46 protein-coding genes and 1 pseudogene (2 of these 47 cut by a window edge) are annotated in these 57671 nt (G+C 51.4%); 15 read left to right on the top strand and 32 right to left on the bottom strand.

The window, feature by feature from the left end:
• From purM to ppx, 4 genes are all read left to right on the top strand, one after another.
• Positions 1-512: the 3' portion of a phosphoribosylformylglycinamidine cyclo-ligase gene (gene purM, locus OQV04_RS00505; protein WP_001295474.1), read on the top strand. Its footprint begins 526 nt before the window's first position; only the last 512 of its 1038 coding nucleotides appear in the window; its start codon lies off the left edge, out of view; it ends in the stop codon at positions 510-512.
• Positions 512-1150 (top strand): phosphoribosylglycinamide formyltransferase, encoded by a 639-nt coding sequence (purN, locus tag OQV04_RS00500; RefSeq protein WP_001028618.1) that lies wholly within the window; start codon positions 512-514, stop codon positions 1148-1150. Before purM ends, purN begins: the two co-directional genes overlap by 1 nt.
• Before the next feature lie 170 nt (positions 1151-1320).
• Positions 1321-3387, top strand: a complete 2067-nt coding sequence (ppk1, locus tag OQV04_RS00495) for a polyphosphate kinase 1 (protein ID WP_000529576.1) — start codon at positions 1321-1323, stop codon at positions 3385-3387.
• Between the two features lie 4 nt (positions 3388-3391).
• On the top strand, positions 3392-4933 hold the full coding sequence (ppx, locus tag OQV04_RS00490; RefSeq protein WP_001121363.1) for an exopolyphosphatase: 1542 nt from the start codon (positions 3392-3394) through the stop codon (positions 4931-4933).
• A 38-nt stretch (positions 4934-4971) separates the two neighbouring features.
• Here the strand turns inward: ppx and pdeF are convergent, their stop codons facing one another.
• Both pdeF and OQV04_RS00480 read right to left on the bottom strand, forming a co-directional pair.
• Complete coding sequence (pdeF, locus tag OQV04_RS00485) at positions 4972-7215, bottom strand: cyclic-guanylate-specific phosphodiesterase PdeF (protein ID WP_032281423.1); 2244 nt, start codon at positions 7213-7215, stop codon at positions 4972-4974.
• A gap of 181 nt (positions 7216-7396) precedes the next feature.
• Positions 7397-7549, bottom strand: coding sequence for a hypothetical protein (locus tag OQV04_RS00480; RefSeq protein ID WP_000017552.1), 153 nt, complete (start codon positions 7547-7549; stop codon positions 7397-7399).
• A gap of 17 nt (positions 7550-7566) precedes the next feature.
• Here OQV04_RS00480 and OQV04_RS00475 point away from each other — a divergent pair, with 17 nt between their 5' ends.
• The 3 genes from OQV04_RS00475 to OQV04_RS00465 all read left to right on the top strand — a co-directional run bounded on the left by OQV04_RS00475 (position 7567) and on the right by OQV04_RS00465 (position 9142).
• Complete coding sequence (locus OQV04_RS00475; RefSeq protein ID WP_000076001.1) at positions 7567-7758, top strand: YfgG family protein; 192 nt, start codon at positions 7567-7569, stop codon at positions 7756-7758.
• A gap of 310 nt (positions 7759-8068) precedes the next feature.
• Positions 8069-8587 (top strand): glycine zipper 2TM domain-containing protein, encoded by a 519-nt coding sequence (locus OQV04_RS00470; RefSeq protein ID WP_001295476.1) that lies wholly within the window; start codon positions 8069-8071, stop codon positions 8585-8587.
• A 15-nt stretch (positions 8588-8602) separates the two neighbouring features.
• Positions 8603-9142, top strand: coding sequence for a DUF5384 family protein (locus tag OQV04_RS00465; RefSeq protein WP_000755178.1), 540 nt, complete (start codon positions 8603-8605; stop codon positions 9140-9142).
• A gap of 92 nt (positions 9143-9234) precedes the next feature.
• Here the strand turns inward: OQV04_RS00465 and guaA are convergent, their stop codons facing one another.
• Complete coding sequence (gene guaA / locus OQV04_RS00460) at positions 9235-10812, bottom strand: glutamine-hydrolyzing GMP synthase (RefSeq protein ID WP_000138270.1); 1578 nt, start codon at positions 10810-10812, stop codon at positions 9235-9237.
• 68 nt (positions 10813-10880) lie between these two features.
• Positions 10881-12347 carry an IMP dehydrogenase gene (guaB, locus tag OQV04_RS00455; protein WP_001299507.1) on the bottom strand — a complete coding sequence of 489 codons (1467 nt, stop codon included), beginning with the start codon at positions 12345-12347 and terminating at the stop codon, positions 10881-10883.
• A gap of 161 nt (positions 12348-12508) precedes the next feature.
• Between guaB and xseA the strand changes: the two genes are divergently transcribed.
• On the top strand, positions 12509-13885 hold the full coding sequence (gene xseA, locus OQV04_RS00450) for an exodeoxyribonuclease VII large subunit (RefSeq protein WP_032281424.1): 1377 nt from the start codon (positions 12509-12511) through the stop codon (positions 13883-13885).
• Between the two features lie 68 nt (positions 13886-13953).
• Here xseA and OQV04_RS00445 read toward each other — a convergent pair whose 3' ends face one another.
• The 14 genes from OQV04_RS00445 to yfhM form a co-directional block, all read right to left on the bottom strand.
• Positions 13954-20373: an adhesion domain-containing protein gene (locus OQV04_RS00445; protein WP_032288260.1), complete on the bottom strand. Its 6420-nt coding sequence runs from the start codon at positions 20371-20373 to the stop codon at positions 13954-13956.
• A gap of 290 nt (positions 20374-20663) precedes the next feature.
• Positions 20664-21629 (bottom strand): SinI family autotransporter-associated protein, encoded by a 966-nt coding sequence (locus OQV04_RS00440; protein ID WP_274446509.1) that lies wholly within the window; start codon positions 21627-21629, stop codon positions 20664-20666.
• Between the two features lie 55 nt (positions 21630-21684).
• A complete protein-coding gene (sinH, locus tag OQV04_RS00435) occupies positions 21685-23865 on the bottom strand; it encodes an intimin-like inverse autotransporter SinH (protein WP_097713995.1) in 2181 nt (726 codons plus the stop codon).
• 209 nt (positions 23866-24074) lie between these two features.
• A complete protein-coding gene (locus tag OQV04_RS00430) occupies positions 24075-24290 on the bottom strand; it encodes a zinc ribbon domain-containing protein (RefSeq protein WP_032281428.1) in 216 nt (71 codons plus the stop codon).
• Between the two features lie 62 nt (positions 24291-24352).
• Positions 24353-25825, bottom strand: a complete 1473-nt coding sequence (gene der / locus OQV04_RS00425) for a ribosome biogenesis GTPase Der (protein WP_032281443.1) — start codon at positions 25823-25825, stop codon at positions 24353-24355.
• Positions 25826-25942: 117 nt separating this feature from the next.
• Positions 25943-27121, bottom strand: a complete 1179-nt coding sequence (bamB, locus tag OQV04_RS00420) for an outer membrane protein assembly factor BamB (protein WP_021577800.1) — start codon at positions 27119-27121, stop codon at positions 25943-25945.
• 10 nt (positions 27122-27131) lie between these two features.
• The gene (gene yfgM / locus OQV04_RS00415) at positions 27132-27752 is read right to left on the bottom strand and encodes an ancillary SecYEG translocon subunit YfgM (protein WP_000409205.1); all 621 of its coding nucleotides are present in this window, start codon (positions 27750-27752) and stop codon (positions 27132-27134) included.
• A gap of 17 nt (positions 27753-27769) precedes the next feature.
• Positions 27770-29044: a histidine--tRNA ligase gene (hisS, locus tag OQV04_RS00410; RefSeq protein ID WP_001107167.1), complete on the bottom strand. Its 1275-nt coding sequence runs from the start codon at positions 29042-29044 to the stop codon at positions 27770-27772.
• 110 nt (positions 29045-29154) lie between these two features.
• The gene (gene ispG / locus OQV04_RS00405; RefSeq protein ID WP_000551807.1) at positions 29155-30273 is read right to left on the bottom strand and encodes a flavodoxin-dependent (E)-4-hydroxy-3-methylbut-2-enyl-diphosphate synthase; all 1119 of its coding nucleotides are present in this window, start codon (positions 30271-30273) and stop codon (positions 29155-29157) included.
• A 26-nt stretch (positions 30274-30299) separates the two neighbouring features.
• On the bottom strand, positions 30300-31313 hold the full coding sequence (rodZ, locus tag OQV04_RS00400) for a cytoskeleton protein RodZ (RefSeq protein WP_001090844.1): 1014 nt from the start codon (positions 31311-31313) through the stop codon (positions 30300-30302).
• Between the two features lie 284 nt (positions 31314-31597).
• A complete protein-coding gene (locus tag OQV04_RS00395; RefSeq protein ID WP_000003317.1) occupies positions 31598-32752 on the bottom strand; it encodes a bifunctional tRNA (adenosine(37)-C2)-methyltransferase TrmG/ribosomal RNA large subunit methyltransferase RlmN in 1155 nt (384 codons plus the stop codon).
• A gap of 149 nt (positions 32753-32901) precedes the next feature.
• Positions 32902-33333, bottom strand: a complete 432-nt coding sequence (gene ndk, locus OQV04_RS00390; protein WP_097747455.1) for a nucleoside-diphosphate kinase — start codon at positions 33331-33333, stop codon at positions 32902-32904.
• A gap of 147 nt (positions 33334-33480) precedes the next feature.
• Positions 33481-35793 (bottom strand): peptidoglycan glycosyltransferase PbpC, encoded by a 2313-nt coding sequence (gene pbpC / locus OQV04_RS00385; RefSeq protein ID WP_045176201.1) that lies wholly within the window; start codon positions 35791-35793, stop codon positions 33481-33483.
• Entirely contained in the window at positions 35794-40755 is a 4962-nt protein-coding gene (gene yfhM, locus OQV04_RS00380) for an alpha2-macroglobulin (protein ID WP_247806605.1), read from the bottom strand.
• A gap of 206 nt (positions 40756-40961) precedes the next feature.
• Between yfhM and sseA the strand changes: the two genes are divergently transcribed.
• Positions 40962-41807: a 3-mercaptopyruvate sulfurtransferase gene (sseA, locus tag OQV04_RS00375; protein ID WP_032281431.1), complete on the top strand. Its 846-nt coding sequence runs from the start codon at positions 40962-40964 to the stop codon at positions 41805-41807.
• 342 nt (positions 41808-42149) lie between these two features.
• On the top strand, positions 42150-42275 hold the full coding sequence (gene timP, locus OQV04_RS00370) for a small toxic inner membrane protein TimP (protein WP_001491247.1): 126 nt from the start codon (positions 42150-42152) through the stop codon (positions 42273-42275).
• Between the two features lie 30 nt (positions 42276-42305).
• Here the strand turns inward: timP (OQV04_RS00370) and OQV04_RS00365 are convergent.
• Positions 42306-42392: pseudogene (locus OQV04_RS00365) on the bottom strand (enhanced serine sensitivity protein SseB); the annotation flags it as partial.
• Between the two features lie 438 nt (positions 42393-42830).
• On the opposite strand from OQV04_RS00365, the gene timP (OQV04_RS00360) reads away from it, so the two are divergent.
• Complete coding sequence (gene timP, locus OQV04_RS00360) at positions 42831-42956, top strand: small toxic inner membrane protein TimP (RefSeq protein ID WP_001491247.1); 126 nt, start codon at positions 42831-42833, stop codon at positions 42954-42956.
• 31 nt (positions 42957-42987) lie between these two features.
• On the opposite strand, the gene sseB is transcribed toward timP (OQV04_RS00360), so the two are convergent.
• The 11 genes from sseB to trmJ all read right to left on the bottom strand — a co-directional run bounded on the left by sseB (position 42988) and on the right by trmJ (position 51855).
• Complete coding sequence (gene sseB, locus OQV04_RS00355) at positions 42988-43764, bottom strand: enhanced serine sensitivity protein SseB (RefSeq protein ID WP_001354817.1); 777 nt, start codon at positions 43762-43764, stop codon at positions 42988-42990.
• 142 nt (positions 43765-43906) lie between these two features.
• Positions 43907-45190 carry an aminopeptidase PepB gene (pepB, locus tag OQV04_RS00350; RefSeq protein WP_032281432.1) on the bottom strand — a complete coding sequence of 428 codons (1284 nt, stop codon included), beginning with the start codon at positions 45188-45190 and terminating at the stop codon, positions 43907-43909.
• 58 nt (positions 45191-45248) lie between these two features.
• Positions 45249-45449, bottom strand: coding sequence for a Fe-S cluster assembly protein IscX (iscX, locus tag OQV04_RS00345; RefSeq protein ID WP_000523616.1), 201 nt, complete (start codon positions 45447-45449; stop codon positions 45249-45251).
• Between the two features lie 11 nt (positions 45450-45460).
• A complete protein-coding gene (gene fdx / locus OQV04_RS00340) occupies positions 45461-45796 on the bottom strand; it encodes an ISC system 2Fe-2S type ferredoxin (RefSeq protein ID WP_001124469.1) in 336 nt (111 codons plus the stop codon).
• Position 45797: 1 nt separating this feature from the next.
• A complete protein-coding gene (gene hscA, locus OQV04_RS00335; RefSeq protein ID WP_001196613.1) occupies positions 45798-47648 on the bottom strand; it encodes a Fe-S protein assembly chaperone HscA in 1851 nt (616 codons plus the stop codon).
• Between the two features lie 16 nt (positions 47649-47664).
• On the bottom strand, positions 47665-48180 hold the full coding sequence (gene hscB / locus OQV04_RS00330) for a co-chaperone HscB (protein WP_000384413.1): 516 nt from the start codon (positions 48178-48180) through the stop codon (positions 47665-47667).
• 95 nt (positions 48181-48275) lie between these two features.
• A complete protein-coding gene (iscA, locus tag OQV04_RS00325) occupies positions 48276-48599 on the bottom strand; it encodes an iron-sulfur cluster assembly protein IscA (RefSeq protein ID WP_000028953.1) in 324 nt (107 codons plus the stop codon).
• 16 nt (positions 48600-48615) lie between these two features.
• Positions 48616-49002: a Fe-S cluster assembly scaffold IscU gene (gene iscU / locus OQV04_RS00320; RefSeq protein ID WP_032281433.1), complete on the bottom strand. Its 387-nt coding sequence runs from the start codon at positions 49000-49002 to the stop codon at positions 48616-48618.
• Positions 49003-49029: 27 nt separating this feature from the next.
• Positions 49030-50244, bottom strand: a complete 1215-nt coding sequence (gene iscS, locus OQV04_RS00315) for a cysteine desulfurase (RefSeq protein WP_001295373.1) — start codon at positions 50242-50244, stop codon at positions 49030-49032.
• A 111-nt stretch (positions 50245-50355) separates the two neighbouring features.
• Entirely contained in the window at positions 50356-50844 is a 489-nt protein-coding gene (gene iscR / locus OQV04_RS00310; protein WP_001241357.1) for a Fe-S cluster assembly transcriptional regulator IscR, read from the bottom strand.
• Positions 50845-51114: 270 nt separating this feature from the next.
• Positions 51115-51855: a tRNA (cytosine(32)/uridine(32)-2'-O)-methyltransferase TrmJ gene (gene trmJ / locus OQV04_RS00305; RefSeq protein ID WP_000940019.1), complete on the bottom strand. Its 741-nt coding sequence runs from the start codon at positions 51853-51855 to the stop codon at positions 51115-51117.
• Between the two features lie 118 nt (positions 51856-51973).
• On the opposite strand from trmJ, the gene suhB reads away from it, so the two are divergent.
• From suhB to csiE, 3 genes are all read left to right on the top strand, one after another.
• A complete protein-coding gene (suhB, locus tag OQV04_RS00300; RefSeq protein ID WP_000553451.1) occupies positions 51974-52777 on the top strand; it encodes an inositol-1-monophosphatase in 804 nt (267 codons plus the stop codon).
• 144 nt (positions 52778-52921) lie between these two features.
• Positions 52922-53776, top strand: a complete 855-nt coding sequence (locus tag OQV04_RS00295; protein ID WP_001299515.1) for an alpha/beta hydrolase — start codon at positions 52922-52924, stop codon at positions 53774-53776.
• Positions 53777-53966: 190 nt separating this feature from the next.
• Positions 53967-55247 carry a stationary phase inducible protein CsiE gene (gene csiE / locus OQV04_RS00290; protein WP_274446508.1) on the top strand — a complete coding sequence of 427 codons (1281 nt, stop codon included), beginning with the start codon at positions 53967-53969 and terminating at the stop codon, positions 55245-55247.
• Here csiE and OQV04_RS00285 read toward each other — a convergent pair.
• Both OQV04_RS00285 and hcaR read right to left on the bottom strand, forming a co-directional pair.
• Entirely contained in the window at positions 55239-56378 is a 1140-nt protein-coding gene (locus tag OQV04_RS00285; protein ID WP_032281434.1) for a 3-phenylpropionate MFS transporter, read from the bottom strand. The two genes, csiE and OQV04_RS00285, sit on opposite strands and share 9 nt — an antisense overlap.
• Positions 56379-56537: 159 nt before the next feature.
• Positions 56538-57428: a DNA-binding transcriptional regulator HcaR gene (hcaR, locus tag OQV04_RS00280; RefSeq protein WP_000423257.1), complete on the bottom strand. Its 891-nt coding sequence runs from the start codon at positions 57426-57428 to the stop codon at positions 56538-56540.
• Positions 57429-57563: 135 nt separating this feature from the next.
• Here hcaR and hcaE point away from each other — a divergent pair, with 135 nt between their 5' ends.
• Positions 57564-57671, top strand: the start of a protein-coding gene (gene hcaE, locus OQV04_RS00275; protein ID WP_000211172.1) for a 3-phenylpropionate/cinnamic acid dioxygenase subunit alpha. The gene runs 1254 nt beyond the window's last position; the window shows 108 of its 1362 coding nt (coding positions 1-108); the start codon lies at positions 57564-57566; the stop codon falls past the right edge of the window.

Here is a 57671-nt window from a genome sequence, read left to right as displayed (position 1 = left end):
GCGACGGCGATGTGCTGATTGCACTCGGTTCCAGCGGTCCGCACTCGAACGGTTATTCGCTGGTGCGCAAAATTCTTGAAGTCAGCGGTTGTGATCCGCAAACCACCGAACTTGATGGTAAGCCATTAGCCGATCATCTGCTGGCACCGACCCGCATTTACGTGAAGTCAGTGCTGGAGTTGATTGAAAAGGTCGATGTGCATGCCATTGCGCACCTGACCGGCGGCGGCTTCTGGGAAAACATTCCGCGCGTATTGCCAGATAATACCCAGGCAGTGATTGATGAATCTTCCTGGCAGTGGCCGGAAGTGTTCAACTGGCTGCAAACGGCAGGTAACGTTGAGCGCCATGAAATGTATCGCACCTTCAACTGCGGCGTCGGGATGATTATCGCCCTGCCTGCTCCGGAAGTGGACAAAGCCCTCGCCCTGCTCAATGCCAACGGTGAAAACGCGTGGAAAATCGGTATCATCAAAGCCTCTGATTCCGAACAACGCGTGGTTATCGAATAATGAATATTGTGGTGCTTATTTCCGGCAACGGAAGTAATTTACAGGCAATTATTGACGCCTGTAAAACCAACAAAATTAAAGGCACCGTACGGGCAGTTTTCAGCAATAAGGCCGACGCGTTCGGCCTTGAACGCGCCCGCCAGGCGGGTATTGCAACGCATACGCTCATCGCCAGCGCGTTTGACAGTCGTGAAGCCTATGACCGGGAGTTGATTCATGAAATCGACATGTACGCACCCGATGTGGTCGTGCTGGCTGGTTTTATGCGCATTCTCAGCCCGGCGTTTGTCTCCCACTATGCCGGGCGTTTGCTGAACATTCACCCTTCTCTGCTGCCGAAATATCCCGGATTACACACCCATCGTCAGGCGCTGGAAAATGGCGATGAAGAGCACGGTACATCGGTGCATTTCGTCACCGATGAACTGGACGGTGGCCCGGTTATTTTACAGGCGAAAGTCCCGGTATTTGCTGGTGATACGGAAGATGACGTCACCGCCCGCGTGCAAACCCAGGAACACGCCATTTATCCACTGGTGATTAGCTGGTTTGCCGATGGTCGTCTGAAAATGCACGAAAACGCCGCGTGGCTGGATGGTCAACGTCTGCCGCCGCAGGGCTACGCTGCCGACGAGTAATGCCCCGTAGTTAAAGCGCCAGCTCTGCCGCTGGCGTTTTTCAATTCACCTGTAAATCGCAAGCTCCAGCAGTTTTTTTCCCCCTTTTCTGGCATAGTTGGACATCTGCCAATATTGCTCGCCATAATATCCAGGCAGTGTCCCGTGAATAAAACGGAGTAAAAGTGGTAATGGGTCAGGAAAAGCTATACATCGAAAAAGAGCTCAGTTGGTTATCGTTCAATGAACGCGTGCTTCAGGAAGCGGCGGACAAATCTAACCCGCTGATTGAAAGGATGCGTTTCCTGGGGATCTATTCCAATAACCTTGATGAGTTCTATAAAGTCCGCTTCGCTGAACTGAAGCGACGCATCATTATTAGCGAAGAACAAGGCTCCAACTCTCATTCCCGCCATTTACTGGGCAAAATTCAGTCCCGGGTGCTGAAAGCCGATCAGGAATTCGACGGCCTCTACAACGAGCTATTGCTGGAGATGGCGCGCAACCAGATCTTCCTGATTAATGAACGCCAGCTCTCCGTCAATCAACAAAACTGGCTGCGTCATTATTTTAAGCAGTATCTGCGTCAGCACATTACGCCGATTTTAATCAATCCTGACACTGACTTAGTGCAGTTCCTGAAAGATGATTACACCTATCTGGCGGTGGAAATTATCCGTGGCGATACCATACGTTACGCGCTGCTGGAGATCCCATCAGATAAAGTGCCACGCTTTGTGAATTTACCGCCAGAAGCGCCGCGTCGACGCAAACCGATGATTCTTCTGGATAACATTCTGCGTTACTGCCTCGATGATATTTTCAAAGGCTTCTTTGATTATGACGCGCTGAATGCCTATTCAATGAAGATGACCCGCGATGCCGAATACGATTTAGTGCATGAGATGGAAGCCAGCCTGATGGAGTTGATGTCTTCCAGTCTCAAGCAGCGTTTAACTGCTGAGCCGGTGCGTTTTGTTTATCAGCGCGATATGCCCAATGCGCTGGTTGAAGTTTTACGCGAAAAACTGACTATTTCCCGCTACGACTCCATCGTCCCCGGCGGTCGTTATCATAATTTTAAAGACTTTATTAATTTCCCCAATGTCGGCAAAGCCAATCTGGTGAACAAACCACTGCCGCGTTTACGCCATATTTGGTTTGATAAAGCCCAGTTCCGCAATGGTTTTGATGCCATTCGCGAACGCGATGTGTTGCTCTATTATCCTTATCACACCTTTGAGCATGTGCTGGAACTGCTGCGTCAGGCTTCGTTCGACCCGAGCGTACTGGCGATTAAAATTAACATTTACCGCGTGGCGAAAGATTCACGCATCATCGACTCGATGATCCACGCCGCACACAACGGTAAGAAAGTCACCGTGGTGGTTGAGTTACAGGCGCGTTTCGACGAAGAAGCAAACATTCACTGGGCGAAGCGCCTAACCGAAGCAGGCGTGCACGTTATCTTCTCTGCGCCGGGTCTGAAAATTCACGCCAAACTGTTCCTGATTTCACGTAAAGAAAACGGTGAAGTGGTGCGTTACGCACACATCGGGACCGGGAACTTTAACGAAAAAACCGCGCGTCTTTATACTGACTATTCGTTGCTGACCGCCGATGCGCGCATCACTAACGAAGTACGGCGGGTGTTCAACTTTATTGAAAACCCATACCGTCCGGTGACATTTGATTATTTAATGGTGTCACCGCAAAACTCTCGCCGTCTGTTATATGAAATGGTGGACCGCGAGATCGCCAACGCGCAGCAAGGGTTGCCCAGTGGTATCACCCTGAAGCTAAATAACCTTGTCGATAAAGGCCTGGTTGATCGTCTGTATGCGGCCTCCAGCTCCGGCGTACCGGTTAATCTGCTGGTTCGCGGAATGTGTTCGCTGATCCCCAATCTGGAAGGCATTAGCGACAACATTCGTGCCATCAGTATTGTTGACCGTTACCTTGAACATGACCGGGTTTATATTTTTGAAAATGGCGGCGATAAAAAGGTCTACCTTTCTTCCGCCGACTGGATGACGCGCAATATTGATTATCGTATTGAAGTGGCGACACCGCTGCTCGATCCGCGCCTGAAGCAGCGGGTGCTGGACATCATCGATATATTGTTCAGCGATACGGTCAAAGCACGTTATATCGATAAAGAACTCAGTAATCGCTACGTTCCCCGCGGCAATCGCCGCAAAGTACGGGCGCAGTTGGCGATTTACGACTACATCAAATCACTCGAACAACCTGAATAACCCTATGCCAATACACGATAAATCCCCTCGTCCGCAGGAGTTTGCTGCGGTCGATCTTGGTTCAAACAGTTTTCACATGGTCATAGCCCGTGTGGTAGATGGTGCCATGCAGATTATTGGCCGCCTGAAACAGCGGGTGCATCTGGCGGACGGCCTGGGGCCAGATAATATGTTGAGTGAAGAGGCAATGACGCGCGGTTTAAACTGTCTGTCGCTGTTTGCCGAACGACTACAAGGGTTTTCTCCTGCCAGCGTCTGTATAGTTGGTACCCATACGCTGCGTCAGGCGCTGAACGCCACTGACTTTCTGAAACGTGCGGAAAAGGTCATTCCCTACCCGATTGAAATTATTTCCGGTAATGAAGAAGCCCGTCTGATTTTTATGGGCGTGGAACATACCCAACCGGAAAAAGGTCGCAAACTGGTTATTGATATTGGCGGCGGTTCTACAGAACTGGTGATTGGTGAAAATTTCGAACCGATTCTCGTTGAAAGCCGCCGGATGGGGTGTGTCAGCTTTGCCCAGCTTTATTTCCCTGGCGGAGTCATCAATAAAGAGAATTTTCAGCGTGCTCGCATGGCGGCAGCACAAAAACTGGAAACTTTAACCTGGCAATTTCGAATTCAAGGCTGGAACGTGGCAATGGGCGCTTCCGGTACCATAAAAGCCGCCCATGAAGTGTTAATGGAAATGGGTGAGAAAGACGGGATAATTACCCCGGAACGTCTGGAAAAACTGGTAAAAGAAGTTTTACGGCACCGTAATTTCGCATCGCTGAGTTTACCAGGTCTTTCCGAAGAGCGGAAAACAGTCTTCGTTCCGGGACTGGCGATTTTATGCGGTGTGTTTGATGCTTTAGCCATCCGTGAACTGCGCCTTTCTGACGGGGCGTTACGCGAAGGCGTACTGTATGAAATGGAAGGACGTTTCCGTCATCAGGATGTGCGTAGTCGCACCGCCAGCAGCCTCGCCAACCAGTATCACATCGACAGCGAACAGGCCCGACGGGTGCTGGATACCACTATGCAAATGTACGAACAGTGGCGGGAACAGCAACCGAAGCTGGCGCATCCGCAACTGGAGGCGCTACTGCGATGGGCCGCCATGCTGCATGAAGTCGGGTTGAATATCAACCACAGCGGTTTGCATCGCCACTCCGCTTATATTCTGCAAAACAGTGACTTGCCGGGTTTTAATCAGGAACAGCAGCTGATGATGGCGACACTGGTGCGCTATCACCGTAAAGCGATTAAACTCGACGATCTGCCGCGCTTTACCTTGTTTAAGAAGAAACAGTTCCTGCCACTGATTCAGCTATTGCGCCTTGGCGTATTACTCAACAATCAACGTCAGGCAACCACCACACCGCCAACATTGACACTGATTACTGATGACAGTCACTGGACACTGCGTTTCCCGCATGACTGGTTTAGTCAGAATGCGTTGGTACTGCTTGATCTGGAAAAGGAGCAAGAATACTGGGAAGGCGTGGCTGGCTGGCGGTTGAAAATTGAAGAAGAAAGTACACCTGAAATCGCCGCTTAATGCTTTGCGGGCCGACGAGAAATGTCGGCCCGCATTATTCAGGCACTTTCGCGAATGGGTTCGATTTCATTCAGCGTATCAATTAACGGTTGCGGCTTACCAATAAGATAACCCTGCATATAATCGATCCCCAAAGAGAGCACTGCCTCGCGGATCTCTTCGTTTTCAACGTACTCTGCCACTACCAGCATTTTCTTCATTCGCGCCAGGTGGCAAATCGATGCCACTATCTGATAATCCAGACTATTTGACACAATATTGCGGATAAAACTGCCGTCAATTTTAAGCAGATCGGCATTCACATTTTTAAGCCGCGCATAGCTGGCGTAGCCGGTGCCGAAATCATCAATCGCAATCTGGCAGCCTAATTCCTGAAGATGCTGCAAGGTGATTTGCGCCTGCTTAACATTGGTCAGAGCATTACTTTCGGTGACTTCAAAAATAAGTTGCCACGCTTCAATCTGATATTTAGCCAGCAACTGACTGACTTCAACAGGAAAACGAGCCTGACATACCGAGGTTGGAGACAGATTAATAGCAAAACGGTGAGCGGGCATCTTCGCTCTGTTTTCAGCCATAAATTGCAGCGTATGCTCAATGACCCACATGTCGATACTCGACGATAAACCAAATTCGTGCGCGACCGGCAAGAAGCTATCGGGGCTGATCAGTTCATCATTCTCACCTTTCATGCGCAGAAGAATTTCATGGTAAACATCACCACGCATACCTGTAATCGGCTGGGCCATCAGGAAAAAATGGTTGTGTTCCAGCGCCTGCTGTAGTCGATTCATCATCGCGACTTTATCTTTCAATTCGCGTTGCAAATACATTGCCCCGCGACGCTGCATATTTTCCGGGGCGTTGGTCACGATGGAAAGTTCGGCGACCGTATTTAGCTCTCCCAGCAGCAGGTAGATATGATTCACTGGCGAGCGCACATAGCAGTAACTGACGCCAATCTGCGGTTGCATCGGCATGCCATCCCAAAAGAAACGAAATTGCTTGAGATGGCTATCCAGTGCGGTAATGCGCTCCTGGTGCGATTCTGTATTCAGTCGCAGCGCGAGATCGTTACCCGAAAGCTGATAAACATCTTCACCCGGTTCCAGCAATGGTGACAGCCAGTGAGAAAGTTTTTGCTTGTATTGAATCCGCAGCATGATGCCATAGTTTTTAACCAGCATTTCCATGCCAGGGATGCGTAAATAACAAAGCGCAGACCAGGGGGCATCACGCAACGCACGATTCAGGGCGCGAACATTTGGCAGATGAACCACCGGGTCCACATACGCAAGCCGTTGAATGCGTCTGACTACCGCTCTCTGACGGGTTGCCAGTACAGCCATATAATTGACAATAAAAGAGAATACCAGATAACTTGAGGAGGTTATGGTCAGCTGCGTGGTATAGCCAGGATAAATGGGAATGTAATTTTGATAGCTGTGGATGCTGATCATCAACACGACCGCCCAGAGCAGTGAAATCAGCTTATAACCATAGCGCATCGCTCCCCACATCATCAGGGGCAGCAATAATGACAAGGTATAATTGGTGCTAAAAATTGTGCTTTTTTCATTTAACGGCATGCATAACAGCAACAGTAAAGCACCTAATGCCAGTAGCCAGAGTGCGAACTCTTTTTTGGTGACTTTGACATCAACCTGCTGTTTTAATTGCGAATAATAACTACGTAAATAAAACGGATTTCGAACTACCCGAATGATGAAGTAGCACAGCGGGACACCAATCAGATTGCCCACCAGTAAGGCCTGATAATTGATTAAGGTCCCGAGGTTAAAAGGCATGACGCCGACCAGATTTTCTCTGCTCGCCAGTAATCCTACAAACGCAGCAAACTGGAAAAGTATCAGAAACAGCGTTGCAGGAAACACAATCTGCCAGAATATACGCTGGGAAATTAAACGGGTATCACCATGTGAAACGTTGTTACGCCGGGGAGTAAAGACCCTGTAACCGCCCCAACAGAGAATGATAATGATAATAAAATTAGCCGTTAATGAGAGCGTTTCGTAAAAACCCAGCTCTGCATATTTGCGGACAAAAATCCCTAAGGCGATCCCTGGCAATGCCGCCCAGCTGAAAAACATCATCATGCTGATCATCAGTGCCAAAGGCAGATAAAAGAGAAAAACCTCACCGGAAGAAATATGCGCGAAAGTATTAATGTGGGCGAAAATGGGCAAGATTAAAGAAGGCAGGAACAGCGGAAGCCCCCACCATTTATCACGTATTTTTATATAAGTTGCATTCAGTTTCATAGATGCTCAGCAGAATCCCCCACATCCTGAAGGAGGTGTATTCAGACAGGCATCCCACCTGACTTCGAATGATGATTATTCATCACTATAGAGAGCATTGATTCTAAGTGTCATATGAAAGTTCCAATTGATATATATCAAACAAAATAACCCTGATTAATGAATTATTACGTTTATCATGTTAATTCATCATTATTACATCATCATTGTAAATAATTAAATTAACTTCCATAACATTAAAATATGTATCCACTGACGCTTTTTTACATAACGAAGAATTGACCATTTTGTCCTGTTGTGCCTTAATGTAAGTACCGTCCACAGCGTGGGACATACTTCAAGGAACCTTTTGTGAGTCAGGCAACCAGTATGCGAAAACGACACCGATTTAACAGTCGCATGACCCGTATCGTACTGCTCATCAGCTTTATCTTCTTCTTTGGCCGTTTTATCTACTCGTCCGTCGGTGCCTGGCAGCACCATCAGAGCAAAAAAGAAGCTCAGCAATCCACACTCTCCGTCGAATCACCGGTACAACGTTAGCGGTTACCTTCTCCACTTTCACAGAACATAACGGCACTTCGCTGTCGGATGCTTTTGCTCTTTGGGATTATCAAAGCGGCAGATATTCTTTCATCTTAAATTTTACGTCTTTGTCCTGACTGATGTTTATCCTGTTTGGCTGCGAAATAAATATAAAATTAATATATATGTTGTAATGATATATTTTTATAAATTATTCCCTGCGTGAATTTTAATAAATTTAATCTATCCCTTTATACGCAATACATTTACTTTCCTCTTTTGATGATCTTAAATGTCTTATTTTTCGTAATGTGTATAACAAGGAATAGTGATGAAATTTAAAAAATGTCTTCTGCCTGTGGCAATGTTAGCGTCATTCACTCTTGCAGGATGCCAGTCAAATGCTGACGATCATGCCGCCGATGTTTATCAAACCGATCAACTGAATACCAAACAAGAAACTAAAACCGTTAATATTATTTCCATTCTTCCCGCAAAAGTTGCCGTAGACAACTCCCAAAATAAACGGAACGCACAAGCCTTCGGCGCGCTTATTGGCGCAGTCGCTGGCGGTGTTATCGGCCACAACGTCGGGTCTGGCAGCAATTCCGGAACGACGGCAGGTGCAGTTGGCGGCGGAGCTGTAGGCGCGGCAGCGGGTTCTATGGTGAATGATAAAACCTTAGTGGAAGGTGTTTCTTTAACGTATAAGGAAGGCACCAAAGTGTATACCTCTACTCAGGTGGGTAAAGAGTGCCAGTTTACGACAGGTTTAGCCGTTGTTATTACCACGACGTATAACGAAACGCGTATTCAGCCAAATACCAAATGTCCTGAAAAGAGCTAATAATCAGGAGGAGTCATGAAGAAAGTTTTTCTTTGCGCCATCTTAGCCTCCTTAAGCTATCCGGCTATCGCCTCATCATTGCAGGATCAACTCTCTGCTGTCGCAGAAGCGGAACAGCAAGGTAAAAATGAAGAGCAAAGGCAGCATGACGAATGGGTCGCGGAGCGCAACAGGGAAATCCAGCAAGAGAAGCAACGTCGCGCAAATGCCCAGGCCGCCGCTAACAAAAGAGCGGCAACGGCAGCGGCAAATAAGAAAGCTCGTCAGGATAAACTGGACGCCGAAGCCACTGCGGACAAAAAACGCGATCAAAGTTATGAAGATGAGCTACGCAGCTTAGAGATTCAGAAACAAAAACTGGCGCTGGCAAAAGAAGAAGCCCGCGTTAAGCGAGAAAACGAATTTATCGATCAGGAACTGAAGCACAAAGCTGCGCAAACCGATGTGGTGCAATCTGAAGCTGACGCCAACAGAAATATGACTGAAGGCGGTCGCGATCTGATGAAAAGCGTGGGCAAAGCAGAAGAGAACAAATCGGACAGCTGGTTTAATTAATCGATGTTACTAACTTCAATCCTATGATTCGTGAGTATAAAAAACCCTCTGTAGTAACAGAGGGTTTTGTTCATTCATAGTGCAGGGTCAAATCATTCCCACTCAATGGTAGCTGGCGGCTTGCCGCTGATGTCATACACCACGCGGGAAATACCGTTCACTTCATTGATAATGCGGTTGGAAACGCGACCGAGGAAATCGTACGGCAGGTGCGCCCAGTGTGCGGTCATGAAGTCGATGGTTTCGACAGCACGCAGAGAGACAACCCAGTCGTATTTACGACCATCGCCCATTACGCCAACAGAACGTACCGGCAGGAAGACAGTGAACGCCTGGCTGACTTTGTCGTACAGATCCGCTTTACGCAGCTCTTCAATGAAGATGGCATCAGCACGGCGCAGCAGGTCACAGTACTCTTTCTTCACTTCGCCCAGTACACGAACGCCGAGGCCCGGTCCCGGGAACGGGTGACGGTAGAGCATGTCGTACGGCAGGCCCAGCTCCAGACCAATCTTACGCACTTCGTCTTTGAACAGCTCTTTCAGCGGTTCAACCAGGCCCATCTTCATCTCTTTCGGCAGGCCGCCCACGTTGTGGTGAGATTTGATGACGTGTGCTTTACCGGTTGCAGACGCCGCAGATTCGATAACGTCAGGGTAGATGGTGCCCTGTGCCAGCCACTTCACGTCTTCCAGTTTCAGCGCTTCTTCATCGAATACTTCAACGAAAACGCGACCGATGATTTTACGTTTTGCTTCCGGATCGTTTTCGCCAGCCAGCGCTGACAGGAAGCGATCTTCTGCCGGAACGTGAACAATGTTCAGACCAAAGTGATCGCCAAACATATCCAGAACCTGCTCTGCTTCGTTGAGACGCAGCAGGCCGTTGTCGACGAATACGCAAGTCAGGTTTTTACCGATAGCGCGGTGCAGCAGCATTGCGGTTACGGAGGAATCCACACCACCAGAGAGGCCGAGGATAACTTTATCGTCGCCTACCTGCTCGCGGATGCGAGCTACAGCATCGTCGATAATTTTCGCTGGCGTCCACAGGGCTTCACACTGGCAGATATCACGCACAAAACGCTCCAGCATGCGCATACCCTGGCGGGTGTGAGTCACTTCCGGGTGGAACTGTACGCCATAGAAGCGTTTTTCTTCGTTAGCCATAATGGCAAACGGGCAGCTTTCGGTGCTGGCTACGGTGATGAAGTCGGACGGGATAGCGGTAACTTTATCGCCGTGGCTCATCCAGACATCGAGCAGCGGTTTACCGTCTGCGGTCAGCGCATCTTCGATACCGCGAACCAGTGCGCTGTCGTTTACGACTTCAACCTGCGCGTAGCCAAATTCACGTTCGTTAGAGGCTTCAACGTGACCGCCCAACTGCATTGCCATGGTCTGCATGCCATAGCAAACGCCGAATACCGGTACGCCTGCTTCAAAGACATACTGCGGCGCACGCGGGCTGTTTTCTTCAGTAGTACTTTCCGGGCCGCCGGAAAGAATAATGCCGCTTGGATTGAAGTCACGAATTTGTGCTTCTGTCACATCCCACGCCCACAGTTCGCAGTAAACACCCAGCTCACGCACGCGGCGCGCAACCAGTTGAGTGTACTGAGAACCGAAGTCCAGAATGAGGATGCGATGCTTATGAATGTTTTCCGTCATTGACGCTTATTCCGAGGCAAGTGAAACAGATAATATAAATCGCCCGACATGAAGTCGGGCGAAGAGAATCAGGAGCCCAGACGGTAGTTCGGGGACTCTTTAGTAATGGTCACGTCGTGAACGTGGCTTTCCTGAATGCCCGCACCGCTGATACGTACAAACTCCGCTTTAGTACGCAGTTCGTCGATAGTACCACAGCCGGTCAAACCCATACAGGAGCGCAGGCCGCCCATCTGCTGGTGAATGATCTCTTTCAGGCGACCTTTATAAGCTACGCGACCTTCGATACCTTCCGGCACCAGTTTGTCGGCAGCGTTATCGCTCTGGAAATAACGGTCAGAGGAACCTTTGGACATCGCGCCCAGAGAGCCCATCCCACGGTAAGATTTGTAAGAACGGCCCTGGTAGAGTTCAATTTCACCCGGAGATTCTTCAGTACCTGCCAGCATGGAACCCACCATTACCGCGCTTGCGCCAGCGGCGATAGCTTTGGCGATGTCGCCAGAGAAACGGATACCGCCGTCAGCGATAACCGGAATGCCGGTGCCTTCCAGCGCTTCAACTGCGTCAGCAACGGCAGTGATCTGCGGAACACCTACGCCAGTCACGATACGAGTCGTACAGATAGAGCCAGGGCCGATACCGACTTTAACCGCGCTGCAACCAGCTTCTGCCAGAGCGCGTGCACCTGCAGCTGTTGCCACGTTGCCGCCGATGATTTGCAGATCCGGATATTTAGCACGGGTTTCACGGATACGCTGCAAAACGCCTTCTGAGTGACCGTGGGAGGAGTCGATCAGCAGAACGTCAACGCCAGCGGCAACCAGCGCGTCAACACGCTCTTCGTTACCCGCACCTGCGCCAACTGCAGCACCAACACGCAGACGGCCTTGCTCGTCTTTACAGGCGTTCGGTTTACGTTCCGCTTTCTGGAAATCTTTCACGGTGATCATGCCGATCAGGTGGAATTCGTCATCAACCACCAGCGCTTTTTCAACGCGTTTTTCGTGCATTTTTGCCAGCACCACTTCACGGGCTTCACCTTCACGCACGGTGACCAGACGCTCTTTCGGCGTCATGTAAACGCTAACCGGCTGGTTCAGGTCGGTAACAAAACGCACGTCACGACCGGTGATAATACCCACCAGTTCGTTTTCTTCGGTAACGACCGGATAGCCCGCAAAACCGTTACGCTCGGTCAGTTCTTTCACTTCGCGCAGCGTCGTGGTTGGCAGAACAGTCTGCGGATCAGTCACCACACCAGATTCGTGTTTTTTCACACGGCGAACTTCTTCTGCCTGGCGTTCAATGGACATGTTTTTGTGGATAAAGCCGATACCGCCTTCCTGAGCCAGAGCAATAGCCAGGCGCGCTTCCGTTACGGTATCCATTGCTGCGGAAAGCATAGGGATATTCAGACGAATAGTTTTCGTCAGCTGGGTGCTGAGGTCAGCAGTATTCGGCAGAACGGTAGAATGAGCAGGAACGAGGAGAACGTCGTCAAACGTCAGAGCTTCTTTAGCGATACGTAGCATGGGCAATATCTCGACCAGAGTGGTTAATAAATATTGCCGCGGCATTATACAGAGCGTAACCGATTGCATCTACCCCTTTTTGCAAAAAATGCTTGCTATCCCCGAAGGGCGGGTTACTATCGACTGAATAACCTGCTGATTTAGAATTTGATCTCGCTCACATGTTACCTTCTCAATCCCCTGCAATTTTTACCGTTAGTCGCCTGAATCAAACGGTTCGTCTGCTGCTTGAGCATGAGATGGGACAGGTTTGGATCAGCGGCGAAATCTCTAATTTCACACAACCGGCTTCCGGTCACTGGTACTTTACACTCAAAGACGACACCGCCCAGGTACGCTGCGCGATGTTCCGCAACAGCAACCGCCGGGTGACCTTCCGCCCACAGCATGGGCAACAAGTTTTAGTTCGCGCCAATATTACGCTCTACGAGCCGCGCGGCGACTACCAGATAATCGTTGAGAGTATGCAGCCGGCCGGTGAAGGGCTGCTGCAACAGAAGTACGAACAGCTCAAAGCGAAGTTGCAGGCTGAAGGATTGTTCGATCTGCAATACAAAAAACCACTTCCCTCCCCTGCGCATTGCGTTGGTGTGATCACCTCAAAAACCGGTGCTGCGCTACATGATATTTTGCATGTGTTAAAACGTCGCGATCCTTCTCTGCCGGTGATCATCTACCCCACCGCCGTTCAGGGCGATGACGCGCCAGGGCAAATTGTTCGCGCTATTGAACTGGCGAATCAGCGCAATGAGTGCGACGTGTTGATCGTTGGGCGCGGCGGCGGTTCGCTGGAAGATTTATGGAGTTTTAACGACGAACGCGTAGCGCGGGCGATTTTTGCCAGCCGCATTCCGGTCGTCAGCGCCGTCGGGCATGAGACGGATGTGACGATTGCCGATTTTGTTGCCGATCTGCGTGCGCCAACGCCGTCTGCCGCCGCTGAAGTAGTGAGCCGTAATCAGCAAGAGTTACTGCGCCAGGTGCAATCGGCCCGTCAACGGCTGGAGATGGCGATGGATTATTATCTCGCCAACCGTACGCGTCGCTTTACGCAGATTCATCATCGCTTGCAGCAACAGCATCCGCAGCTCCGGCTGGCACGCCAGCAAACCATGCTTGAACGCCTGCAAAAACGGATGAGCTTTGCGCTGGAAAATCAGCTTAAGCGTGCCGGGCAACAGCAGCAGCGATTAACACAGCGGCTGAATCAGCAAAATCCACAGCCGAAGATTCATCGCGCGCAAACGCGCATTCAGCAACTGGAATATCGTTTAGCAGAAACCCTGCGCGCACAGCTTAGCGCCACGCGTGAACGTTTCGGTAATGCAGTAACGCACCTCGAAGCAGTTAGCCCTCTTTCGACGCTGGCGCGTGGTTATAGTGTCACCAGTACAACCGATGGCACAGTGTTGAAGCAGGTTAAGCAGGTGAAAGTGGGCGATTCGCTGACCACGCGGTTAGGTGATGGCGTGGTGATTAGTGAAGTCAGCGCCGTAACAAAAAACCGCAAACCGCGCAAAAAAGCCGCTAACACGTAGGCCGGAAAAGAGGCGCCAGCATCGCATTAGGCAATAGCGCCCAGGCTACGCCAAATGCGCTCCCCTCGTCACTGGAAACAAGTAACCAGACCAGGTTTATTGGCTAACGTGATACTACAATCCTCTGTGCCAGTGCTCTCGTCCATCCCACACCGTTGAGAGGACAAGTAAGGGAAACTTGGCGAAGCTGGCCATCCCAGCGAATTAAACACAGCATACAATGTCTCTAACTCATTGTATGTCGGTGCATTTTCTATATTTCCACACTGCTTCGAGATATCCCATTTGCTGGCATCAGTAATATGCGCAGAAGCCCAGTTTTCGTAGTTAATAATCGGTGAGGATACGGGATTGGCCCCGGACGGTAATTCAGTTGTCAGTATCGGTCGATGTAATGTTTTTCCATTCACCACTGCCGTGTCTGCCATATGCCCCCAGAAGTGAGCAGAAGATACATTTGGGCTGGTCAATACGGTGAAAATAGTGTCCATCATTGCAGTCACTGTTGGGTATTTATCCAGCGTTACCGTCAGCGGCGTTTTATAACCCGGCGTATTGTCCTGACGAACAGTAAAGTTTGCCGTGCCGTCTGCCCCCGTCACGCCACTGATCTCGTTCCCACTAACCGCTAATAGGGTAGCCGCCCCCGATGATGGCTGGATGGTAATATCATCCATAGCCGCCACATCGCCATATAGCGTCGCCCCACTATTACGCGGAGAGGCATCACCACGTCGCAGAGTAAACGCCACATTTGGCACAGGTTTCCCGGCGCTGTCTTTCACCGTCACGGTGACTGGCATTGCCTCGCCCTTCTTCACTTTCGCCGCCTGAGTGGTGGAGTCAAATGCCGTTGACGTCAGGGTGACGGTAGAAACCGTTGAGTGAGGGTGCACCAGGCACGCCTGGAAGGCGCGGCTTTTAGATACAGTAACAATTTGACCTGTATTGAAGTCAAATGATTCACAAGAATTCGCGCCCGCAGGACAATCTGCATTTGTCCACCACACATAGCTATTCTGTTTCACCGGCCAGCCAATCTCATTGACGATAGAGCCATTCGGATAGCGGTTGTATAAAGATTGAAGCTCATCCAACGATGGATATCGTGCGCTTTCACAAGGGGTAAGCTCCGGCAAATATCGCTGGGTAATATATGGCGCAGGCCAGCTTTCATTATTTATATTCACTTTAGTGAGCGAATAACCGCCACCGCTGGTTGCCCCCATTTCGGTCCACAGTTTCATCCGCTCAAACTGCGTTCCGTCTGCTGAGCTTACCGTTTCTGGCATATGTCCCCAGAAATTGGCTTTGGGCGTATCCGGGCTTGTTACTACGGTATACATCAGGTCGAGATCTGACTTTACCCCTGTGTCACGTGCAAGCGTCGCCGTAAACGGTGTTACCAGTCCCCAGGTATTATCCTGCGTAGCGGTTAACGTGATGATGCCATTACCGTCCGTAACCCCGTTCCAACTGGCGTTATCATCTGCAAATTTGTAATTGGCTTGCGCAACCGGCGTCAGGAACTGTAGCAGTAGATCATCTGCTGTCGAGCTTTTGAAATCACTCGTAGTGCGCACTTGTGCTGTCGCACGCGACAACGTGACGCTTTCATAGGCGGCAGGTCTGCCCGCATCATCCGTGACCTTGATGGTTAACGGTATTGATTCGCCCTTCTTCGCCCATGCGGTCGGACGGTTGTCGTTGATGCCTGTTTTGTCCGCATTCAGCAACGTAGAGGTCAACTCAATCTTCGTTGCCTCAGTGTGCGGGTCAACCAGGCAGAGCATTAAATTGCCCGCCGTCGATGTTGTGCTTTCGTTGCGGATAGCACCGTCCATCAGATTAAGCACCTGGTTATACCATGTTGAACTTGAAACAGTTTGATCGTACGCCCACCAGTAATTACCTGCGTTAAGAGGCAGCCCCAAATCAGTTTCCAGCGCACCATTTGGATGGTCGTTGTAAAGCCCCATTAGCTCGCTACTGAAGGGTTGATAAGGCGAAGTGCAGCCTGAGATCGAACTGTTCGCTTTGTTCGTTGCATCTGGTCGCGCCCAGTCTTCATTGTTGATGTTAAAGGACGCGGTCCCGGACAACTCGGCCTTCAACTGTGGTCGCCTGAACTTGACGCCCGCGCTACTGGTAAAGGTTTCCGGCATATGGCCCCAGAAATTAGCTAACGGCGTATCCGGGCTGGTAATGGTGGTAAAAATCGCACTCAACTCAGTTGATGTTCTTCCACTACCGTCATCAATGGTCGCCGTTAGTGGAATACGTCCACCTATCCCCTGATAATTTTGATAAATGGTAAACGTTAACGTGCCGTCAGGCCCGGTCATGCTGTAGAACTTCTGACCATCATTAAAATAACCGTTGGAGTTATTGTAGCTATCCCGAACATAAATGAGTTTTGTCTGATTGGTGATCTTCTGTGTATTAGCCGTACTCTTCGTACGCGGTACCGTGGTGCCGTGGTTTAACGTAAACGGCACATACCCCATCGGATTGCCCGCAGCATCTTTCGTGGTCACCTTCAGGGTGATAGTGTCTCCGGTATCGCTGTAATCGGTTCGCACTTTCACCGCATCAACATTGTCATATTTCGCGGTTTGCATTGATGTCAACTCAATCGAGTTCACCGGAGGATTCGCGGTAGTCTGGCAGGTTAAATACCCCATTTCGGTTGACGCCAGGCCTTTGCTGCTGCCGTTACTGATATCTACAAACAGATATTTACGATCGCCGATACTGTTTTTATCCGGGGTGCTGGAGTCGTATGTTTTTTGCACTGGCCAGCCGTCAATGGCATGGCCCTGCCAACTGCTGGAAAGGGTGACCAGCGCATCCTGAGTAGGGATGTATTCCGCACCACAGCCATTATTACTGGCATCTGCAGCCTGCGCCACGGTAAACAGCGCCCAGGTTTCGTTCTCTTCGTCCTGGGATTTACGCTTTTTAGTCACCGCCAGCTCGGCAAACAGTAACGGACGTTTAAAGGTCAGCCCGCCCGCCGTCAGCGTTTCCGGCATGTGTCCCCACATTTTCGCCTTGTCTGTATCCGGGCTGGTGGGTACGGTGAAAATGGTATCTATCGATGCATTTATCGTTGGATCAGAATAGAGCGCTGCAGTGATCGCTGTTTTGGTGCCATGGGTCTCCGGGCGAGTGATGGTCAGAATTTTGCTGCCGTCAGCGTCGGTTAACGCGGCGTATGCGGTGGCAGAGTCATTCAATGACGCTTCATCGGACATTCCTGCATCAACCACTACTGGCGAGACAATATTGTCACTACCTGCGACATGTCTTTCATTATTTCGGGTATAGCCATCGCCACGTTTCAGGGTAAACGGCATTCCCGGCATAGGGTTGCCCGCTGTATCTTTCACCGTGACTTTCACTTGTAACGTTTCGCCTTTTTTCAGTTTTGCCGCATTAAGCGTGCTATTCCACTGTGCCTGATCCACGACTTCCAGCGTAATGGTGCTGGCAGGTGGGTTGGCGTCCTTCAGGCAACTCATATATACCCGATCATTGCCCGTATTCTGAACATTGCCATTATTCAGCCAGACTGAGGCAAGGTGCGGGACTTTATCAATCGGCGTGCTGCTCCAGTACTCTTTAAATACCGTAGGCCAGCCGTGATTGGTTAGGATCCTGTTATTACTGTTCGCATTGTACAACGCAGTCAGTTGTGTTTGACGCGGTACTTTCCGGGTTTCACACCCGCCCGCCGACGTGTTTTCGATATCGGCCTGTGCGACGATCACCCATTTTTCGTTATTTTCCTCACGCGAGTCTTTGCCATTACTCACTTCCAACAATAATTTCGGGCGATTAAAGGTCGTGGAGTCAACGGTTATCGTGTCGTCCATGTGCCCCCACATTCTCGCTCCCATCACATCCGGGCTGGTGGGAACGGTAAAGATCACATAATAGTTAATAGTGTTCGGCAAAACTGAATTAGGAGGCGTGACAACAAGTCGCGTTCTTAAGCCAACGCCTTGTGGCTGCTCAACAACAACGGTTGCCTGCCCCTGTGCGTCTGTAATACCGGAGTAAACCATTGAGAATTGTGAGGTACCGTACTGCGTCCCATTCAGGGTTATTGCGCCGTTACTGGGATCGGTAAACCCGGTTGCGCTTTCTTCACGGTCAAGACTGATATCTTTGGTAATAGTAAAAGCCGTGAACGGCACCCGCTCGCCATTCAGAGCATTAACTGTGCGCACCGTCATGGTGATTTGTTCACCGACTTTCGCCCGTGCCAGGCTGCCCGAGGTAGTATCACGATCGGTTGTCACTTCAACCTTCGCCACCATCTCATTACCAGAGCACGAGAGATAGTTTTGTTTAAAACCGCTATAACTGTCGACGTTCCCTGTTCCGAGGTTTACCGATGAATGCGTTGTCTGCTCCGCGGCAGTTAAATAGTCCTTTACTGCGGTTGGCCAGCCATACTCAGTCCCGATGATATTGCCAGGGTAAGCCGAATACAGACTTTCCAGTGAGATCTCACGCGGTATATGCCCCGTGCCGCATTCTGCCTGCATACTGGTATTTTGATCGAATAACGCCCAGTCTTCGTTATTTTCCCGTACTGTGCCTATTTCATGCGTGGTTTCAGCCGCCAGCAGCGGTCGTTTATATAAACTGCCAGCATCAATGATGCCGTGCATGTGGCCCCACATCCGCGCATATTCGCTGTCCGGACTGGTCACCACCGTAAAGACCACATCTTTGGCATCTTCAGCAGTGAAATTACTGCGCATTTTCGCCGTAATATGCGTTTTAACGCCTGCGCCGTCAGGCTGCGTCAGCAGCAGAGTTGCCTGACCATTGACGTCGGTCATTCCCTCATAATTATGATCATCTACCTTTTGCAGGTTGGTGCCGCCGGAAATTTGTACCGGATGCGCTTCCCACGCCGGGTCGGTTTGATTTTTGCGGTTAACGCCGTCATCGAGATGCAGCGAGAAGTAGTAATAAGCCAGCGGCTGATTGTTATTTTTTTTATCGGTAATGGTCAGGCGTATCGTAGTGCTGTCACCGACCTCTGCCTTCGCGGCATTTATACTTTCATCAAAGTTACTGGGCGTGAGCACCAACTCTGGCTCAACATCGGGTTCTGCTTTATCCACACAGCTCACGATATACTTTGTACTGTCTGGTTTTTGCGCTTCGCTGCGGTTAGACACATCAGCCGCGTGGTGCTGCCCGGTACTTCCTGCCAGAGATGACCAGTAATAATCACCCTGCATCGGCCAACCGGCGGTCTCCTGAATAGAGTTAGGGATCACCGTAGCCAGCGCGCCAAACTGGCGCATGCCAGGCAAAATATCGCAGTGGTTATCTGCGCCACTCCAGGTGAAGGTCGACCAGGTTTCACCGTGATCATTCACGCTGCCATCTTCGTTATCAACTTCCGCCGCCAATTTCGGACGACTAAAGGTGTAATTCATGGCCGTCAGGGTTTCCGCCATATGGCCCCACATATTGGCCTGCGGGGCATCCGGGCTGGTGAGTACAGTAAATATCACCGCCGTTTCACTGGTTTGCGAGATGCCAGAAAGGCTGACCACCAGCGGCGTTTTGACACCTGGACCATTGGGCTGCGTCACCGTGACGGTAGCTGCGCCATCAGCATTAGTCGTGCCCCGATACTCCGTTGCTGTGGTGGTGAGTTCAGTGGTATCAAGATTGACAGGTGAGGTGTTATTCACCACTCCCTGGCGGTTTTCAGCATCTTTTCGTTTGATAACAAAAGGGATATTGCCCGCAATATTACCTTCACAATCTTGGGTGGTTACGGTTAAGGTGATTGAACCATCGACAGTAGTCTTTGCCGCTTGTAACGTATCGTCATAGCCACTGGCGCTAATTGTCACCAGGTCGCCCTGGGCGGGAGCAATATTCAGCGTCACTTTATGTTCAGCCAACGGCACTGTCCCCTGATTAGGCACACCAGTTAACGTGTAGAGGTAGAGTAAAGGTAGCGCTTCCTGCTCATTGATTCGCGGCCACGCCACCAAAGAACGCCCTGCCAGATTCTGCGCGCAGAAAGAGCGGTCCGGGCGCGGTTGTGGGCTGAGCGGCGTATCTGGCGTCGCGGCATCCGCCCACACAAGAGATACAGCAGGAGGCGTCTGGTTTTGCCAGCCTAGCACGGGGGGATTAGAAAAAAGATCGCCTTCAGGATCGTGAGGGTTAACCAGAATCATTCTCGCCGCTGTGTCATCAACACTGAATGCGCTGGGTTTTACAGATGCCTGAATGTCGTAGGTTTTGCTCGGATCAAGCTGAACGCTTCCCTGATAAACGGGTACGCTGGCGCTCTCTGCCCCGGGCACTGTGCCATTGATTGCGTCGGTCGAGATGCCAGTTTGTTGCCACTGGCCACCTTTTAATACTGCCCCAACCTGAAAAGAGAGGAAGAGCAGAAAAACCGCCGTTATCGCTTTTATCAGTTTCAAAGTCCCGTCCATGATTGAAACCTGCCCGTTTAAAGTTATTTTTTCACTTCAACCCACTTTGCTTAACGCTGGCTAAGCAAAGTGTGCGGAGAAGCACCATTCCCTTGCTGAAATGACCAGATTGTTGACAAAGTGCGCGTTATTCATGCCGGATGCGGCGTTAACGCCTTGTCCGACCTACAAAATCGTGCAAATTCAATACATTGTAGGAACCATGTAGGCCTGATAAGCGAAGCACATCAGGCAGTTTTGCCTTTGTCATCAATCTGACCATTCCCTTGCGGGAATGGTGCTGGTAAAGATTATTTTCTCTGGTAATCGATGGACAAACCGTAGCCCTGAACACCATCCGCGCCAAGGGTGAGGCCATCTTCGCTGTAGTCGAACGCAGTTTTCGCTTCGGCGTTGGTAACCGGGATAACCAGGTCGCTGTTGTTATGGCTCGGGTTGACAAGCCCGCCGTTGGTATGCAGTTGCAGGCTGGTACCGGTAAAGCGCCAGCGGTAGTTGTAATCGTTGGTAACTTCTTCACCCGTATCGTAGGAGCCGTTGTTGTTTTTATCTTTCCACAGCATGACCTGATAGGTGGTATTGGTTTTGAGTTTGGTTTCTTTGCCCAGCAGGTTTGTGTTAACACCCTGCTCGTGAATGACAACTTTAACCGCATCGTCAAATACCGGACCTTCCGGAATATCATCGCTGTCAGAACCACCGCCCGCGTTGGTGGAGAGGTCTAACAGGATCAGTTGTTCTGCAACGTTAGGATCACCGGTCGTGGTGGTCGGGATAATTTTCAAACCGATGTAGCGATCGGCATCCGCTGCGGCAATGGTATAGGTGTCACTGCCCGTTGTACCGATCTCTTTCGGATCACCCCCCGCCTGGTCGCTATAGCTCATCCATTGCAGCGTCGCTTTGGTTGCAGTGTTGTTGTCGTCAAGATCGCCTTGGGTATCGCCAATGGCCCAGTTTGCAGTTAACTTGTCACCAATATGAAATTGCTTCTCGCCATCGGTTGAAGCAGAACGTCCGCCACGATCAACGGTAATGGACACATGAGATTTATCAGCATCGGTGATTTCCGTCGCGCTACGAGTGATCCACGGCACTGTACCCTGAATCGTTCCGGTAGTTTCTGTCTCTGATTGCCACTGACCCGCCCTAAGGTTGCCCTGCCCTTCTGCCATAGCAGCAGGCACTGCACAGTATCCCGCTAAAGCCAGCGCCAGCGCGACTTTAGTCATCGGTCGCTTTAAATAGTGTTTCATTCAACTCTCTCCTTGATTAATTTCCAGCGGCTGGCCGATCGGCCATTACGCCGATCTAGTGCTTGCTGTAAACCACACGTAATCCATACCCCTGCACGCCATCCTCTTTTTGGGCACCAAATTTCTGTACCGCTTCCTCGTTAGTGGCAGGGATGACAATATCTTCATTACTGGTATTCGATTGCGCACCGGTGTAGCCATTGACGCTGTGCCCGGTAAATTCCCACTGATAGCCGTATTGCGCCATTTCTTCTTCCGTCAGTTTTTCCGACTGCTGGAAAACGCCATCTTTGTTGGCATCACGCCATAAGACAAAACGGTAGGCGTTATCCACCGGCAAATGTTCTTTGTCGTTATCAATAAGGTTGACAGGTTTAGTCGCAGATACACGGTAGATAAAGGCATTAACGTCATTGCCCCCCGCCCCGAGGAAAGTCACATCGACATAGTTACTATCGTCATACGGCGCGGCCTTTGCTTTCCAGCGGAAGGTGCCGGGCAAAGTACTGGAGAGGGTGACGGTTCCTTTCTCTTTATCTTGCTTCGCGATAAAGACGCACGGGTTATCGGTCGAGCAGGCTTTATTGGTGAGGGTGACTTTTTTATCCTGAGCATCGTAAAGCTGCGGACTCAGGCCATTTTCTGGCAGCGCATTACCGTTACGGTCGGTGTCATCACCAAAGCTATCGGTAACATCGAGATCCATCACCACGCCATCGACGCCATCCGCCTGAGCGCTGGCTTCATGACTGTGATTGTTTTCATCCGGCACATCCGCAATGTTGTTGACGATCAGTTCAATTTTGCGATCCTGCTGAACGGTGATTTCCACCACGCCGGAGTTTTGCCGGTTGCCTTTTTCATCTTCCAGCGCCAGACGCACGCGCCAGGTATTGAGTTTTTCCTGTTCGGCGGGATCAGAGCTGTACTGCCAGGCTGGCAGCACCAGATTCCAGTGGTTGTTGTTCCCTTCCGTGATGGTATTTTCTTTGATAACCGGCATCACCAGCGTACGCGCAGCGTTGTTTTTCGCCTGCCACGAGGCGACGACAATCTTATAGTGATGGTTGATTAGCGCATTGATTGTCCACTTACATTTTTCCAGCCCTACCGCAGCTTCGGGGGTGTCCTTGATGACACAATCCGGGTGTTCATTGGTGGCGTCAGCCTTAAGCCACAACGTAACGTCGAGAGGATCTTTTTCTTTATATTCCAGAACAATAAAATTATTGCGCTCAACAAAGTCATGGCGGCTGCCCATCAGCGAGTGAGCTGCTTTGACGTTATCGCTATTCAGTTGATCTTTTAGCGGAACACCGAACTGATAGTTAATCGTGGCGTTAACGCTAAGATCACTGTTATCTCCGGTACCTGCTTTATAATCCGTCCCGACAGTCAGTAACGGAACGGGTTGATAGTTCACGCCAAGCGTCACTGCATAGGGATCTTTTTCTAAATTATCGGTGCCGAAGAGCGCCACTTCGTCACCATAATATTGCTCGAAAACAATTTTGCTCCCCAACTGAGGATAAGAAGGAAGCCAGGCTTCCGCCCGGACATCCCAGCCACGTGCGGGGCGTTCTAAATAGAAATCAAAATCTTTTGAATCTTTCCACTCTGAAAGCGGATGATAATAGTTACCAGAAAATTTTAAATAATCCGTCCAGGCTTCTGTTCCCAAACCTAAACGGCGATGTCCGCGGGTGAAATCATAATCATAAAATATATTCCCCCCCAGAAGCCATTTATCAAAATTATGTCTTACACCTAAACCTATATTACCTATCGTGCGTTCTTCTTTTCGTTGCGCAGAAAACTGACTGAAATAGACTGTGCTCTGATTGTCATACCAGGGGACAAAATAGTCGATTGAACTGCCGTCCAGATCGCCACCCTGACCGATGGAAAGGTTAGAGCGAACTTTACCATAAGGAGAAAGCGCACCTTCGATATAAGACTGTGCAGATGATGTGATTTGCCCTTGCAGATAGCTTCTCGCCTGGGATTCAAGAGCTTCTGGAGTCAGGTTCTCGAAGCCCTGCTGGGCGGACTCGGTAACGTAATTGGCACCACGTTCCTTGAAAGATTTGCCTTTGTTACTTTGTTCCTCTTGTTGAGCCGTTTCGCTTGCCAGATCAGGTAATGAAGATTCGCTTTGCTTAATATTTATCTCCGGTGCCGCATAAGCAGCACCAGAAATAACGATTAGCGTTATATAGCGAATCCATCGCAGCATGTTTTTTCCTGTGAAAATTTAATTCTGAAATAATGTCTAATATTGTATTCCAGATAGCACAGGAACTGCACGTCATAAGTGCTAAATATAGTCTTAAAATTATAAGAATGTGACTTTACACATTTTTAATTAGTCGTTAATCTAATAGGAAAGAGATTATAATATTTATATTAGGAATATATAATATGAAATCATATATTCCAGTGATATTAAACAATGACAAATTCAATACGGGTTTTAGAAATTAAACCGTGACCATGCAGGCAGAAATAATCCACCGCACCACACGCTTTTAATACCTGCAACGGTTGGTGGCAGTCAGGACAAAGAGCCTGGACTATGAAATCTTTGTTACACGTTGCGCAGTGAGTAGCCTCGCCATTACGTTCGAGAGGGTTTTGGCAGATTGGGCAGCTGAGTTCCATAAATGATCCTCACATTTTTATGGGTTTCCCTCTCCATATGGAAAGGGAAACCAGATAAGTAATTACTTACTTTTCTTGATATGCTTCATCAGGCGCTTACGCTTGCGCATCTGGGTCGGCGTCAGGGTGTTACGCTTATTCGCATACGGGTTTTCCCCTTCTTTGAACTGAATACGAATCGGCGTCCCCATCACATCCAGAGACTTGCGGAAATAGTTCATCAGATAACGCTTGTAGGAATCCGGCAGGTCTTTTACCTGGTTACCGTGAATCACCACAATCGGCGGGTTATAGCCACCTGCGTGAGCATACTTCAGCTTCACACGACGACCACGTACCAGCGGCGGCTGGTGATCTTCAACTGCCATGGTCATAATACGTGTCAGCATAGACGTTCCCACACGACGGGTGGAACTGTCATAAGCTTCACGCACAGATTCAAACAGGTTACCAACACCGCTACCGTGCAATGCAGAGATAAAATGTACGCGAGCGAAGTCGATAAAGCCCAGACGGAAGTCCAGCGTCTCTTTTACCTGCTCTTTCACTTCCTGGCTCAGGCCATCCCACTTGTTCACAACAATGACAAGTGAGCGCCCACTATTGAGAATAAAGCCCAGCAGGGAGAGATCCTGATCGGAAATACCTTCGCGCGCATCAATCACCAGCATCACCACGTTGGCATCTTCAATCGCCTGCAACGTTTTGATTACGGAGAATTTTTCTACTGCATCGGTGATTTTTCCGCGTTTACGTACGCCAGCGGTGTCAATGAGCACATACTCACGTCCGTCACGTTCCATTGGAATGTAGATGCTGTCACGCGTCGTGCCTGGCATGTCGTAAACCACAACGCGTTCTTCACCGAGAATACGGTTAGTGAGCGTAGACTTACCAACGTTCGGACGACCAACAATCGCCAGTTTGATCGGCAGGCTTTGCGGGTCGAAGTCGTCTTCCTCTTCTTCTTCGCCGTTCTCTTGCGCTTCAAATTGCGCCCAGTATTCTGCGTCTTCGTCCACTTCTTCTTGCGGCGCGAGATCTTCCATCCACGGCAGCAGCACGTGCTCCAGCAGACTTAATACGCCACGCCCATGAGAAGCGGCAATTGGGTAGATTTCGCCTAAACCGAGCGAATAGAAATCAACGACTGCCTGGTCTGGATCTAAACCATCAGTTTTGTTTGCCACCAGGAAGGTAGGTTTTTCTCGGGAGCGCAGGTGCTTGGCAATAGCTTCATCTGCCGGCATCAGGCCCGCGCGCGCATCGACCATAAACAGTACGACGTCCGCTTCTTCAATCGCCAGCAGCGACTGTTCCGCCATGCGGGTTTCTACACCGTCTTCTGTGCCATCAATCCCGCCGGTATCAATACAGATAAACTCACGGCCTTCAATTTCCGCACGACCGTACTTACGGTCACGAGTCAGACCCGGGAAATCCGCAACCAGCGCATCTCGGGTGCGAGTTAGACGGTTAAATAACGTGGATTTTCCTACGTTAGGGCGCCCGACAAGCGCGACCACAGGTACCATGTTTAAAGCCTCATTTTTATAAATCATCAGACAACGCACGCTATATTCGCGTCGTTGTTAAAAACAGGAAAACGGCCCCTGTCCAGGAGCCGTTTTCAAAGTGAACGACAGAGACGATTAACGTGTAATAGAGTACACGGTTCCGTCTTTTGCCTGGATCAGCAGTTTGCCGTCAGCGGCAACCGGTTCAGTCTGGAAACCGGAACTATCAACTTTTTGCTGGGCAACGAAACGACCATCTTCGACGTTAATCCAGTGCAAATAACCTTCACTGTCACCGACCACCAGGTTGCCATTATACAGCACCGGAGAAGTCAGCAGGCGATGCAGCAGATCGCTTTGTGTCCACAGCGTAACGCCGCCATCAATGGTCAACGCCATCACCCGGTCATTTTGATCGACCAGATAGATGCGATTGCCGTCGACGATGAAATCATTCACCGAACCCAGTTCGCGTTTCCACATAATCTGACCACTGCGCAGATCAAGCGCCGTCAGGTTACCATTATAGGCCAGCGCGAAAACAACGCCGTTAACAACGACGGGAGTCGTGTCAACATCGCTCAGACGGTCAATTTCGGTAGAACCGGTCGCCTGGGAAATACGCTGCTGCCAAATCATCTGGCCCTGTTCCATCAGCACTGCGCTGACGCGACCATTATCGCCCCCCACGACGGCCGCACCAAAAGCCGTTGCCGGCGCAGACTCGCCACGCAAAGAGAGCGAAGGCATATCGAGGTTAACTGTCCATTTGACAGCGCCGTCAGCTTCGTTCAGCGCTTGTAACTGACCGTTACTGGTGTGGATTAACACCAGACCGTCGCTGACCACCGGGCGCGAAAGTGCTTCACCCGCGACTTTAGTTTGCCATGCCACAGTACCATCGCTGGTATTCAGCGCGTAAACCTGCGCCTTTTCGCTGCCAATGTAGACATGTCCACCAGACACGGTCACACCGCCAGAAAGTAATGCAGGCTCTTTAGAGAACCAGCCATCTTTCTCGGCCAGGCTGACAGACCAGATTTCTTTGCCATCATCCGCATTCAGCGCTTTTACTAAACCAGCGCGGTCCGCTGCATAGACAACGTTGTCCGCCAGTGCCGGATGAAGATTAGAATAGAAGTTGCCAATGCCGCTACCAACAGAGGTGCTCCATACCGTGGTCGGCGTAAACTGGTTTTCAACGGTCGGCAATGGGGACATCTTTACCACATCTTCTTCGCTGTTAAACAGCGAACAGCCGCTTAAAAGAGTAACGGAAAGCAGTCCTGGCAGCAGTAATTTACGCAATTGCATCGGGTCCCTCTCAGATGGACAAATTATTAATTTTCATCTGCATCATTTCGCTCAGTGCAGGGGTAACATCGCTTTTAACGCCTGCCTCCCATGCACTACGCGCACCTTGCTTATCACCTTTGCTCAGCAATGCTTCACCACGCAGGTCGGCAACAATGGCAGCCCACCCTTCACCTTTGATGGTATCAAGGGTTTTCAGCGCGGCATCAGCCTGCTTGAGCTGTACCTGAACGCGAGCAAGACGCAGATTTATCACGGCTTTGAGATTTTCATCGCTCGTATCTGCCAGCCCCTGTTGTAACTGGGCGGCAGCTTTCTCTAGTTCATTTTTGTCAACAAATTGCTGCGCAAGTTCCAAAGAAGCCAGCGCACCATAAGTATTTTTATTTTCAGCAGCAAATTTTTCCGCCGCCGGGATGCTATCCGGTTTGCCTTCGCTCACTGCGGTAACCGCATTTTGATAGGCAAGAGAAGCGGAGCGTGCAGAATCAACCTGATGGCTGTTCCAGTAGCGCCAGCCAATCAGTGCGCCAACGCCCAAAATCACCCCAACAGCCAGTGCTTTGCCATTTTCAGCAAAAAAGCGTTTAACCGCTTCTACCTGGTCGTTTTCGTTCTCGTAAATTTCCACGCTGTCCTTCTCCTTCCTTAACCCAGTAACGTGCGCAAATGCGCGGCTACGCTATCCTGCGCAACTGCCGTTTGCTCACCAGAGCGCAAATCCTTCACTACTGCTGTGCCGTTAGCCACTTCAGACTCACCCAGCACCACAGCAACGCGGGCACCCCATTTATCAGCACGGGCAAACTGTTTCTTAAAGTTGCCGCCGCCGTGGTTGGTCATCAATTTCACGCCCGGTAATTCATCACGCAGACGCTCAGCTAATGCCATAGCCGCAGATTGTGTATCAGCACCTGAAGCCACCAAGTATATATCGACAACAGGATCGGCTTTAAATTCCGGATTAACGGCCTGTACTAACAATACAAGACGTTCGAGGCCCATCGCAAAACCGACAGCCGGTGTTGCACGACCGCCCAGTTGTTCCACAAGACCGTCATAACGACCGCCTGCACACACGGTGCCCTGGGAGCCGAGACTGTTAGTCACCCACTCGAAAACGGTACGGTTGTAGTAATCCAGACCACGCACCAGACGCTGGTTTACGGTGTAAGCGATCCCCGCGCTCTCAAGCAGTTTGCACAGACCAGCAAAGTGCTCACGAGATTCCTCGTCCAGATAATCACCTAATGCCGGAGCGTCGTTGAGAAGCGCCTGCACTTCCGGATTTTTTGAATCCAGCACGCGCAGCGGGTTAGTGTACATGCGGCGTTTGCAGTCTTCGTCCAGCTTTTCTTTATGCTGCTCAAGGAATGCCACCAGCGCATCGCGGTAATTGGCGCGTGCTTCCAGCGAACCGATAGAATTCAGCTCAAGAGTTACGTGCTCGGAAATACCCAGCGCGCGCCACCAGCGGGCGGTGAGCATAATCAGTTCAGCGTCGATATCCGGACCTTGCAGACCGAAAACTTCGCAGCCCAACTGATGGAACTGACGATAACGCCCTTTCTGCGGACGCTCGTGACGGAACATCGGCCCGATATACCACAGACGCTGTTCCTGATTGTACAGAAGACCATGCTCGATGCCGGCGCGTACACAGCCCGCCGTCCCTTCAGGGCGCAGAGTCAGGCTGTCGCCATTGCGATCCTCAAAGGTGTACATCTCTTTTTCAACCACGTCGGTGACTTCACCAATCGCACGTTTGAATAGCGGGGTCTGCTCTACAATCGGCAAGCGGATTTCACTGTAACCGTAGCTGCCGAGCACGTTTTTCAGTGTGCCTTCAATGCGCTGCCAGATGGCCGTTTCGCCAGGCAGGTAATCGTTCATGCCGCGAATGGCTTGAATGTTTTTTGCCACGTTTATTCTCTTTCTGAATATAAAAATGAACCCTCAACGCTTCCCTCAATGTTTGGGGAGCCATGCGGGTTCAATCATACACGGGAAGCGAGGCGCTTCCCATCACGTTATTATTTTTCGACCTGCTGAACGTCAATTCGACGCGCTTCGTCCAGCTGACTGGCTTTCGCACGAATGCGTGCTTCCAGCTGGTCGATCATATCGTTGTTGTCCAGACGGTCTTTGCGCACGCCATCTTCATAGAGGCCGCTTTTCTTGTTGCCGCCGGTGACGCCGAGTGTAGAAACCAGCGCCTCACCCGGGCCATTCACCACGCAGCCGATAATCGAAACGTCCATCGGAGTGATGATATCTTCCAGGCGTTGCTCCAGCGCGTTAACCGTACCGATAACATCAAACTCCTGACGCGAACAGGTCGGACAGGCGATGAAGTTGATACCTCGCGAACGGATACGAAGCGATTTCAAAATATCGAAACCGACTTTGATCTCTTCGACCGGATCGGCCGCCAGTGATACGCGCAGCGTGTCGCCGATGCCTTCAGACAGCAGCAAACCTAAACCAATGGCGGATTTTACTGCCCCGCTGCGCGCGCCACCCGCTTCGGTGATCCCCAGATGCAGCGGCTGATCGATTTGTTTTGCCAGCAAACGATAAGACTCAACAGCGAGGAAGACGTCAGACGCTTTCACGCTGACTTTGAACTGATCGAAGTTCAGGCGATCGAGATGATCAACATGACGCATGGCGGATTCCAGCAACGCCTGCGGCGTCGGTTCGCCATACTTTTCTTGCAGATCTTTTTCCAGCGATCCGGCGTTAACGCCAATACGGATCGGAATGTTTTTATCGCGCGCACAGTCAACCACCATGCGAATACGCTCTTCATTACCGATATTGCCAGGATTAATACGCAGACAATCGACGCCGTATTCCGCTACTTTCAGCGCAATGCGATAGTCGAAGTGGATGTCAGCCACCAGCGGCACGTTAACCTGCTGTTTGATGAGTTTGAACGCTTCTGCCGCGTCCATCGTCGGTACAGATACACGGACGATATCAGCGCCAACGCGTTCCAGCGCCTTGATTTGATTGACCGTTGCTTCGACGTCTGTCGTACGCGTATTGGTCATGGACTGTACGGCGATGGGAGCACCATCGCCAATCGGCACATTCCCAACGTAAATACGTGTTGATTTTCTACGTTGAATTGGAGCCTGGTTATGCATGAAAAATCTCCCGCGTTACCCGTCTGTTACTGCGCCGGTGATTGTTCGGCATTGAGGGTCAGACGCGCAACCTGGTTAGTTCTGATAAAACGACTCAGATCGACAGGTTTCCCTTGATACTGGATCTGTACTGCGGCTGGCGCACCAATTTTCAGTTTGTACGGTGCCTGGCCGGTTAAGTTCAAATTACCGTCTTTACGCTGCATACCGCTAAACAATTTTTTACCGGTAGCATCAGTGACCTCCAGCCAGCAATCGGCAGTAAAGTTCATCACCAGCGCATTCGGATCAGCCACCGGCGTGGTCACGCCAGCCTGATCGGTTGGCAACGGCGCAGCACCATCTGGCGTTGTTGCTGCCGTTGGTGCCGGGGTCGCGGCGGTATCAACATTTGCCTGCGAAGGCGAAACAACCGCATTCTGTTGCGGATCAACAGCTGGTGCTGGCGCAGTTACGGCAGGTGTTTGCGTGTTGGTTGCGGTAGTATCCACAGACGCTGGCGGCGTGGACGTTGTAGCCGGGTCTGTAGTTGTCGACGTATTTAACGGAACACTCTGCCCCTGCTCGCTATTACTGCTCAGTTCCGCCGAAGATTGATCGGCCATAGTGGTGATCTCTTCCTGCTGAGCTTTGTGGTCTTGCCACCACCAGGCACCGCTCAGGCCGATAACCACAAACAACACCAGCCAGGTGAAGGTCATCAGCCAGCCGTCGCGTTTTTTGCGGCGTTTACCGAGGGAAAAACTCTGCATCGGCGCAACTTTTGCAGCCCGTAGTGGAGCCTGCTTTTCCAGCCCTGGCAGCAGTTCTTCTTCTGGAATATGTACCAGACGCGCATAAGAGCGGATATATCCGCGCAGGAATGTTGAAGCAAGATCGGCGGGTGCCTTATCTTCTTCAATGTCGCGTACCGTGGAAACCTTCAGGCAAAGTCGCTCGGCAACGGCCTGCTGACTAAGTCCTAGTTGTTCGCGAGCATTACGCAGGCGAGCGCCGGTAGTAAGTGCTTCATTTTGGTCGTGCGTGGCTTCAGTATTCATTCGCTGCAGGTACGTTTAAATGAGAATTGAGATGCCGGTGAACCATCATGCTCACCCACACCGCGAAACATCCGTTAAGTTAACCGTTATCATACAGTATAAGACCGTCTGTGTGCTCGTGACAAAGCCCACATTCACTAAGGCTAACTTACTGTTGCATCGTTACATACTGCCTTAAAGTCAGCAAAAACGCACCGTTAATATTGACCAGACAATTGCAACTTAATACTTCATTCATAAAACATTACGCCACGGTACATAAAGTAACCGTGGCGTAATGGCTATCAGACCGCTTTAATGTCGATGGCTTCACCCTGCATCCGTTTACGCAGGGTACGTTTCGTACGGTCGATAACATCGCCCGCCAACTGACCACAGGCAGCATCGATATCATCACCACGCGTTTTACGCACAATAGTGGTGAAACCGTAGCTCATCAGCACTTTTGAGAAACGGTCGATACGGCTGTTCGAACTGCGTCCATACGGTGCGCCCGGGAACGGGTTCCACGGGATCAGGTTGATCTTACACGGCGTATCTTTCAGCAGTTCCGCCAGTTGGTGCGCGTGTTCAGTGCCGTCGTTAACGTGGTCAAGCATCACGTATTCAATAGTGACTCGGCCCTGATTGGCGTTGGATTTCTCCAGATAACGGCGCACCGCAGCAAGGAACGTTTCGATATTGTACTTTTTGTTGATCGGCACAATTTCGTCACGAATTTCGTCGTTCGGCGCGTGCAGGGAAATTGCCAGCGCAACATCGATCATATCGCCCAGTTTATCCAGCGCCGGAACTACACCGGAAGTGGAAAGCGTCACGCGACGTTTAGACAGACCAAAACCGAAATCATCAAGCATGATTTCCATCGCCGGAACGACGTTGTTCAGGTTGAGCAGCGGCTCGCCCATGCCCATCATCACTACGTTAGTGATCGGACGCTGACCGGTGACTTTTGCTGCGCCGACGATTTTCGCCGCACGCCACACCTGGCCAATAATTTCCGATACCCGCAGGTTGCGGTTAAAGCCCTGCTGGGCGGTGGAACAGAATTTACACTCCAGCGCACACCCCACCTGCGAAGAGACGCAGAGCGTAGCGCGGTCGTCTTCCGGGATGTACACCGTTTCGACACGCTGGTCACCCACGGCAATCGCCCATTTAATGGTGCCGTCAGATGAACGCTGTTCTTCAACCACTTCCGGTGCGCGGATCTCCGCCACCTCTTTCAGTTTGCCGCGCAACACTTTGTTGATGTCAGTCATCTCATCAAAGTTGTCGCAGCAATAGTGATACATCCACTTCATCACCTGATCGGCGCGGAAGGGTTTTTCACCTAAATCTTTAAAAAACTCCCGCATCTGCTGACGATTGAGATCCAGCAGGTTGATTTTTCCATCTTTGGTGGTGACGTTTTCAGGTGTGACTAATTGTTCAGACATATGCTATTCCGGCCTCGTTATTACACGTTATGGCCCCTGGAGGGTTGAAAAAAGAAACGCCCCGGTGAGCGGCTGCTCGTCCGGGGGCGCTGCATTGTACAAATTCTGGCGCACGGATGCCACGTTTGCACGCGGCATTTACGAAATTATTAACGGGTGCGCGGGCACACTTCGCCTTCGCCGAAGAAATAAGCGATTTCGCGAGCGGCAGATTCGACGGAATCAGAACCGTGGGTACCATTTTCGGTCAGGCTGTCAGCGTAATCAGCGCGCAGAGTACCGGCCAGTGCGTTTGCCGGATTGGTCGCGCCCAGCAGATCGCGGTGACGCTGAACGGCGTTTTCACCTTCCAGCACGGAAACCACGATCGGGCCAGAGGTCATGAATTCAACCAGACCATCAAAGAACGGTTTTCCATCGTGTTCAGCATAAAAGCCACGAGCCTGTTCAACGGTCAGGTGCAGCATTTTGGTGCCGACAATTTTGAACCCTGCAGCTTCAAAGCGCGCAAAGATATTACCAATGACGTTTTTTGCTACCACGTTCGGTTTGATAATGGAAAAAGTACGTTCAATAGCCATTTTTACCTCTGTAAAGTATTCGTTGTTGTCTGTACCTGCGTACGAGATGGCGCGGATTATAAAGAGCAACAGGGCCGTTGACTATTGATGAAGGTAACATTTTTTTAAAATAAACCTAGTTTAAGCAACAATCAGGGACAAAACAGACTATTGCATGACAAATTTCACTGTCGCGATTTGCCCTACGTCATCCATCACCAGCAATTGATAATCACCTTTATCCGTCAAATGCAGGGTCACGTTGCGCCCGCGTTCAGTTAACGGTTCGCCGTTCAGAAACCACCAGCGTTCACCTGCCCCTCCACTTGATTGCAACGGCAAAGTCGCTTCCGCTGCGCCCGGTAAACGTTTAATAATCTCGCCATCGCGAACGCCTGTCAGCTGCAGCGGGAGCTGGGCATCGTGACCGTATGGCGGGCAAATTGTCGAGGCCGGTGGTAAGCGCACAGCGCGACGTTCTGATGCGGGCAACCAGGGTTCCAGCGGTAGCGGCCAGACATTTATCATTTCTTGTCGCGCTTGCGGGCAATCAGCGGCAACACGTTTGCCATTTTCATCCAGCCAGATGGGGAAACGAATGCCATTAATGCCTTCCTGCTCCGGCAGTAATAGAGTTGGCGGCTGACTCCCGTCCAGCAGCCAGGTTGCCAGGCGGCGGCGACAGTTACCGTCACCTTCCGGCAAAGACTGTCCGCCCGGCCAGCAAATAACGCCACGAGTGACTGAGTTCGGGCGCGGGTCTTCCGGCAGATTCGCACTGCGCGACAGTAAAATATTATTAACCTGATTCAACAGCGGTACAGCACTGGCAAAGCCAAACTGACCAACAACCGGCGTGCCATCCGGTCTGCCAGTCCAGATCCCAATGACATAGCGAGCATTAACCCCAATCGCCCAGGCGTCACGATAGCCATAGCTGGTGCCCGTTTTCCATGCCAGTGGAGCGACGCGCGGCAAGGCACCATCCGGCAAGGGTTGCGCTTCATCAGCCATAATCCGGCGAATGATCCACGCAGCCCCCGACGACATTAAAGGCCGTTCAAGCAGCGGATCGTCAGGCTGTAAGCGCAATTTGCCTGCCTTGCCGTGGCGAGCAAACGCGGTATACGCTGCCGCCATATCTTCCAGTTTTGCACCAGCACCGCCGAGAATGAGCGAAAGATTGGGCGCAGCGCCGTTGGGCAGATACAACGGCAATCCAACATTGCGTAATTTTGCCGCAAACCGTTTCGGTCCATAGGCTTCCAGCACCTGCACAGCAGGTAAATTCAGCGAGCGCACCAGCGCCTCGCTCATGCTGATCGGGCCATGAAAACCGCTATCAAAGTTACCTGGTCGATAATCACCGGTGCGCCGGGGGACGTCTTGCAGCAGTGATGCCGGGTGGATCAAGCCTTCATCCAGCGCCAGACCATAAACAAACGGTTTGAGCACCGATCCTGGCGATCGGATCGCATTGACCATATCAACATGACCAAAGCGTGAATCATCGTTGAGATCTACCGATCCCACCCAGCCGCGAACACGCATATCGGTATGATCAACCACGATCATCGCCAGTGAGCTGCGCGGTGGTAAACGTCCTTTCCAGTTTTGCGCCAGTTCTTCCAGACGTCGTTGAAGACCGGCATCCAGCGTAGTAACGATTTTGTCGCTTTTGCTTTTACCGAGCATCATGCGCGAAAACAGCGGTGCAAGTTGCGGCATTTGTCGGGGTGCCAGCCAGATGGGTTCTTCCCTTGACTCTTTTACCTGCTCACGGGACCACACACCTTGCACGGCCATCCGTTCGAGCACTTTATTACGCGCGGCTTCGGCACGCTCCGGCCAACGATCCGGGCGCAGTCGGCTGGGCGCTTGCGGTAACACCGCCAGCATTGCCGCCTCGGAATAGCTTAAATTCGCAGGCGACTTTCCGAGATAAGCCCAACTTGCCGCACCGATCCCCTGCAACGTACCGCCAAACGGAGCGCGGTTAAGATACAAGGTCAGAATTTCACGCTTAGACAGATGCCATTCCAGTTGCAACGCGCGCCAGAGCTGGCGAATTTTGCCGCCAAATGTTTTGGGGTGAGGATCAAGCAGACGAGCAACCTGCATAGTGAGCGTGCTGCCACCGGAAATAACCCGTCCCGAAGTGAGATCTTGCCATGCTGCGCGCGCCACCGAGAATGGATTCACCCCCGGATGCTTCCAGAACCAGCGATCTTCATAATTGATCAGCGCTTCAAGGTAACGTGGAGAAACATCTTCGATTGTTACCGGATAACGCCAGATGCCGTCAGCATCGGCGAAGCGCCAGAGCGGCGTACCATCCTGCGCCACGACCACTCGTGCGGGATTGACTTCATGCAGCGGTAGAGGCCAGAGTTTATCTGCTCCCCACGCTGCAAGAAAAAGGAGAAATGGCGCAGCTGCCAGCGTTATCCAGCAGCCGCGTTTGGTTAACAAGCGAGGCATTTACGGTCTGACAATCAGCAAATCTTCAGCCGCGCCGGTCGCCCGCCATTGGGGAACATACATTGATTCCACCATCGGTTGCGGTACCTGATACGTTCCCGGCGTCACCGCCCGCGCCAGATACACCAGCGTTACCGGTTGGTATTCATCAACGGCAACCGCCGCCACAAAGCGATCGTCACGGAACTCAATGTGCTTAGTACTCGCCTGCTGCATCTGGTTCAGTAAGTTCTGCACTTCGCCACCACTTTGCTCCAGGCTGGCGCTACCGTTCGCCAGATTCTGGTTTTCCAGTTCCAGACCCGCAGGCAGCAGATCCACGACTAACGCATCCGGCACGCTGTTACTGGCTTTTACCTGCAACCAGACCAGCACCAGATCGCCGCTACGTAACGAGTCCAGCGATTTGCTCTTACCATCAGTACCAAGAATATGACGCTCGATTTGCAGCACATTGTTCGCCGGTAAAGGTGCGGATTGCGGATAACCGCTGGCATCCACACGCAGCCATAACGGCTGATCGCCACTGTTGGTCACCTGCAAGGTAGCAAGTTGATCGCTATTCAGATTGCTGTTTTGCGCTTTCTCGCCTGTCAGCGGCTCAGCTGAGAAAGAGGTTTGCGCCTGCCATTTACCCGGTAAATCCTGAATCGTACGGGCAGCCAGGAACAACGCGTTACTTTCCTGCGTCGATAGCCAGCGTTCACCAAACGCCTGCTGCGAAAGTGTGTTCAGCAAAGTGTACTGCTCATCGGGTAGCAGTTTATTTTCTTCCAGCAAGGAGAGCATCAACGCGTTGTCGCGCAGTGGACTACCGTAATCACCCAGCCATATCCGCTCATCACTATTTCTCGGCGTTTTCAGCGCCAGCGCAATCGCTTCTTCACCACGCGTCGCATCACCCATGGTTTTCAGCGCAACGCCAAGTTGCAGCAGCGGTAATCCAGACGCAGCATCTGCACGATGCTCCCAGATTTCACGCAGCGCACCCAGTGGTGCTTTTTGCTGACGGGCCAGCACCAGCGCAGCGTAAGACTGTACGGCGAATTTACTGGCTTTGAGATTATCCGCGTACGGGATCGACATCATGCCTGGATCTTGTAAATAGCGCAGCAGACGCTCATTACCCCGGTTAATGACGTCTGTCGGCACGCTGTAACCCTGTTCGCCTGCGCGGACCAGGAAATCCATCACGTAAGCCGTCAGCCAGTACTCTTCGTCACCGTTTTTATCCCACAGCGCAAAGCCGCCGTTATCACGTTGCATTTGCAGCAAACGGGAAATGCCGATATCGACCGATGCACGGCGTTTCTCATCACTGTCGCCTTTGATGCCCAACGCCTGCAGTTGGGCTGCGTTGGTATAAAGTGACGGGAACAGGCCGCTGGCGGTTTGCTCAAGACAGCCGTACGGATACGCTTTTAACTCTTTGATATAACGTGCGATGTTCAGCGGTGGTTTGCCGCTCAACAACAATTGCCCTTCCAGCGTAACAGGCGAGAAGTTTTGCAATCCATCCGCCGGAATCGCCCATGTCTCACCAGGCTGCAACGCCGTACCGTAATTAACCGTTTGTGCCGGGAACGCTGGACGGACGCCGATTTTCCACTGCTTATGCTGATCGGCAACGGTTTCACCCGGTAACGCTAACCCGCTAATGGTGGCCTGAATTTCTCCATCGCCATAACCCGGCAATGCTCGCACCGGGATAAACAGCGTAGTACGCACACCTGGCGCTAATTCAACGGCTGCGGGTGAATCGCTGACCAGTTCAAGCAAACCACTGGCGGTCAGGGCAACGTTCAGTTTTTGCGGTTTATCGGTAAGATTAGTGATATCCAGCGTCAGACGCGAGGTATCGCCACTCGCCATAAAGCGCGGCATGTTCAGTTCAGCAATCACCGGTGCGGCAACTATCACTTTGCTTTCGTTGCTACCGAAGTCATCTGCCGTCCAGGCTTGCGCCATGACGCGCAATTCACCGTTAAAATCGCCAATCGGCAGTGTAACCGAGCCTTCGCCCTGTTCGTTGAGCGTTACCGGCAGCGCCTGCTGCGCGACAATATTGACGTGATTGACCGGCGGTTTACCACCACGTTTCAGCTCATCACCATCGCCACCGAAACGCAGAGCTGCCAGACGCCCCTGACCTTCAATAACCTGACCGTAAATATCGTAAATGTCTGCGCCATAGCGTTTCTGACCAAAGAACGCCTGCCACGGATCTGGCGTGACGTAGTCAGTAATATTCAGCACACCACTATCAACGGCAGACACCAGCACATTCACCTGTTTAGGCTTCTCGCCATTTTTAGTGCTGGCTTTAATTTTCACGGTTAATGGTTGATTGGGACGCATTTTTGCTGGTGTTTCCAGCGCCAGATCGAGGCGACGGTTTTCATCACCAAGCGGCAGATGCAACACACCAACCGCGCGTTTTGGCGTCGCGGAGCGAGATTTATCGCCAGGACGCACCACCAGCGTACTCAAATAAAGATCATGACGATTCCAGGTTTTATCGACCGGAATCGTCAGATCCAGCCCTTGAGCCGGAACATGAATCTCTTGCCACCACAGCGGCCCTTCACTGGACTCGACCATCGCATAACCTTTACCCGCCGTTGGCGCGGCAATATGCAACTTAATGGTATCGCCAGGGCGATAACTGGCTTTATCCAGTTTCAGCGTGACACGGTCGGGTCGCACGGCACCGCTTCCGTCGCTGTTGTCCTGCCAGCTATAGCCAGCCCAGAAACGCACACTACTGACCGCTTCATTCGGCGCTTTGACTTCCAGACGATAAGCGCCCCACTCTACCGGAAAACTGACCTTGCCGGTTTCGTCCGCTTTCAGATCCAGAGTTTGTTCATTTTCGATCAGATCTTTTTGATCAAACTGTGACTGCCAGCCTTCATCTTCTGACCAGTTCCAGTAGTAATCGCGGCGTTCGCGAATCAGGCGCACCTGCAAGCCCGACACGGCTTTTTTCACGCCTTGCGCATCGCTATAAACGATGTCAAAAGCGGCGTTACTGCCCTCATCAACAATGGGCTGTTTCACCGTGCTGTCAGTGCGATAATCGTAAACCGATTTCGAGGCGAACTGCGGACGGAGCCCCGGCAATGCATCGGCAGGCCAGATAGCCTGCTCAGCGCGGCGCGTCACCGGGCGACCGCCCGATTCCAGCAAACTGCCCTGGAAAATAACCTGCAATGGGGAATGCGTTTCCTTCCACTGGCTTTCTGTAGAAACTTCGCCGCGCCCTTTATCGTCCAGCGTCAACTGAACTTCATCCAGCGTGCGGGAAAGGTTTTCGGCAGCTATATCGCCGAATTCAAAACCAGGTAAGGCTGACACAGCCTCACGCAGTGGGCGCAGGAAAAGTTGCCCTTGCAAAGTATTACCATTAGCAGGCGCACCGTACAGGTAGTATCCCACCACGGAGAATTTCACTTCATCATTCGGCGTAAGCGGGGTTTTCTCACCGGTCAGATTCAGCGCCATACGCTCTGGCATAAAATCTTCGACGTGGAAATCCCACATCCGATACTGGTTATCGCCCGTGTTAGCGCGAATATGCCACATACCGGTTGCCGCATTGCTATCGAGTGGCCAGGTAAAGTGGTAGAGGCCATTTTCCGGCTGACTAACGACGCTCCTGAGTACCTGCCCATCGGGTTTAATCACGTCTAACTTGATGGGTTGATTGGGCAACGCTTTACCGTCTGCATCACGCAGCAAACCATTGAGGATTACCGTTTCACCCGGGCGATAAAGATCGCGCGGGCCAAACATGAAAAACTGTTTGCTATAGCCTGGCGCACCTGCAATGTTAAATTCTGCTAAGTCCAGCGCCGGAAGTTTTAAATCGAGTAGCGTTGTCTGACCGTCTTTACGTGCCAGCAGTAATGCCGCATTTTTATCATTTTCCAGCTGCACATGCCCCTGAGCGTCACTGGTTGCCTGAGTCAGAGTCTGCCCTTTCTCATTTAATAAAGAGACTTCAATTCCTTGCTGGGCCGCGCCGTTTTCCAGACTTTGGGTAAAGATATCCAGACGATTGTGATAACGGTGAGCTGAAACGCCGATATCACTTAACGTAAACAGCGTCGCGGGATTACTGTAATCGTAACGTCCAGCCTGATTCATCACAGCCAGATACACGCCCGCCTGCTGAAGCGGTTTGATATCGCCCAGCGGCAGCAATAATTTTTCACGGGTGTTACGCGCAGGATTGAGATCAAACCGTCCGGTGTAGACCAGATCCGCCATCTGCAGCAGTTTGTCTGACTGCCAGTTCGCCAGCGAATTGCGGTATTCCCATTGGCTAATGAATGCTGGCAGAGATTCTGGCTTAACGCGGAAGAAGTTAACATCGACATTATTAACGTTGAGCGCCATTACCGGCAGCCCTTCAACGACTTTACCAGGCAGCAGCGAACCACGGCTGGAAAAACCGACACTGGGTTGGATGTCGCGGGTAGTTATAGTTTTTTCGTAATCTTTACTGAAGGTTGCGTTGTTGAGTGCTTTGACCTCCTTGCCAATTGTAACGATCAAATCACGTTTCGGTTCGAGGTGGCGTAAACGCAGCTCTTTAAGATTATCTGACAGCTCCCAGGCACCATCCACTTTGCCGCTTTTTTTATCGACGACATGAATAACGCGTGAGAAATCCTGATCCGGGTCGAGAGGGATGGAGAACGTCAGCACCAGCGTGGCTGCACCATCAAGTTGGACTTCAGAGAGATCCAGCAATGTCAGCGCCTTACCGGCACTCTGTTGTGCCAGTTTTTGTCGCTCTGGCGCGGAGAGTTTTGCTGAACTCGCGTTTTCTGAAGAGGCCGCTTTAGTAACTTCAGAAGGCGCATCTTTTTTCACCGCTGTTGGCGCGTTATCGTTGTTGTCGCACCCTGCCAGCGCCAGCATTAGCATGCAGGCGGCTACGCGTAACTTTTTCATTTTTCATCCCTGCCACAATGGCCCGTTAGCAACGTCGAATAATTATTATGCGTGAGAATTTACGTTATGTAATTCAGTATCACGCCCATACAATCCGAATTTTAGTGAGAATTGTGGCTCAGACAGCCAAATCAGCCTCTTTTGCTTGTCGCTTTTCACTAAACATCCGACAATTTAGCCTAACCCCGGCAAAAATGGAGATGCCTATGTCCACGACATGGTTTGTAGGAGCCGACTGGCTCGCCGAACATATTGATGACCCGGAAATTCAGATTATCGATGCCCGCATGGCGTCGCCTGGACAGGAAGATCGTAACGTTGCTCAGGAGTATCTGAATGGACATATTCCCGGCGCAGTGTTTTTTGATATCGAAGCGCTTTCTGATCACACTTCCCTGCTTCCGCACATGCTGCCGCGCCCGGAAACGTTCGCCGTGGCGATGCGTGAATTAGGCGTTAACCAGGATAAGCACCTGATTGTCTATGACGAAGGTAATCTTTTCTCAGCCCCACGAGCATGGTGGATGCTGCGCACCTTTGGTGTAGAGAAAGTGTCGATTCTGGGGGGTGGACTTGCAGGCTGGCAGCGCGATGATCTGTTGTTAGAAGAAGGTGCAGTAGAGCTGCCGGAAGGAGAGTTTAACGCCGCGTTTAATCCTGAAGCAGTGGTGAAAGTAACCGATGTGTTATTGGCAAGCCATGAAAATACGGCGCAAATTATTGATGCCCGCCCGGCTGCACGTTTTAACGCAGAAGTTGATGAACCTCGCCCAGGTTTACGTCGCGGACATATTCCCGGTGCATTGAACGTTCCGTGGACGGAACTGGTGCGCGAAGGCGAACTAAAAACGACCGATGAACTGGATGCGATATTTTTTGGTCGCGGCGTCAGCTATGACAAACCGATTATCGTCAGCTGCGGCTCTGGTGTAACAGCAGCCGTGGTTTTGTTGGCACTCGCGACGCTGGATGTGCCAAACGTGAAACTGTACGACGGCGCATGGAGTGAATGGGGCGCGCGGGCAGATTTACCGGTTGAGCCATTGAAATAAGCTTTTTACAGGCAATAAAAAACCGCCGAATTTGGCGGTTTTTTATTGCTGGTCTGGTTCGCGGCCTTTCCAGCAGGTTGACTTGTGTTGCCGGAGCAACGCAGGCACCCCACAGTGTTGAAATACTCTCTTTTATGCCTGGCTGTGTCAAGATAATAAACAGAGTAATTATTCAAACATGAGAGTATTATTCTTAATGGCCCTTTTCGCCGTCTCGCAAACGGGCGCTGGCTTTAGGAAAGGATGTTCCATGACCGTAAATACAGGCACCCCACAGTGCTTGCTATCGCGGCAATATCGCCAGTGGTGCTGTCGTGATGCGGTCTTCGCATGGACCGCACAATGAAGATACGGTGCTTTTGTATCGTACTTATTGTTTCTGGTGCGCTGTTAACCGAGGTAAATAATAACCTGAGTCTCTCCGGCAACAATTTACTGGTGGTTAACAACCTTCAGAACAGCAGGTAAGCCCGAATGCCGCCCTTTGGGGCGGCATATTTAGATTATCCGATTCTGTTTAAAGTCACGCAAAAAACCACCCCAGCGACGTTCATAGAATGGCGCAATATGTTCGATATTAAAATGACCTGGCTTATTAGTCCGAATTCAGACAAATATAAACAAATCCCGCTCAATATTAAAAATACTAACCGGTAAAAGATATTACTTAAACATGTAAATTCACTTTCTTTAAGCAACAAAAAACCGCCAAAATCAGGCGGTTATTTGTTGCCGGTTTGGTTCGCGGCCTCTCCAGCAGATTGACTTGTGTTGCATGAGCAACGCAGGTGCTTCACAGCAGAGCAATATTCGCCAGCAACTCTCTTTTTGTCAAGCAAAAGAGAGTAATTATTGTTTATTTAGCGTATTATCGACACCGGCCCTTTCCGCCGTCTCGCAAACGGGCGCTGGCTTTAGGAAAGGATGTTCCGTGGCCGTAAATGCAGGTGTTTCACAGCGCTTGCTATCGCGGCAATATCGCCAGTGGTGCTGTCGTGATGCGGTCTTCGCATGGACCGCACAATGAAGATACGGTGCTTTTGTATCGTACTTATTGTTTCTGGTGCGCTGTTAACCGAGGTAAATAATAACCTGAGTCTCTCCGGCAACAATTTACTGGTGGTTAACAACCTTCAGAACAGCAGGTAAGCCCGAATGCCGCCCTTTGGGGCGGCATATTTTAGATTATCCGGTTCTGTTTAAAGTCACGCAAAAAACCACCCCAACGACGTTCATAGAATGGCGCAATATGTTCGGTAATAAAGTGGCTAATTCCTTTTTCCCCTTTTTTCACCTGACAAATATCGATTGGTTCATCGCCAGGTAATGTATCGGTCGCTACACTTCCCGCCGCCTGAATAATTTCTTCGATATCACCATCGGCTTCAATGCCAATAAGTAAATTAGGCTGTGCCTCTTCGTTCTCTTTAATTGAACATATAAAAGCACGCTTCACCGGCTTAATAGTTTTAAATAAGGTGGTGAGTGAATCAATCATTTGTGCTGGCGGCTCTGCGACTTCCGATAATATTAGCGATTCACCGCCTTCCAGTACTTCCTGGCTACTCAGCGGATTCCCTTCTTCACCAATCAACAAACTGATTTCACGCGGCATAAATTCTTTACCGGTTGGCAGTTTGGCATTAAGGAAGAGCGTTTCGCCAAGGGTCATCTCAAACAATGTGCGAACGGGCATTACTACAAATGCCTGTTCGTCTTCAACCGCCTGTTGAAGTGCTTCTAACGAGGTAAAAAAAGGAATGACGCTGGTGCCGTCTTCTTTTTCCCAATGCTGTAAATCAAGCGCACTATCTTCAACCACAGCCTCGCCCTGCGCCGCCGTACCAGGCACCCAGACGGTGGATCCCAGTAGAGTACGGAAAAAGGCCGGGCGGTGCGCCGGTTCGGTTGCTGCTTTTTCCAGCAGGTCTTCAAGTTCGTTTTTTGTTTCGGACATAAGAACCACAATTCATTCAACGTTCGGGGCACAAGTGCCTGATGCGCCATACTTATCAGGCCTACAAGGGATTCACAATTTGTTGAATTTGCAATACTTTGTAGGCCGGATAAGGCGTTTACGCCGCATCCGGCATATTAGTTTACGCCGTTAACAGATTAGCAATCGTGCGCACACCAAGTCCCGTAGCACCCGCAGACCACTGTTCAACCGGCGCTTTACGGTAAGTCGCCGAGCAGTCGATATGCAGCCAGCCTTGCTGATAGTTCTCAACAAAGTGCGACAGGAAGCCCGCTGCCGTGCTCGCGCCTGCCGGATACGCCGCGCTTCCGGTATTGTTCAGTTCGGCAAAGTTAGACGGCAGCTGGCTGCGGTGGAATTCCGCCAGCGGCAGACGCCAGAATGGTTCGTTCTCTTGTGAGGCACTCGCCAGCAAACGACCGGCAAGCGCATCGTCAAAACTGAACAGCGCGTGATAATCATTACCCAGCGCAGTTTTCGCCGCCCCGGTGAGGGTCGCCGCATCAATGATCATTTCCGGTTTCTGCGCACTGGCATCAATCAGACCATCGGCAAGCACCAGGCGCCCTTCGGCATCAGTGTTCATCACTTCAACTTTTTTACCGTTGCGATAGGTGATGATATCGCCCAGCTTAAACGCATTGCCGCTGATCAGGTTATCCGCACAGCAGAGGAACAGCTTCACGCGCTTGTTCAGTCCGCGCGTAATGGCAAATGCCAGCGCCCCGGTAACCGTTGCCGCGCCGCCCATGTCCGACTTCATCGAGTCCATAAACGCAGTCTGTTTGATGCTGTAGCCGCCGGAGTCAAAAGTGATACCTTTACCTACCAGGCACGCGTACACTGGCGCTTCTTTATCGCCAGTTGGGTTGTAATCCAGCGCCAGCAATACCGGAGAACGTTCTGAACCGCGTCCGACGGTGTGCAGCCCCATATAACCTTGCTCACGCAGATCCTCACCTTTGGTGATCCGATAAGTCACACGATCGCCTGCGACGTTGTTGATCAGATCAACAGCACGCTGTGCCAGTTGCGATGGCCCCAGCTCTTCCGCCGGTGCGTTGATGGTGTCACGCACCCAGTCGATGATCATCAGGCGGTTATCCAGTTCCTGGCGCTGGGCATCGTCCAGATCCGGCCACTCCACTTTACGCGTGCCTTTCGGGGCTTTGTAACCTTGCCAGAATGCCCAGCAGCGATCCACATCCCAGCCTTCACCGCTTAGCTGAACATGCTTGATGCCCAGACCGTCAATCTTGCGCGCCGCACGCTGGATCAGCCCCAGATCGTCTGCCCCGTTCAAATGCAGAGTAATGCCATCATTATTAATGCTGTAAGTTGCTTTTTCTCCCCAGCGCGCGTCGGCAGGTTGGGTAGAGAGGGTAATTTTCATCGCTTCTGTCATTTTAGTTATCCTTATTCGTTTAACAGCAAAACGGGCTACCCCCAGGCAGCCCGTTCATTCACTCGGCTTCGTCCAGCCAGACTAACAAAATCGCTTCGAGGATTTTCTCGTTGGATGCCTGCGGGTCGTCGTCGAAATCTTCCAGATCGCAAATCCACTGATGCATATCGGTGAATCGAACCGTTTTCGGATCAAGATCGGGATACGCATCGTACAGTGCTTCGCCAATTTCGCGGCTATCGGTCCACTTAAGTCCCATACTAACCTCTGTTAATGCTCACGCGCATGGTTGATCGTGTAACGCGGGATTTCGACCACTAAATCTTCGTCGGTGACGCGCGCCTGGCAGCTTAAACGGCTTTCCGGCTCCAGTCCCCAGGCTTTGTCCAGCATGTCGTCTTCCTGCTCTGAGCTTTCTGGAAGCGAGTCAAAACCTTCACGAACGATGCAGTGGCAGGTGGTGCAAGCACAGGATTTTTCACAGGCGTGTTCAATCTCGATACCGTTACGCAGAGCTGCGTCGAGAATGGTTTCACCGCTATTAGCTTCCAGAACAGCGCCATCAGGGCAGAGATCCTGATGAGGCAAAATAACAATCTTTGGCATATTAAACCTCGTCCACGGAATGGCCTTTCAGCGCACGACGAACCGACTGGTCCATGCGGCGAGCGGCGAAATCCTGGGTTTGTTTGTCTACGTTTTTAATCGCTTGTTCGATGGCGTCAACGTCATCGCCCTGCGCCACTTCACTCAGGTGAGCGGCAGCATCGTCAATGACCTGACGTTCTGCGGCGCTTAACAGCGCGGCATCAGCAGCCAGCGCGCCGTGCAGACTTTCCAGCACACGCGCCGCTTCTACTTTTTGTTCTGCCAGCATTCGGGCTTTTACGTCCTGCTCGGCATAGCTCATTGAGTCTTTGATCATCGAAGCGATTTCGCTATCGGTCAGACCGTAAGACGGTTTGACCTGAATAGACGCCTCAACGCCGGTGGATTTCTCCATCGCCGTCACGCTCAAAAGACCGTCGGCATCGACCTGGAACGTCACGCGAATATGCGCACCGCCAGCCGGTAGCGCCGGAATACCACGCAGCGCAAAACGCGCCAGTGAGCGGCAGTCCTGCACCAGTTCGCGCTCACCCTGCATTACATGGATAGACATCGCCGTCTGACCATCTTTAAAGGTGGTGAAATCCTGAGCGCGGGCCACTGGAATAGTGGTATTACGCGGAATCACTTTCTCCACCAGGCCGCCCATCGTTTCGAGGCCCAGCGACAGTGGGATCACATCAAGCAACAGCATTTCGCTGTCTGGCTTGTTACCCACCAGAATATCCGCCTGAATCGCCGCGCCAATAGCGACGACTTTATCCGGGTCGATGGAAGTCAGCGGTGGACGACCGAAAAATTCGCCTACCCGTTCACGCACCAGCGGCACGCGAGTAGAACCGCCCACCATCACCACTTCCAGCACTTCATCAGCTTCTACACCCGCGTCTTTCAGCGCGCGACGACAAGCCAATAAGGTTCGTTTTACCAGTGGCGCGATCAGTTCATTGAATTGTTCACGGCTGATTTCGCCCTGCCAGCCCGCAACGTTAACGGTCACGGAGTCCGCATCGCTCAGCGCGATTTTGGCTGCAATGGCGGCATCCAGCAGTTCACGCTGAACGCGGTTATCGCTACGATCAGGAATGCCCGCCTGCTCGCGAATGTAATCCGCCAGCAGATGGTCGAAATCATCGCCGCCGAGCGCGGAATCACCGCCGGTTGCCAGCACTTCAAACACGCCGCGACTTAAGCGCAGAATGGAAATATCAAACGTCCCGCCACCGAGGTCATAAACGGCGATCACGCCTTCCTGACCGGAATCCAGCCCGTAGGCGATAGCCGCAGCGGTCGGTTCGTTAAGTAAGCGCAGGACGTGAAGGCCCGCCAGACGCGCCGCGTCTTTGGTGCCCTGACGCTGGGCATCGTCAAAGTACGCCGGAACGGTGATAACTACACCATCCAGCTCGCCTGCCAGGGCTTCAGTTGCCCGCGCCGCCAGTGCTTTGAGGATGTCCGCAGAAACGCGCACCGGGTTCAGCAGCCCCGCCGCCGTTTCAATCATCGGCAGGCCGTTTTCGCTGGCCTGGAATTGATAAGGCAGATGCGGATAGCGTTGCTGGATATCAGCCAGCGAGCGTCCCATCAGGCGTTTAACAGAACTAATTGTGTTGGCGGTATCGAGCGCTGCATTAGTACGCGCGTCATAACCCACCGAATGCCCTTGCTGTTGATAGTGAACAACAGATGGCAGCAGGTGACGGCCTTCATGGTCGGCTAACGTTTCGGCCTGACCGCTGCGCACTGTCGCCACCAGCGAGTTGGTTGTGCCCAGGTCAATACCGGCCGCCAGACGACGCTGATGCGGCGCAGCACTCAAACCAGGTTCACTAATTTGTAATAAGGCCATGTTTAGCTTCCAGAAATTAAAAATCGAGCAGTTTTTCTTCGAGTTGTTCGGCACTGCTTCGCAGTTTATCGAGAAAACGCAGCTTACGCACGGTATCCGCCGCCGCGTCCCAGGTCTCGTTGTCTAACTGTTCAACCATCAACTGATGGCGGGTATCAAACATCTTTTTCACACGTTTGATAAAGCTTTCCAGCCGCGCTTCATCTTTCGCCTGTTCGATCTCGTCCAGCTCTTCGCGCAGCTCCAACTGTTCCATCAGGAACGCGGTGTCGCGCACAGTATGCTGCTCGCTGGCGAGATCAAAGCCGTGCAAAGAAAGCAAATATTCCGCGCGCATTAACGGATGACGCAGCGTTTGCCAGGCCTGGTTAATGGTTGCAGATTGCTGTACGGCGGCGAGTTGTTCCGCCTGGCTTCCGCTGGCGAATTTATCAGGATGATACTGACGTTGTAGATCCTGAAAACGCAGGCTCAGCGCCTGGGTATCGAGTTGATAACGGGCAGGCAAGCCAAAGAGGGTGAAGTAATCCATAACATTCTCAGGGCTGCGATCCGCCGCGATAACGGCGAATCAGGTAAAACAAACCCCACGCGCAGGCGACCACGGTGGGGTTATCGGTATGCGCATCAAACGTGGAAGCTTTCGCCGCAACCACACTCATCTTTAACGTTCGGGTTGGTGAATTTAAACCCTTCGTTCAGGCCTTCTTTTACGAAGTCCAGCTGCGTACCGTCCAGAAATTGCAGGCTTTTGCCATCGACCACGACTTTCACGCCTTTGTCTTCAAACACGATGTCTTCCGGCGTCGGTTCGTCAACAAATTCCAGTACATAAGCCATACCTGAACATCCGGAGGTTCTCACGCCCAGACGCAGGCCAAACCCTTTGCCGCGGTTAGCCAGAAAGGTATTTACTCGCGCTGCTGCACTGTCGCTCAGTGTAATCGACATAACCAAACCTCAACTCTTATTTTGCTTCACGTTTGCTTTTATAGTCCGCAATGGCGGCTTTGATCGCGTCTTCTGCCAGAATAGAACAGTGAATTTTCACCGGCGGCAGTTCAAGTTCTTCAGCAATATCGGTGTTTTTGATCGCCTGCGCTTCGTCGAGAGACTTCCCTTTCACCCATTCGGTGACCAGGGAGCTGGAAGCGATAGCGGAACCGCAGCCGTAAGTTTTAAAACGCGCGTCTTCAATGATACCTTCATCGTTGACTTTAATCTGCAACTTCATCACGTCGCCACAGGCCGGTGCACCCACCATGCCGCTGCCGATGTTCTCGTCGTTGTTGTCAAAGGAACCCACGTTACGCGGATTCTCGTAATGGTCGATAACTTTTTCGCTGTAAGCCATTATAAATTCTCCTGATTCCGATACCGATTAATGATGAGCCCATTCGATGCTGTTCAGATCCACGCCCTGCTTGTACATTTCCCACAGCGGAGAAAGGTCACGCAGACGACCGATGGATTTACGAACTAACTCGATGGTGTAGTCGATCTCTTCTTCAGTAGTAAAACGACCTAAAGAGAAACGGATAGAGCTATGTGCCAGCTCGTCGTTCAGCCCCAGCGCGCGCAGCACGTAGGACGGTTCGAGGCTTGCTGACGTACAGGCGGAACCGGAAGAAACCGCGAGGTCTTTCAGCGCCATAATCAGCGACTCACCTTCAACGTAGTTGAAGCTGACGTTGAGAATGTTCGGCGCACCGTGTTCCAGGTCACCGTTCAGGTAAACTTCTTCGATATCTTTGATGCCGTTCCACAGACGGTTACGCAGGCCGCGCAGACGTTCCATCTCGGTCGCCATCTCTTCTTTTGCGATGCGATAGGCTTCGCCCATTCCGACGATCTGGTGAACAGGCAGAGTGCCGGAACGCATACCGCGCTCGTGACCACCGCCGTGCATTTGCGCTTCGATGCGTACGCGCGGTTTACGACGCACATACAGCGCACCGATACCTTTCGGGCCATAGATTTTGTGACCGGAGAAAGACATCAGGTCAACTTTCAACTGGCTCAGGTCGATAGGCAGTTTGCCCACGCTCTGGGTTGCATCAACGTGATAGATAATGCCACGAGCACGGCACATTTCGCCGATAGCCGCGATATCCTGCACCACGCCGATTTCGTTATTTACGTGCATGATGGAAACAAGGATGGTGTCGTCACGCATCGCTGCTTCAAGTTCTTTCAGGTCGATAATGCCGTTACGCTGCGGTGCCAGGTAGGTGACTTCGAAACCTTCGCGCTCCAGCTGACGGCAGGTATCCAGTACCGCTTTATGTTCGGTTTTGCTGGTGATGATGTGCTTGCCTTTTTTCTGATAAAAGTTGGCTGCACCTTTGATCGCCAGGTTGTCAGATTCGGTTGCACCAGAGGTAAAGACGATTTCACGCGGATCAGCGCCGACCAGATCGGCAATCTGATTACGGGCGATATCTACCGCTTCTTCAGCCTGCCAGCCGAAACGGTGAGAACGGGAGGCCGGGTTACCAAAGGTTCCGTCCATCGTCATAAACTGCATCATTTTCTCGGCAACACGCGGGTCCACCGGCGTGGTTGCGGAGTAGTCGAGATAAATCGGTAATTTCATTGCTCTATAAACTCCGTACATCACTCAATGCAAGGAACCAGGCTACCGGCTGGATGTACGACCGTGTTTACGGAGTATTTAGCACTCCGGCCTGATTCTGAATTCTTTTTATTAAGCGCGTAACTTAACGTCGATCGCGTCTTGTGTGCGGGTGCGTGGCGCGTCGTGAGTATGCTGACGTCCAGACACATCCAGCACTTCCTGGTTATTAACCAGTTCGCCTAAAGTAATGTTGTTGAGAAAACCGGTGAGACGGTCGCTCAAATCACGCCACAGCGCGTGGGTCAGGCATTTATCGCCGCCCTGGCAGCCGCCTTTACCCTGACAACGGGTGGCATCTACAGATTCGTCAACGGCGCTAATCACTTCGCCAACGGCGATGCTGCTGGCATCTTTGCCTAACAGATAACCACCGCCTGGTCCACGTACGCTGGAAACCAGACCATTTTTACGCAGACGGGAAAACAGTTGTTCCAGATAAGAAAGGGAAATTCCCTGACGTTCGGAAATATCAGCCAACGGTACCGGGCCCGCTTCAGAGTTGAGCGCAACGTCAAGCATTGCGGTCACGGCATAGCGCCCTTTAGATGTCAGTCTCATGTCTTACTTCACCTCAAACTCGCCCCTGCCCGGGGTTTTTTATTGTAAAAGTGGGGGTATTGCATAGCAGGGTCAAGTCTGACATTCCCGAGTAAATTGGTCAACTATTTACTTGACTGATTTAGTCGGGTATTTAACCTTCAGTGCCATTTTTTTATCGTGGCGTTTGTACCTGTTGTCGGATGCGGTGTGAACACCTTATCCGACCTGGGATTCCGTGCACTTACAGGCCTGATAAGACGCGTTAAGCATCGCATCAGGCAACCACTGTTATTCGGCCTTATTACCTTTATTCTGCTGCTCTATAGAAGCCAGAATCCCGCGCAGGATATTCAATTCCTGGCTTTCCGGGCGCGCACGGGTAAACAGACGGCGCAATTTATTCATCACCTGCCCCGGATGGTTTTCACGGATAAAACCGGTTGCCAGCAGCGTTTGTTCCAGATGACCATAAAAACGCTCCAGATCATCGACCAGCGGATACGGCGTCTCTTCATGCTCGACCTGCTCGCCATTTTCCTGAGTTGCCAGCCAGGCCATACGCACTTCATAGGCAATAACCTGAACCGCCATCGCCAGGTTCAGCGAGCTGTATTCCGGGTTTGCCGCAATCGCGACATGATAATGACACTTCTGCAACTCTTCATTGGTCAGGCCGACACGTTCGCGACCAAACACCAGCGCCACCGGGGTATTTGCCGCTTCAGCGACGCTTTTCAGACCGCATTCGCGCGGGTCGAGCATCGGCCACGGCAGCGTGCGGGAACGTGCGCTGGTGCCCACCACCAGGCTACAACCGGCTAACGCTTCGTCGAGCGTATCGACGATGTGAGCATTACCAATCACATCGCTGGCCCCCGCCGCCAGGGCAATCGCCTGGGAGTCAGGTTTCACCAGTGGATTAACCAGCCACAGATTGGTTAATCCCATTGTTTTCATGGCACGGGCAACAGAACCCATATTGCCGGTGTGTGACGTCTCCACCAGCACAATTCGAATATTTTGCAGCATTGTCTTTCTTCGTCTAAAGATTATTCGCGCATCTTATCATAAAACGAAGACAGATGCCGATCTCGCTGCTATACTCTGCGCCGTTTTCCCGTTCTTTAACATCCAGTGAGAGAGACCGATGCATCCGATGCTGAACATCGCCGTGCGCGCAGCGCGCAAGGCGGGTAATTTAATTGCCAAAAACTATGAAACCCCGGACGCTGTAGAAGCGAGCCAGAAAGGCAGTAACGATTTCGTGACCAACGTAGATAAAGCTGCCGAAGCGGTGATTATCGACACGATTCGTAAATCTTACCCACAGCACACCATCATCACCGAAGAAAGCGGTGAACTTGAAGGTACTGATCAGGATGTTCAATGGGTTATCGATCCACTGGATGGCACTACCAACTTTATCAAACGTCTGCCGCACTTCGCGGTATCTATCGCCGTTCGTATCAAAGGCCGCACCGAAGTTGCTGTGGTATACGATCCTATGCGTAACGAACTGTTCACCGCCACTCGCGGTCAGGGAGCACAGCTGAACGGCTACCGTCTGCGCGGCAGCACCGCTCGCGATCTCGACGGTACTATTCTGGCGACCGGCTTCCCGTTCAAAGCAAAACAGTACGCCACTACCTACATCAACATCGTCGGCAAACTGTTCAACGAATGTGCAGACTTCCGTCGTACCGGTTCTGCGGCGCTGGATCTGGCTTACGTCGCTGCGGGTCGTGTTGACGGTTTCTTTGAAATCGGTCTGCGCCCGTGGGACTTCGCTGCAGGCGAGCTGCTGGTTCGTGAAGCGGGCGGCATCGTCAGCGACTTCACCGGTGGTCATAACTATATGCTGACCGGTAACATCGTTGCTGGTAACCCGCGTGTTGTTAAAGCCATGCTGGCGAACATGCGTGACGAGTTAAGCGACGCTCTGAAGCGTTAATGACTCAGGCGGGTGATATCACTCACCCGCCCTCGCCTTTCAGGCGCTATTCCGAAATACTTCCTCACCGCTTTACTTTCTTTCGTCACTCTCCCACCATCTTTCCCCGATTAATGGATGATAAAGAAGTCGCAAGGAAAGGTTATGGCACTGCCAGTGAACAAACGCGTTCCCAAAATTCTGTTTATTCTCTTTGTTGTTGCCTTCTGCGTTTATTTAGTGCCGCGCGTTGCCATCAACTTCTTCTATTATCCTGACGATAAAATTTACGGTCCCGACCCCTGGTCGGCGGAATCCGTCGAATTTACGGCTAAGGACGGTACTCGTCTGCAAGGCTGGTTTATCCCTTCTTCGACGGGCCCTGCTGACAACGCCATCGCAACCATCATTCATGCTCACGGCAATGCCGGAAATATGTCCGCCCACTGGCCGCTGGTCAGTTGGTTACCCGAGCGTAATTTCAACGTTTTTATGTTTGATTATCGCGGTTTTGGTAAATCAAAAGGCACGCCGTCCCAGGCCGGATTGCTGGACGATACGCAAAGCGCCATCAATGTGGTGCGCCATCGCAGTGATGTAAACCCACAACGGCTGGTGCTGTTCGGGCAGAGTATTGGCGGGGCGAATATTCTTGCTGTTATTGGTCAGGGTGATCGTGAAGGCATACGTGCGGTGATCCTCGACTCCACATTTGCCTCTTATGCAACCATCGCCAACCAGATGATCCCCGGCAGTGGCTACTTACTTGATGAGAGTTACAGCGGCGAAAATTACATCGCCAGCGTCAGCCCGATCCCGCTTTTACTCATTCACGGTAAAGCTGATCACGTTATCCCATGGCAGCACAGCGAAAAGTTGTATAGCCTGGCAAAAGAGCCAAAACGGTTGATCCTAATCCCGGATGGCGAACACATTGATGCTTTTTCCGATCGTCACGGCGATGTTTATCGCGAACAGATGGTGGACTTTATCCTTAGCGCGTTGAATCCGCAGAACTAACCCATGATCGCTAGCACGATAATCATTCACAAAACCACCTTAAGACATGCTAACCCACTGGTCAGAACAGTTTAAGATGAGAAAAATTCTGTGACGCTTGCCAACATTTCTGATGATTAGCATTCCCTTCGCCATTTCCCTGAGCAAACTTTAGCTATTCTTATCAATTATGCTTATGGGAGATCTACAGATGATGCCTACGCTTGCTCCACCATCTGTCCTTTCGGCTCCCCAGCGCCGCTGCCAGATCTTGCTGACGCTCTTTCAGCCGGGGTTGACCGCCACCATGGCAACCTTCAGCGAGCTTAATGGTGTGGATGATGATATTGCCAGTCTTGATATCAGCGAAACAGGACGGGAGATCCTGCGCTATCATCAACTCACACTGACGACTGGTTATGACGGTAGCTACCGGGTTGAAGGTACAGTGCTTAACCAACGTTTGTGTTTATTTCACTGGCTACGACGTGGTTTCCGTCTGTGTCCGTCATTTATTACCAGCCAATTCACCCCCGCCCTGAAGAGTGAACTGAAGCGGCGCGGAATTGCGCGTAACTTTTACGACGATACCAATCTACAAGCGTTAGTGAATCTCTGCTCCCGACGGCTGCAAAAACGCTTTGAATCGCGCGATATTCATTTCCTGTGTCTGTATCTGCAATATTGTTTGCTGCAGCACCACGCTGGAATTACGCCTCAGTTTAATCCGCTCCAACGTCGCTGGGCGGAATCCTGCCTTGAATTTCAGGTAGCACAGGAAATTGGACGCCACTGGCAGCGTCGGGCGCTCCAGCCTGTACCACCTGATGAGCCACTGTTTATGGCACTACTTTTTTCCATGTTGCGGGTTCCCGATCCCTTGCGGGATGCGCATCAGCGGGACAGACAATTGCGTCAGTCTATCAAACGTCTGGTAAACCATTTTCGTGAGCTGGGAAATGTTCGTTTTTATGATGAACAGGGGTTATGTGATCAGCTTTATACCCACCTCGCCCAGGCGTTAAATCGCAGTTTGTTTGCCATCGGTATTGATAATACCCTACCGGAAGAGTTCGCCAGACTGTATCCACGCCTGGTACGCACCACCCGCGCGGCGCTGGCCGGATTTGAAAGTGAATACGGCGTCCATCTTTCTGATGAGGAAAGTGGTCTGGTCGCGGTGATTTTCGGTGCCTGGCTAATGCAGGAAAACGATCTGCATGAAAAACAGATTATTCTACTGACCGGGAATGATAGCGAGCGAGAAGCGCAGATTGAGCAGCAGTTACGCGAATTAACGTTACTGCCGCTCAACATTAAACATATGTCGGTAAAGGCATTTTTGCAGACAGGCGCTCCGCGTGGCGCGGCACTGATTATTGCTCCTTATAACATGCCGTTACCGCTCTTTTCACCACCGCTGATCTATACGGACCTGACACTGACAACACATCAACAGGAGCAGATCCGCAAAATGCTCGAATCAGCATGAGGGAACAACTTTCGGGCGCAAAAACATTGCCGGAAACGCCACCAGCGCCATCACCCAGAACACGCCGTGGCCCAGATATTGATACAGGAAACCGGCGAAAACGGTCATGATAGCGATACTGCCGCCCATCGCGACGGCAGAGTAAACCGCCTGTAAACGGATGACTTCGCTACCCTGGCGAGCGGCAATATAGCGCATGGCGGCCAGGTGGCAGACCGTGAAGGTGCCGCAATGCAGAATTTGCACCACTATCAACCACGGCAACGCCGTAGTTGCTCCCATAATGCCCCAGCGCACTACGCCGCAAATCGCCGAGATCAACAGCATATCGCGTGCACTACAACGGCGGAAAAGTTTATTACTCAGTGCAAAGATAATGACTTCCGCCACCACGCCCAGCGACCACAAATACCCCACCGCCGAGGCCGAGTAGCCAGCTGCCTGCCAGTAAATGGCGCTAAAACCGTAATAGGCCGCATGCGCCCCCTGCAATAAACAAACGCAGGCCAGAAAGCGCCAGTTCTGGCGAACCAGCGCCAACCACGCTGACCAACCGGTGCTCTCCTGTTGGCGGCTTGCCCCTTGTGGCTGAATCGTCGGACGGATGAGAAAGCCGAGCAGCATGGATGCCACGCCCAACGTCAACAGCACGAGGATCACCCGATAATCAAACATAGTGACCAGTTTGCCCGTCAGCGCCGAGCCAATGACAAACGCCACCGAGCCCCACAGTCGCACTTTGCCGTAATCAAGCGGGAACTGCTTTTGCCACGTATTCGCCAGTGCATCGGTCAACGGTACCAGCGGTGAGAAAAAGAGGTTAAAGCCAATCATCACCAGCATCAGCCACGCTACGTGCGCCCCCGCCCAGAAGGCGACAGCAAAGATAAGTGTCAGCACTGCCAGCACGCGCAAGGCGGAAATCAGGCGGGAAGGATCGCTGACGCGGGGCGCGATGAGCAAACTCCCGAGAAAACGGGCAACCAGACCTGCCCCCAATAACAGGCCGATGGTTTCTGGCGTTAAACCAATCCCTTTAAGCCAGACGCTCCAGAAAGGTAGAAAAATGCCGTAACTAAAAAAGTATGTGAAATAGCCGAGCGCCAACCAGCGCGTGGATTGCAAAACCATGAGTCCCTCCCGTCAGGAGGCGTTAGTCTGGAGTTAATCGAATGTTGGTGCAAGTTGAAAAATAAGAATATTCGAGCCTGCTTCCCGATGTCTGTAACGCCAGTTCACAAGCACTCAAAAACTGCGATCCGTGACGCATGTTGCAAAGATAATGTGTAATTATGCCGTTACGCTTGCCAAACGTTCCTGCACAATGGCGATGAAATCGCGTAATGCCGGCTTCATCTCCCCTTTCTTCCACGCCATCAGTAAAGCAATGGAAGGCACATTTCCGGCAATGGGACGAAAAACAACCTGCCCGGTATTAAAATTATTCATATAACCGGGTATCAAAGTGACGCCCAGCCCCATGCCCACCAGATTCATGGTCACCAGAATATTCGTTGCCACCTGGACGATATTTGGCTGGCTATTTTCTTGCGCAAACCACGCTTTAACGATCGGCGCAAGCGAACCGGAATACGCCGGATCGGTACTGACGAAATTCACGCCATCCAGTTGCGCGGCGGTGATCTCTTTTTCATGTGCTAAAGGGTGATCAACCGGTAACACCACCACTAATGGTTCGTCAAAAAGCTCCAGATAATCAATCTCCGGGCTATAAACAGGATGGCGCATTAAGCCGACGTCGAGTTCACCACGGCGAATTTTTTCCTCCTGTTGCGTGGTGATTAAACTCACCAGCTCAATCAAGGTGTCTGGCTGTCTGAGACGAAACATCGGTAATACTTTTGGCAGTAAATTCACTTCCGCCGATGGCACAAAGCCAATGGTTAATTGTCTGTCTTCCTGAACAATTTTCCGCGCCCGTAATTTGGCATTTTCCGCTTGTTCGAGGATTGCCAGCGCGTCCTGGAGAAAACATTCTCCCGCCGCCGTCAACGCGACTTTGCGCTTATCCCTCACCAGTAACGGAACACCGACACAGTTTTCAAGATCGCGGATCTGGCTGCTTAACGAAGGCTGTGAGGTATGCAGTTTTTCCGCCGCACGGGTAAAGTTCAGTGCCTGCGCCACTGCGACGAAATAGCGTAAATGCCGTAGTTCCATCACCTTCCCCTTGTTATCGAAAAAACGTCTCAGCTGGTAGAAATTAACTATTTCACATATTAGCAACCAACCAGCAACATCCTTATGGCACAAAAATAGAAGGTCAATACATCTTATCTTTCAGGATTAAAAAATATGACCACACCCTCAGATTTGAACATTTACCAACTGATTGACACCCAAAACGGTCGGGTCACTCCGCGTATTTATACCGACCCGGACATTTACCAACTGGAGCTTGAG

The organism is Escherichia sp. Lx600-2 (assembly GCF_036662595.1).
Taxonomy (GTDB): domain Bacteria; phylum Pseudomonadota; class Gammaproteobacteria; order Enterobacterales; family Enterobacteriaceae; genus Escherichia; species Escherichia coli.
This window is presented reverse-complemented; position numbering and strand designations above follow the sequence as displayed.

Bases quoted from the DNA above. Each gene is read 5' to 3' on its own strand.
- sseB (WP_001354817.1), bottom strand. From the start codon at position 43,764: ATGTCCGAAACAAAAAACGAACTTGAAGACCTGCTGGAAAAAGCAGCA.
- iscX (WP_000523616.1), bottom strand. From the start codon at position 45,449: ATGGGACTTAAGTGGACCGATAGCCGCGAAATTGGCGAAGCACTGTAC.
- trmJ (WP_000940019.1), bottom strand. From the start codon at position 51,855: ATGCTGCAAAATATTCGAATTGTGCTGGTGGAGACGTCACACACCGGC.
- xseA (WP_032281424.1), top strand. From the start codon at position 12,509: ATGTTACCTTCTCAATCCCCTGCAATTTTTACCGTTAGTCGCCTGAAT.
- sseA (WP_032281431.1), top strand. From the start codon at position 40,962: ATGTCCACGACATGGTTTGTAGGAGCCGACTGGCTCGCCGAACATATT.
- sinH (WP_097713995.1), bottom strand. From the start codon at position 23,865: ATGCTGCGATGGATTCGCTATATAACGCTAATCGTTATTTCTGGTGCT.
- OQV04_RS00480 (WP_000017552.1), bottom strand. From the start codon at position 7,549: ATGTCCCACGCTGTGGACGGTACTTACATTAAGGCACAACAGGACAAA.
- csiE (WP_274446508.1), top strand. From the start codon at position 53,967: ATGATGCCTACGCTTGCTCCACCATCTGTCCTTTCGGCTCCCCAGCGC.
- iscU (WP_032281433.1), bottom strand. From the start codon at position 49,002: ATGGCTTACAGCGAAAAAGTTATCGACCATTACGAGAATCCGCGTAAC.
- OQV04_RS00430 (WP_032281428.1), bottom strand. From the start codon at position 24,290: ATGGAACTCAGCTGCCCAATCTGCCAAAACCCTCTCGAACGTAATGGC.
- der (WP_032281443.1), bottom strand. From the start codon at position 25,825: ATGGTACCTGTGGTCGCGCTTGTCGGGCGCCCTAACGTAGGAAAATCC.
- OQV04_RS00440 (WP_274446509.1), bottom strand. From the start codon at position 21,629: ATGAAACACTATTTAAAGCGACCGATGACTAAAGTCGCGCTGGCGCTG.
- OQV04_RS00445 (WP_032288260.1), bottom strand. From the start codon at position 20,373: ATGGACGGGACTTTGAAACTGATAAAAGCGATAACGGCGGTTTTTCTG.
- OQV04_RS00395 (WP_000003317.1), bottom strand. From the start codon at position 32,752: ATGTCTGAACAATTAGTCACACCTGAAAACGTCACCACCAAAGATGGA.
- rodZ (WP_001090844.1), bottom strand. From the start codon at position 31,313: ATGAATACTGAAGCCACGCACGACCAAAATGAAGCACTTACTACCGGC.
- ispG (WP_000551807.1), bottom strand. From the start codon at position 30,273: ATGCATAACCAGGCTCCAATTCAACGTAGAAAATCAACACGTATTTAC.
- pbpC (WP_045176201.1), bottom strand. From the start codon at position 35,793: ATGCCTCGCTTGTTAACCAAACGCGGCTGCTGGATAACGCTGGCAGCT.
- guaA (WP_000138270.1), bottom strand. From the start codon at position 10,812: ATGACGGAAAACATTCATAAGCATCGCATCCTCATTCTGGACTTCGGT.
- hscB (WP_000384413.1), bottom strand. From the start codon at position 48,180: ATGGATTACTTCACCCTCTTTGGCTTGCCTGCCCGTTATCAACTCGAT.
- pdeF (WP_032281423.1), bottom strand. From the start codon at position 7,215: ATGAAACTGAATGCAACTTATATAAAAATACGTGATAAATGGTGGGGG.
- ndk (WP_097747455.1), bottom strand. From the start codon at position 33,333: ATGGCTATTGAACGTACTTTTTCCATTATCAAACCGAACGTGGTAGCA.
- hcaR (WP_000423257.1), bottom strand. From the start codon at position 57,428: ATGGAACTACGGCATTTACGCTATTTCGTCGCAGTGGCGCAGGCACTG.
- OQV04_RS00465 (WP_000755178.1), top strand. From the start codon at position 8,603: ATGAAGAAAGTTTTTCTTTGCGCCATCTTAGCCTCCTTAAGCTATCCG.
- pepB (WP_032281432.1), bottom strand. From the start codon at position 45,190: ATGACAGAAGCGATGAAAATTACCCTCTCTACCCAACCTGCCGACGCG.
- OQV04_RS00285 (WP_032281434.1), bottom strand. From the start codon at position 56,378: ATGGTTTTGCAATCCACGCGCTGGTTGGCGCTCGGCTATTTCACATAC.
- fdx (WP_001124469.1), bottom strand. From the start codon at position 45,796: ATGCCAAAGATTGTTATTTTGCCTCATCAGGATCTCTGCCCTGATGGC.
- ppx (WP_001121363.1), top strand. From the start codon at position 3,392: ATGCCAATACACGATAAATCCCCTCGTCCGCAGGAGTTTGCTGCGGTC.
- suhB (WP_000553451.1), top strand. From the start codon at position 51,974: ATGCATCCGATGCTGAACATCGCCGTGCGCGCAGCGCGCAAGGCGGGT.
- bamB (WP_021577800.1), bottom strand. From the start codon at position 27,121: ATGCAATTGCGTAAATTACTGCTGCCAGGACTGCTTTCCGTTACTCTT.
- OQV04_RS00295 (WP_001299515.1), top strand. From the start codon at position 52,922: ATGGCACTGCCAGTGAACAAACGCGTTCCCAAAATTCTGTTTATTCTC.
- ppk1 (WP_000529576.1), top strand. From the start codon at position 1,321: ATGGGTCAGGAAAAGCTATACATCGAAAAAGAGCTCAGTTGGTTATCG.
- iscR (WP_001241357.1), bottom strand. From the start codon at position 50,844: ATGAGACTGACATCTAAAGGGCGCTATGCCGTGACCGCAATGCTTGAC.
- iscS (WP_001295373.1), bottom strand. From the start codon at position 50,244: ATGAAATTACCGATTTATCTCGACTACTCCGCAACCACGCCGGTGGAC.
- timP (WP_001491247.1), top strand. From the start codon at position 42,150: ATGAAGATACGGTGCTTTTGTATCGTACTTATTGTTTCTGGTGCGCTG.
- iscA (WP_000028953.1), bottom strand. From the start codon at position 48,599: ATGTCGATTACACTGAGCGACAGTGCAGCAGCGCGAGTAAATACCTTT.
- hscA (WP_001196613.1), bottom strand. From the start codon at position 47,648: ATGGCCTTATTACAAATTAGTGAACCTGGTTTGAGTGCTGCGCCGCAT.
- purN (WP_001028618.1), top strand. From the start codon at position 512: ATGAATATTGTGGTGCTTATTTCCGGCAACGGAAGTAATTTACAGGCA.
- yfhM (WP_247806605.1), bottom strand. From the start codon at position 40,755: ATGAAAAAGTTACGCGTAGCCGCCTGCATGCTAATGCTGGCGCTGGCA.
- timP (WP_001491247.1), top strand. From the start codon at position 42,831: ATGAAGATACGGTGCTTTTGTATCGTACTTATTGTTTCTGGTGCGCTG.
- guaB (WP_001299507.1), bottom strand. From the start codon at position 12,347: ATGCTACGTATCGCTAAAGAAGCTCTGACGTTTGACGACGTTCTCCTC.